The 55680-nt window shown below is 72.0% G+C and carries 55 protein-coding genes and 2 pseudogenes (2 of these 57 running past the window's edge); 23 read left to right on the forward strand and 34 right to left on the reverse strand.

The window, feature by feature from the left end; translation table 11 throughout:
- Positions 1-381, reverse strand: the start of a protein-coding gene (locus AC3EN4_RS20825; protein ID WP_435207416.1) for a low temperature requirement protein A. 789 nt of this gene lie to the left of the window's left edge; 381 of the gene's 1170 nt are visible here — the first part of the coding sequence; its start codon is at positions 379-381; the stop codon falls past the left edge of the window.
- A 192-nt stretch (positions 382-573) separates the two neighbouring features.
- Here AC3EN4_RS20825 and AC3EN4_RS20830 point away from each other — a divergent pair.
- A pseudogene (locus AC3EN4_RS20830) lies at positions 574-913 on the forward strand (FBP domain-containing protein).
- Here the strand turns inward: AC3EN4_RS20830 and AC3EN4_RS20835 are convergent.
- Positions 903-1418, reverse strand: a complete 516-nt coding sequence (locus tag AC3EN4_RS20835; protein ID WP_435207417.1) for a GNAT family N-acetyltransferase — start codon at positions 1416-1418, stop codon at positions 903-905. The pseudogene AC3EN4_RS20830 and the gene AC3EN4_RS20835 sit on opposite strands and share 11 nt — an antisense overlap.
- A gap of 253 nt (positions 1419-1671) precedes the next feature.
- Here AC3EN4_RS20835 and AC3EN4_RS20840 point away from each other — a divergent pair, with 253 nt between their 5' ends.
- Complete coding sequence (locus AC3EN4_RS20840; RefSeq protein ID WP_435207418.1) at positions 1672-2367, forward strand: VOC family protein; 696 nt, start codon at positions 1672-1674, stop codon at positions 2365-2367.
- A 20-nt stretch (positions 2368-2387) separates the two neighbouring features.
- Here AC3EN4_RS20840 and AC3EN4_RS20845 read toward each other — a convergent pair whose 3' ends face one another.
- A complete protein-coding gene (locus AC3EN4_RS20845) occupies positions 2388-2921 on the reverse strand; it encodes a GNAT family N-acetyltransferase (protein WP_435207419.1) in 534 nt (177 codons plus the stop codon).
- A 157-nt stretch (positions 2922-3078) separates the two neighbouring features.
- Between AC3EN4_RS20845 and AC3EN4_RS20850 the strand changes: the two genes are divergently transcribed.
- Both AC3EN4_RS20850 and AC3EN4_RS20855 read left to right on the forward strand, forming a co-directional pair.
- Complete coding sequence (locus tag AC3EN4_RS20850) at positions 3079-3561, forward strand: MarR family winged helix-turn-helix transcriptional regulator (RefSeq protein ID WP_435207420.1); 483 nt, start codon at positions 3079-3081, stop codon at positions 3559-3561.
- Positions 3562-3572: 11 nt separating this feature from the next.
- Positions 3573-4559: a pirin family protein gene (locus AC3EN4_RS20855; RefSeq protein ID WP_435207421.1), complete on the forward strand. Its 987-nt coding sequence runs from the start codon at positions 3573-3575 to the stop codon at positions 4557-4559.
- A gap of 56 nt (positions 4560-4615) precedes the next feature.
- Here the strand turns inward: AC3EN4_RS20855 and AC3EN4_RS20860 are convergent, their stop codons facing one another.
- From AC3EN4_RS20860 to AC3EN4_RS20870, 3 genes are all read right to left on the reverse strand, one after another.
- Positions 4616-4807 carry a DUF397 domain-containing protein gene (locus tag AC3EN4_RS20860; RefSeq protein WP_435207422.1) on the reverse strand — a complete coding sequence of 64 codons (192 nt, stop codon included), beginning with the start codon at positions 4805-4807 and terminating at the stop codon, positions 4616-4618.
- A gap of 62 nt (positions 4808-4869) precedes the next feature.
- Positions 4870-5067 (reverse strand): DUF397 domain-containing protein, encoded by a 198-nt coding sequence (locus AC3EN4_RS20865; protein ID WP_422739451.1) that lies wholly within the window; start codon positions 5065-5067, stop codon positions 4870-4872.
- The gene (locus tag AC3EN4_RS20870; protein ID WP_422739450.1) at positions 5058-5828 is read right to left on the reverse strand and encodes a DUF5753 domain-containing protein; all 771 of its coding nucleotides are present in this window, start codon (positions 5826-5828) and stop codon (positions 5058-5060) included. Before AC3EN4_RS20870 ends, AC3EN4_RS20865 begins: the two co-directional genes overlap by 10 nt.
- 284 nt (positions 5829-6112) lie before the next feature.
- Between AC3EN4_RS20870 and AC3EN4_RS20875 the strand changes: the two genes are divergently transcribed.
- On the forward strand, positions 6113-6463 hold the full coding sequence (locus AC3EN4_RS20875; RefSeq protein ID WP_435207423.1) for a hypothetical protein: 351 nt from the start codon (positions 6113-6115) through the stop codon (positions 6461-6463).
- A gap of 66 nt (positions 6464-6529) precedes the next feature.
- On the opposite strand, the gene AC3EN4_RS20880 is transcribed toward AC3EN4_RS20875, so the two are convergent.
- From AC3EN4_RS20880 to AC3EN4_RS20900, 5 genes are all read right to left on the reverse strand, one after another.
- The gene (locus AC3EN4_RS20880) at positions 6530-7039 is read right to left on the reverse strand and encodes a MarR family winged helix-turn-helix transcriptional regulator (RefSeq protein ID WP_435207485.1); all 510 of its coding nucleotides are present in this window, start codon (positions 7037-7039) and stop codon (positions 6530-6532) included.
- A 2-nt stretch (positions 7040-7041) separates the two neighbouring features.
- Entirely contained in the window at positions 7042-7968 is a 927-nt protein-coding gene (locus AC3EN4_RS20885; RefSeq protein ID WP_435207424.1) for an MBL fold metallo-hydrolase, read from the reverse strand.
- 122 nt (positions 7969-8090) lie between these two features.
- The gene (locus AC3EN4_RS20890; RefSeq protein ID WP_435207425.1) at positions 8091-8561 is read right to left on the reverse strand and encodes a hypothetical protein; all 471 of its coding nucleotides are present in this window, start codon (positions 8559-8561) and stop codon (positions 8091-8093) included.
- Between the two features lie 6 nt (positions 8562-8567).
- The gene (locus tag AC3EN4_RS20895; RefSeq protein WP_435207426.1) at positions 8568-8918 is read right to left on the reverse strand and encodes a hypothetical protein; all 351 of its coding nucleotides are present in this window, start codon (positions 8916-8918) and stop codon (positions 8568-8570) included.
- A 349-nt stretch (positions 8919-9267) separates the two neighbouring features.
- Positions 9268-9396, reverse strand: coding sequence for a hypothetical protein (locus AC3EN4_RS20900; protein WP_354973754.1), 129 nt, complete (start codon positions 9394-9396; stop codon positions 9268-9270).
- Positions 9397-9527: 131 nt separating this feature from the next.
- Between AC3EN4_RS20900 and AC3EN4_RS20905 the strand changes: the two genes are divergently transcribed.
- A complete protein-coding gene (locus AC3EN4_RS20905) occupies positions 9528-11117 on the forward strand; it encodes a phospholipase D family protein (RefSeq protein WP_435207427.1) in 1590 nt (529 codons plus the stop codon).
- Here AC3EN4_RS20905 and AC3EN4_RS20910 read toward each other — a convergent pair.
- A complete protein-coding gene (locus AC3EN4_RS20910) occupies positions 11066-11821 on the reverse strand; it encodes a hypothetical protein (protein WP_435207428.1) in 756 nt (251 codons plus the stop codon). The two genes, AC3EN4_RS20905 and AC3EN4_RS20910, sit on opposite strands and share 52 nt — an antisense overlap.
- Before the next feature lie 380 nt (positions 11822-12201).
- On the opposite strand from AC3EN4_RS20910, the gene AC3EN4_RS20915 reads away from it, so the two are divergent.
- On the forward strand, positions 12202-13035 hold the full coding sequence (locus AC3EN4_RS20915) for a SigB/SigF/SigG family RNA polymerase sigma factor (RefSeq protein ID WP_422739443.1): 834 nt from the start codon (positions 12202-12204) through the stop codon (positions 13033-13035).
- A gap of 149 nt (positions 13036-13184) precedes the next feature.
- On the forward strand, positions 13185-15788 hold the full coding sequence (gene hrpB, locus AC3EN4_RS20920) for an ATP-dependent helicase HrpB (RefSeq protein WP_435207486.1): 2604 nt from the start codon (positions 13185-13187) through the stop codon (positions 15786-15788).
- A gap of 7 nt (positions 15789-15795) precedes the next feature.
- Here the strand turns inward: hrpB and AC3EN4_RS20925 are convergent, their stop codons facing one another.
- The gene (locus AC3EN4_RS20925; RefSeq protein WP_422739442.1) at positions 15796-16521 is read right to left on the reverse strand and encodes a PP2C family protein-serine/threonine phosphatase; all 726 of its coding nucleotides are present in this window, start codon (positions 16519-16521) and stop codon (positions 15796-15798) included.
- A gap of 250 nt (positions 16522-16771) precedes the next feature.
- Between AC3EN4_RS20925 and AC3EN4_RS20930 the strand changes: the two genes are divergently transcribed.
- Complete coding sequence (locus tag AC3EN4_RS20930; RefSeq protein WP_435207429.1) at positions 16772-19381, forward strand: glycoside hydrolase family 9 protein; 2610 nt, start codon at positions 16772-16774, stop codon at positions 19379-19381.
- A gap of 53 nt (positions 19382-19434) precedes the next feature.
- On the opposite strand, the gene AC3EN4_RS20935 is transcribed toward AC3EN4_RS20930, so the two are convergent.
- On the reverse strand, positions 19435-20310 hold the full coding sequence (locus AC3EN4_RS20935; RefSeq protein WP_435207430.1) for an aminoglycoside phosphotransferase family protein: 876 nt from the start codon (positions 20308-20310) through the stop codon (positions 19435-19437).
- Positions 20311-20455: 145 nt separating this feature from the next.
- On the reverse strand, positions 20456-21112 hold the full coding sequence (locus AC3EN4_RS20940) for an HAD family hydrolase (RefSeq protein WP_435207431.1): 657 nt from the start codon (positions 21110-21112) through the stop codon (positions 20456-20458).
- 88 nt (positions 21113-21200) lie between these two features.
- Between AC3EN4_RS20940 and AC3EN4_RS20945 the strand changes: the two genes are divergently transcribed.
- The 3 genes from AC3EN4_RS20945 to AC3EN4_RS20955 all read left to right on the forward strand — a co-directional run bounded on the left by AC3EN4_RS20945 (position 21201) and on the right by AC3EN4_RS20955 (position 23152).
- Positions 21201-21962, forward strand: coding sequence for a DUF222 domain-containing protein (locus tag AC3EN4_RS20945; protein ID WP_435207432.1), 762 nt, complete (start codon positions 21201-21203; stop codon positions 21960-21962).
- The gene (locus AC3EN4_RS20950; protein ID WP_435207487.1) at positions 21934-22461 is read left to right on the forward strand and encodes an HNH endonuclease signature motif containing protein; all 528 of its coding nucleotides are present in this window, start codon (positions 21934-21936) and stop codon (positions 22459-22461) included. Before AC3EN4_RS20945 ends, AC3EN4_RS20950 begins: the two co-directional genes overlap by 29 nt.
- A gap of 157 nt (positions 22462-22618) precedes the next feature.
- A complete protein-coding gene (locus AC3EN4_RS20955; RefSeq protein WP_435207433.1) occupies positions 22619-23152 on the forward strand; it encodes a GNAT family N-acetyltransferase in 534 nt (177 codons plus the stop codon).
- Positions 23153-23155: 3 nt separating this feature from the next.
- Here AC3EN4_RS20955 and AC3EN4_RS20960 read toward each other — a convergent pair whose 3' ends face one another.
- From AC3EN4_RS20960 to AC3EN4_RS20980, 5 genes are read right to left on the reverse strand one after another with little or no spacing between them, the layout of a single operon-like run.
- Positions 23156-23413 carry a UBP-type zinc finger domain-containing protein gene (locus AC3EN4_RS20960; RefSeq protein WP_422739437.1) on the reverse strand — a complete coding sequence of 86 codons (258 nt, stop codon included), beginning with the start codon at positions 23411-23413 and terminating at the stop codon, positions 23156-23158.
- Complete coding sequence (locus AC3EN4_RS20965; RefSeq protein WP_435207434.1) at positions 23410-24984, reverse strand: Na+/H+ antiporter; 1575 nt, start codon at positions 24982-24984, stop codon at positions 23410-23412. Before AC3EN4_RS20965 ends, AC3EN4_RS20960 begins: the two co-directional genes overlap by 4 nt.
- 37 nt (positions 24985-25021) lie before the next feature.
- Entirely contained in the window at positions 25022-25987 is a 966-nt protein-coding gene (locus AC3EN4_RS20970) for a TIGR03885 family FMN-dependent LLM class oxidoreductase (protein WP_435207435.1), read from the reverse strand.
- Between the two features lie 40 nt (positions 25988-26027).
- Positions 26028-27443, reverse strand: coding sequence for an NADP-dependent succinic semialdehyde dehydrogenase (locus AC3EN4_RS20975; protein WP_435207436.1), 1416 nt, complete (start codon positions 27441-27443; stop codon positions 26028-26030).
- Positions 27444-27455: 12 nt separating this feature from the next.
- Positions 27456-27719: a DUF6343 family protein gene (locus AC3EN4_RS20980; RefSeq protein ID WP_203149328.1), complete on the reverse strand. Its 264-nt coding sequence runs from the start codon at positions 27717-27719 to the stop codon at positions 27456-27458.
- A 190-nt stretch (positions 27720-27909) separates the two neighbouring features.
- Here AC3EN4_RS20980 and AC3EN4_RS20985 point away from each other — a divergent pair, with 190 nt between their 5' ends.
- On the forward strand, positions 27910-28761 hold the full coding sequence (locus tag AC3EN4_RS20985; protein ID WP_435207437.1) for a GDSL-type esterase/lipase family protein: 852 nt from the start codon (positions 27910-27912) through the stop codon (positions 28759-28761).
- Positions 28762-28782: 21 nt separating this feature from the next.
- Here the strand turns inward: AC3EN4_RS20985 and AC3EN4_RS20990 are convergent, their stop codons facing one another.
- The 3 genes from AC3EN4_RS20990 to AC3EN4_RS21000 all read right to left on the reverse strand — a co-directional run bounded on the left by AC3EN4_RS20990 (position 28783) and on the right by AC3EN4_RS21000 (position 30686).
- The gene (locus AC3EN4_RS20990) at positions 28783-29538 is read right to left on the reverse strand and encodes an EcsC family protein (RefSeq protein WP_435207438.1); all 756 of its coding nucleotides are present in this window, start codon (positions 29536-29538) and stop codon (positions 28783-28785) included.
- 46 nt (positions 29539-29584) lie between these two features.
- On the reverse strand, positions 29585-29731 hold the full coding sequence (locus AC3EN4_RS20995) for a hypothetical protein (protein WP_355237852.1): 147 nt from the start codon (positions 29729-29731) through the stop codon (positions 29585-29587).
- Positions 29732-29837: 106 nt separating this feature from the next.
- Positions 29838-30686 carry a peptidase M23 gene (locus AC3EN4_RS21000; protein WP_435207439.1) on the reverse strand — a complete coding sequence of 283 codons (849 nt, stop codon included), beginning with the start codon at positions 30684-30686 and terminating at the stop codon, positions 29838-29840.
- Between the two features lie 401 nt (positions 30687-31087).
- On the opposite strand from AC3EN4_RS21000, the gene AC3EN4_RS21005 reads away from it, so the two are divergent.
- The 4 genes from AC3EN4_RS21005 (at position 31088) to AC3EN4_RS21020 (ending at position 34160) form a co-directional block, all read left to right on the forward strand.
- Positions 31088-32008, forward strand: a complete 921-nt coding sequence (locus tag AC3EN4_RS21005) for a proteasome assembly chaperone family protein (RefSeq protein WP_435207440.1) — start codon at positions 31088-31090, stop codon at positions 32006-32008.
- A gap of 61 nt (positions 32009-32069) precedes the next feature.
- Complete coding sequence (locus tag AC3EN4_RS21010) at positions 32070-32867, forward strand: exodeoxyribonuclease III (RefSeq protein ID WP_435207441.1); 798 nt, start codon at positions 32070-32072, stop codon at positions 32865-32867.
- Positions 32868-32915: 48 nt separating this feature from the next.
- Entirely contained in the window at positions 32916-33233 is a 318-nt protein-coding gene (locus tag AC3EN4_RS21015; protein WP_422739428.1) for an antibiotic biosynthesis monooxygenase family protein, read from the forward strand.
- A gap of 51 nt (positions 33234-33284) precedes the next feature.
- On the forward strand, positions 33285-34160 hold the full coding sequence (locus tag AC3EN4_RS21020; RefSeq protein WP_435207442.1) for an alpha/beta fold hydrolase: 876 nt from the start codon (positions 33285-33287) through the stop codon (positions 34158-34160).
- 96 nt (positions 34161-34256) lie between these two features.
- On the opposite strand, the gene AC3EN4_RS21025 is transcribed toward AC3EN4_RS21020, so the two are convergent.
- Both AC3EN4_RS21025 and AC3EN4_RS21030 read right to left on the reverse strand, forming a co-directional pair.
- Positions 34257-34853, reverse strand: coding sequence for a class F sortase (locus AC3EN4_RS21025; protein ID WP_435207443.1), 597 nt, complete (start codon positions 34851-34853; stop codon positions 34257-34259).
- A 328-nt stretch (positions 34854-35181) separates the two neighbouring features.
- Complete coding sequence (locus tag AC3EN4_RS21030; RefSeq protein ID WP_435207488.1) at positions 35182-35928, reverse strand: hypothetical protein; 747 nt, start codon at positions 35926-35928, stop codon at positions 35182-35184.
- Positions 35929-36058: 130 nt separating this feature from the next.
- Here AC3EN4_RS21030 and trmB point away from each other — a divergent pair, with 130 nt between their 5' ends.
- Positions 36059-36760 (forward strand): tRNA (guanosine(46)-N7)-methyltransferase TrmB, encoded by a 702-nt coding sequence (gene trmB / locus AC3EN4_RS21035; protein WP_435207444.1) that lies wholly within the window; start codon positions 36059-36061, stop codon positions 36758-36760.
- Between the two features lie 75 nt (positions 36761-36835).
- The gene (locus AC3EN4_RS21040) at positions 36836-39349 is read left to right on the forward strand and encodes a DEAD/DEAH box helicase (protein WP_435207445.1); all 2514 of its coding nucleotides are present in this window, start codon (positions 36836-36838) and stop codon (positions 39347-39349) included.
- Between the two features lie 125 nt (positions 39350-39474).
- On the opposite strand, the gene AC3EN4_RS21045 is transcribed toward AC3EN4_RS21040, so the two are convergent.
- Positions 39475-40122: a class I SAM-dependent methyltransferase gene (locus AC3EN4_RS21045; RefSeq protein WP_435207446.1), complete on the reverse strand. Its 648-nt coding sequence runs from the start codon at positions 40120-40122 to the stop codon at positions 39475-39477.
- A 211-nt stretch (positions 40123-40333) separates the two neighbouring features.
- Between AC3EN4_RS21045 and AC3EN4_RS21050 the strand changes: the two genes are divergently transcribed.
- The gene (locus AC3EN4_RS21050; RefSeq protein ID WP_433538107.1) at positions 40334-40978 is read left to right on the forward strand and encodes a hypothetical protein; all 645 of its coding nucleotides are present in this window, start codon (positions 40334-40336) and stop codon (positions 40976-40978) included.
- Positions 40979-41164: 186 nt separating this feature from the next.
- Positions 41165-42058 carry a type IV toxin-antitoxin system AbiEi family antitoxin gene (locus tag AC3EN4_RS21055; RefSeq protein ID WP_435207447.1) on the forward strand — a complete coding sequence of 298 codons (894 nt, stop codon included), beginning with the start codon at positions 41165-41167 and terminating at the stop codon, positions 42056-42058.
- Between the two features lie 130 nt (positions 42059-42188).
- Here AC3EN4_RS21055 and AC3EN4_RS21060 read toward each other — a convergent pair whose 3' ends face one another.
- The 5 genes and pseudogenes from AC3EN4_RS21060 to AC3EN4_RS21080 form a co-directional block, all read right to left on the reverse strand.
- Positions 42189-43136: an ABC transporter substrate-binding protein gene (locus AC3EN4_RS21060; RefSeq protein WP_435207448.1), complete on the reverse strand. Its 948-nt coding sequence runs from the start codon at positions 43134-43136 to the stop codon at positions 42189-42191.
- Between the two features lie 344 nt (positions 43137-43480).
- Positions 43481-44269 (reverse strand): annotated as a pseudogene (locus AC3EN4_RS21065) (ABC transporter ATP-binding protein); the annotation flags it as partial.
- 20 nt (positions 44270-44289) lie between these two features.
- Positions 44290-45378: a FecCD family ABC transporter permease gene (locus tag AC3EN4_RS21070; protein WP_435207449.1), complete on the reverse strand. Its 1089-nt coding sequence runs from the start codon at positions 45376-45378 to the stop codon at positions 44290-44292.
- Positions 45375-46421 (reverse strand): FecCD family ABC transporter permease, encoded by a 1047-nt coding sequence (locus AC3EN4_RS21075; protein ID WP_435207450.1) that lies wholly within the window; start codon positions 46419-46421, stop codon positions 45375-45377. Before AC3EN4_RS21075 ends, AC3EN4_RS21070 begins: the two co-directional genes overlap by 4 nt.
- Positions 46422-46481: 60 nt before the next feature.
- Positions 46482-48425, reverse strand: coding sequence for a multicopper oxidase family protein (locus AC3EN4_RS21080; RefSeq protein ID WP_435207451.1), 1944 nt, complete (start codon positions 48423-48425; stop codon positions 46482-46484).
- 119 nt (positions 48426-48544) lie between these two features.
- Between AC3EN4_RS21080 and AC3EN4_RS21085 the strand changes: the two genes are divergently transcribed.
- Positions 48545-48904, forward strand: coding sequence for a YciI family protein (locus AC3EN4_RS21085; RefSeq protein WP_422739414.1), 360 nt, complete (start codon positions 48545-48547; stop codon positions 48902-48904).
- Positions 48905-48909: 5 nt separating this feature from the next.
- On the opposite strand, the gene AC3EN4_RS21090 is transcribed toward AC3EN4_RS21085, so the two are convergent.
- A complete protein-coding gene (locus AC3EN4_RS21090) occupies positions 48910-49278 on the reverse strand; it encodes a cytidine/deoxycytidylate deaminase family protein (protein WP_435207452.1) in 369 nt (122 codons plus the stop codon).
- A gap of 121 nt (positions 49279-49399) precedes the next feature.
- Between AC3EN4_RS21090 and hrpA the strand changes: the two genes are divergently transcribed.
- On the forward strand, positions 49400-53452 hold the full coding sequence (gene hrpA, locus AC3EN4_RS21095; RefSeq protein ID WP_435207453.1) for an ATP-dependent RNA helicase HrpA: 4053 nt from the start codon (positions 49400-49402) through the stop codon (positions 53450-53452).
- A gap of 26 nt (positions 53453-53478) precedes the next feature.
- On the opposite strand, the gene rfbB is transcribed toward hrpA, so the two are convergent.
- Complete coding sequence (gene rfbB / locus AC3EN4_RS21100) at positions 53479-54519, reverse strand: dTDP-glucose 4,6-dehydratase (protein WP_435207454.1); 1041 nt, start codon at positions 54517-54519, stop codon at positions 53479-53481.
- 245 nt (positions 54520-54764) lie between these two features.
- Positions 54765-55680, reverse strand: partial view of a LysR family transcriptional regulator gene (locus tag AC3EN4_RS21105; RefSeq protein WP_435207455.1) — the 3' portion only. The gene runs 14 nt beyond the window's last position; the window shows 916 of its 930 coding nt (coding positions 15-930); its start codon lies off the right edge, out of view; its stop codon occupies positions 54765-54767.

The following is a 55680-nucleotide window of genomic DNA, read 5'->3' on the forward strand; positions in this document are numbered from 1 at the left end:
CCGCAGCAGATACAGGAGAACGCCGGCGGCACCGAGCTGGACGGCTACGTTCGCGACGGCGAAGTACAAGCCCCGCGCGCCGAACGCCTGCGGTACCGCGGCGGCCATCAGCAGGGTACCGAGCAGATTTCCGAGGACCAGCAACCGTATCTGCGGTAGTCGCGGGTCGAACTTGTTGCACTGCTCGGCCGTGACGGTCCAGACCTCCATCAGGGGAAACAGCAAGATCAACGCCCGGACGATGCCGCTCCAGCTCAGATCCGCCAACACGAACGCGAGTTGCATGAGCGCGAGAACGAACACGACGTCGAACAGCAGTTCCAGGTGCGTCGTCCTCGTGGCTTCGGGTCTTCGTCGCAGCCCGGTTGCGTTTCTCGCCACCGCCTCGCCTCTTTCGAGCATTCCGACCGGCTTTGTGGCGCATTATCCGGCAGGGGGCCACCTCCGCGCTGGGCGATGCGAATCAGCCCGGCAGATGGTCGGCAGTAGCGTGCGGCCTGTCGAATGCTAGCCATCACCGAACCCGCCATCCGCGCCTCCTTCGTCAACGTCACGCAGGGCGAGGCGGAGCGGATGGCTCTGCCGGGCGATCTCGACACGTACCCCTGGGAGGACCTCGACTTCCTCGGCTGGCGGGACCCCGCCGCGCCGCAGCGGGCGTACCTGGTCGCCGAGACCGACGACCACCCACACCGGCGACGGTGTGTCGCTGACGACCGCCCGCAAGGCCGGCCGCGAGGGCCGGCAGGGCAACTCCGTGGGGGCGTACGTCTGCTCCGACCTGTCCTGTTCGCTCTACCTGCGGGGCAAGAAGGACGCCGGACGGCGGATCGACGAGACCATCACCCTCACCGAGAAGATCGACCGCACCACCGGCCACCTGGCCGCGTTCCTGCGCCGGGTCACCGAGTAACCGTCGGCTGCGAAGCCACGCTCTTACCGAGGGAGAGACCGGCGTCGGTGTAGCCGTGCCGACTGTAGAAGCGGACCGCACCGACGTTGCGGTGGTGGATGCCGGCCGACAGATACGTGATCCCCCGGTCGCGTGCCCACCGTTCTGCCGCCGCCAGCAACGCTGATCCCACCCCGAGCCCTCGGACATGGGGCAGCACCACCGTGTGGACCTGGGCCGACGGCTCGGGACGCAGGATCTGATGGTCGGGCGGGTCGGGATGCCGCAGCACTTCGACCATCCCGACCACCTGACCGTCGTGCCCCTCAGCGACGAGGACAGCATGCCGCCCGGCCTCGTCGGCCACCGTTTCCGTGAAGTGGCGAACTACCGCGTCGCGCGGCGGGACGCGGTAGGTGGCAGCGTCGAGCGCGATGTGCGCCTCAGCGTTGGCCAGGCGCAACTCCACCAGTGACGCGAGATCCGCCAACCTCGCTGGCCGAACCGTTGACCGGGTCTCCTGCACCGTCGCGATCCTAGGGTCGAGTCAGCCACTCGGGCAGCCCGACCATGATTACCAGGACAGGGGCTCGGCCCCTGCCACGTGTGTGCTCGTCCTGTCGAGCTGCCCCAGGTCTGGGCCGACCGTCGATTCGCGTAGCGGTCGCTGCGGCCCGCCCCACATGCGGGGCAGCTCGACAGTGTCAGACCAGAGGTGTGGAGGTCCCGCGTCGGCCCGCACGCCGGGACTCGGCCCCGCCGCATGCAACGATGCCGATATGGAACAGGTGCTGAAACGGCGGGCGGCCTCGGACGCGATCAGCGACCAGGGATGGCGGTATCTGCTGGGCGCGCTGCGCACGTCGGTGCCCGTCGGTTCGTTGACCGAGGCAGCCGAGGTGGTGGCCCGCGTGGTGACGGCGTGCGGTGGCGACGCCGACGGGCACCTGCGCGCCGACCTCCGGGCGGACCGCGTCGTCCTGACCCTGCAAACGTTGGATCAGGCGGCGCTCACCGCCCGCGACATCGACCTTGCGCATCGGATCTCCGCCACCGTGCGCGACGGCGGGCGCCAGACCGCTCCCGAGATCGGACCGAGTGCGCCACGGTCGGTCCAGCTCGTGGAGATCGCTGTCGACGCGCTCGACATCGCTGCGGTCCGGCCGTTCTGGAAGGCCGTGCTGGGCTACGCGGACGAGGCGGGAGCCGACGGTCCTGAGGACCCGATCGTCGACCCGGTGGGGCAGGGTCCGGCGATGTGGTTCCAGCAGATGGACCGGCCACGCACGGACCGGAATCGCATCCACTTCGACATTTGCGTCCCACACGACGAGGCATCCCGGCGGATCGAGGCCGCGCTCACGGCCGGTGGCCGACTCGTGTCCGCGTCCCACGCTCCCGCCTTCTGGGTTCTCGCCGACACCGAGGGCAACGAGGCATGCGTGACGACCTGGCAGGGGCGCGACGGCTCGTAGACCGGGCTGACCGGCCAGTCTTAGCAGTCGGTGGCCAGGCGGGCGTGCAGGTGCTCGTCGTAGCGGCGGCCGTCGCCGTACCGGTACGACTCGCGCAGCGTGCCCTCGGCGGAGTAGCCGGCCCGGTCGGCGACCCGGCAGGACGCCGGGTTGGCGACGGCGTGGCACAGCTCGATCCGGTGCAGCCGCAGGTCGTCGAACGCCCACGCGGTGAGCCGGGCGACGGCCCGCGTGGCGACACCGCGCCCGCGCGCCGCCGGCACCGTCCAGTAACCGATCGAGGCGTCGCCGTGCCGGATGTGGTGCAGCGACGCTGAGCCGAGCACCTCCCCGTCACCGGCGGCGGTCACCGCGAACGAGGCGTGGTCGCCGGCTGACCAGTCGCCCCGACGACGCACCCAGAGCAGGGCGGCCTGGTCGTCGATCGGGCCGTCGCCCTGCGGGTTCCACTGGGCGATGGCACTGTCGCGCAGGGCGTCGCGCACCGCCGGCGCGTCCGCCTCCCGCCAGGGGCGTAGCAGCAGGTCGTCGGCGGTCAGCTCCACATGTTCCACGAGGCCGGAGTCTGGCACACATCACGCCGGTCCCGCCGCCGGTTTAGCCGCAGCCTTCTTCAAAGCTGTACGAAGGAGGCCGACAACCGGACAGACGTGACGCAGACAACCCGCATCACCACTAGTTAAATTTTTAACTAGTGCTATCGTCGTGGGCGTGACAGAGAGCCTGGACAGCACCCGAGCGGCCGCCTGGCGCGCCTACATCGAGGCCAGCCAGCGCCTGTTCACCCAGATGGAAGACGACCTGCGGGCCGACAGCGACCTCAGCTTCGCCGACTACCACGTGCTGGTCCTGCTCTCCGAAGCGCCGGGGCAACGGCTGCGGATGGGCGAGCTGGCCGGCCGCCTGGTCTTCTCCCCCAGCCGCCTCACGTACCAGATCTCCTCGATGCAACGGCGCGGCCTGGTCAGCAAGGAGCCCTGCCCGGACGATCGGCGCGGCAGCGAAGCCGTGCTCACCGCCGCCGGGCTGCTCACGCTGACGGAGGCCGCACCGCACCACCTGGCGTCGGTGCGTACCCATCTGATGGACGACCTCGACGACGCCGAGGTCGCCTGCCTCACCCGGATCTTCGACCGGCTCGGCCGCCGCTTGCGGGCGGCCGGGACCACGTCGAACACCCACGCCTCACGCTAAGGAGCCCCGCGATGCCCGCGATCACCGTTGACAACGTTCTCGTCCTGCCCCGCCTGCCCAAGCTCCACAAGGCCACCGCGATCCGCAAGGTCCGCAAGGTGACCACCGCGCCCAGCGGCTTCGAGGGCGAGGGCTTCCCGGTCCGCCGGGCCTTCGCCGGGGTGTCGACGACCGACCTGGACCCCTTCATCCACCTCGACCAGATGGGCGAGGTCGACTACGCGCCGGGTGAGCCGAAGGGCACCCCGTGGCACCCGCACCGCGGCTTCGAGACCGTCACGTACATCATCGACGGCGTCTTCGACCACCAGGACTCGCAGGGCGGCGGCGGCACCATCACCGACGGCGACACCCAGTGGATGACGGCCGGCAGTGGCCTGCTGCACATCGAGGCGCCGCCGGAGCACCTCGTGACGAGCGGCGGCCTCTTCCACGGCACGCAGCTCTGGGTCAACCTGCCCCGCAAGGCCAAGATGAACCCGCCCCAGTACCAGGACATCCGGGGCCGGGAGTCGGCTCTGCTCACCACCGAGGACGGCGGCGCGCTCATTCGCGTCATCGCCGGTGAGATCGCCGGGCACAAGGGCCCGGGCTCCACGTTCACGCCGATCACCATCAGCCACGTCACCGTCCAGCCCGGCGCGCAGGTCGACCTGCCCTGGAACCCCAACTTCAACGCCCTGGTGTACGTCCTCGGCGGGCGCGGCACCGTCGGCGCCGAGCGCCGGCCGGTGCACACCGGCCAGCTCGCGGTGCACGGTCCGGGTAGTGCGCTGCGCTTCAGCGCCAACGCCACGCAGGACAGCAACACCCCGGCGCTGGACCTCTACATCATGGGCGGGCAGCCCATCCGGGAGCCGGTGGCGCAGTACGGGCCGTTCGTGATGAACACCCGCGACGAGCTGCTCCAGGCGTTCGAGGACTTCAAGGCCGGCCGCCTCGGCGTCATCCCCACCGAGCGCATCCCGCACACCGACGGCAAGCGCCCGCGCCCCTGACCCCGATCATGCGAAACGCCCCCGGAGCGATCCGGGGGCGTTTCGCGTAGTACCGGTCAGGCCGCCGCGTGGGCCTTCGCCATGTCGACGAACGCCCGCCACTGCACCGGACCGAAGGCCAGCGTCCCACCGTCACGGTCCTTCGTGTCGCGGACAAGGACGACACCGGGGAGATTGTCGGCGACCTCGACGCACGCGCCGCCGTTGCTACCGCTCTTCGTGCTCTTGCGCCATCGCGCGCCGGTCATGTCCATGATGATGCCGCTTCCCTGATGAGATCGAGAGACTGCGTCCGGAACGCTAATAGCGGTCAGGCCGCCTTGTGAGCCTTCGCCATGTCTACGAACGCCCGCCAGGCCGCCGGGCTGAAAACCAGCGCAGGGCCGGTCTGGTCCTTCGAGTCCCGAACGCCAACGACGCCGGACAGGTTGTCGGCAACCTCGACACAGTCGCCACCATTGGCGCTGCTACGGGTGCTCTTGCGCCAGATGGCGCCGGTCAGCTCCATGTCCCCGCCACTTCCCTTATGAGTTGGATCGACTGCTCATGAGACAGTGCCATGCCGCGCACGTTCTCCCATGCTGCCATCAGAGCAACCAGTTCCGCAGGCTCGGACGCCACCTGACCGTGGAGCTGTGTGTCGAGATAGCCCGCGGTTCGATTGTCGGCGCTGCTCGCAATCACGAATGGGCCGGAAAGACCAGCGTATGCACCGGCAGACAGAGGCACCACATGGACGCGTACGTGCGGCAGGCGCTCCGTTCCCACCAGCGATTCGAGTTGCTCCCGCATCACCTCGGGGCTGCCCACGCAGCGTCGTAGGACCCCCTCGTCCACGACGGACGTCAACCACGGCGGGCCGTCCTTGGCGAGCACCGACTGACGAGACATCCGGGCTGCTACTCGCCGCTCGACTTCGTCGGAGGTGAGCTGCCCGGCCGAGGTGAACAGTGCGCGTGCGTACCGCTCGACCTGAAGCAGACCGGGCAGGACGAGCGGCTGGTAGGAGCGCAGGGAGTGCGCCTCGCGCTCGATCACCTCCCAGGGGCGGAACCAAGCGAGATCACGTGTCCGACGGTTTGTGTCCGGCCATATGTCGGACACAGCGCAACCGAGTGCCCCCGCCGCAGCAGTCCGGTGTGCCTGATGCGGGATTCGGCCCTCGCGCAACCATCGATCCGTTGTCTTGGGGTCAACACCGATGCGTCCGGCCAGGGATTCTGTTGTGTGGCCGGACCTTTGCAGCGCCACCCGCAGCGCGTCATTCACCACGACACCTCCGGGCACAGTGGATTTCTGGACACCATACCGACACGGGCTGTTTCTGTCCGACTACAGATGGCACGTTTGGCCCAGACGGCGCGGCCGGTAGGGACCCGAACCCGGCGGACGCGTTCGTACCGGGGTCGCCCCTGCCGGGCGAGCACGCACGGGGGCGGCCCCGTCCCACGACGACAACGCGAAGGAGGCACTGTGCGCTTCACGTTCTGCCGTAGCGAAGCCGTCCCGATGGTGGGCCGCCTGATCCGGGCACGAGCCAACGGGGGTTGGTCGTGATCTCCGCGCAGGTGTCCGGCCCTGACCGAGGGCCGGTCGCGGACCGTCCGCGCCGGCGCGGCCAAACCCCGCCGCACACGCCGTTACGGCCGCACTGGGCCTGCCGCGCCGACGGCCAGCCGTGGCCGTGCGCTACCGCGCGACTCATGCTGAAGGCAGAGTACGAGAGCAAGATGCCGAGCCTGTCGATCTACCTGGCCGGGCTGTTCTACGAGGCGATGCGGGACCTGTACCACCTCAACCCGCACGACGGGCCGAGCCCGCGAGCCCTGTACGACCGGTTCGTGGGATGGGGACCGTTCCGCAGGTCCATCGTCGAGCCGTCGACCTCGCACCGCGACACGTAGAACGGCAGCCCACGTTCGGGATCGCATGTGTTCCTGCCCCTCAGCCGGGTAGGCGGCGCGGCCCGTTCATATGCACGATCCCGGGTCGTCGGCCGAGCCGATGATGACGTAGAGGGCACGTCGCAACTGTGCGACCTCGGCCGCCGGGATGGCCCGGACCGCGTCGGCCTCCCGAGCTTCGGTGCCGGCTGCGACAGCCGCCCGCGTCGCATCGCCTTTCGGGGTGATGGCGACGATGCGGGCTCGCCGGTCTCGCGGGTTGACGCGCCGTGCGACGAGTTCCATGCGCTCCAGCCGGTCGATCTCCGCGGTGAGAGTCGTCTTGTCCATGCCGAGGGCTTGCCCGAGTTCGACCTGGGTGAGATCAGCGGTCTTGTGCAGAGCGCTGAGGACGATATGGTCGCGCAGCGACAGGCCGTGCCGTTCTGCTTCCGCGCCGACGAGTGCGTGCATCCGTTGGGCCGCCCTGTGCAGCAGCCACGTGAGCTCGGAGTCGGGCCCCGGTCCCAGTGTGGGGCGCTGCGGTGCCTCGTCGATCGTCGGATCGGGGCGGCTCGAAGCGGGTGAGGCAGGCATGGTCACGGTGTCACGCTCGGGAACCGGGACGGCAGGAGCGGGATGCTGTCGTAGGCGGCGACATCGTGGGCCGGAACGACCTGCAACACGCGGCTGAGGGCGATGCTGCGCTGCAGGCCGACCCGGACGGTCTTCGCGTCGACATCGGCGACGCGGCGCATCAACCACGGGCGTTTCGCACCACGGGAAATGCCGTCCATCTGCCAGGTGAGGTCGCCGATGAACGCATACCGCTGCCCGGAGGGCAGCGTGACGAACACGACGACAGAACCCGAGGTGTGCCCCGCAGCGAGGGCCACGATCACCGAGCCGTCTCCGTAGAAGTCGAAGCTCGCCGGAAAGCCGAGATACTCCGGGCCGTCGAAGGCGTACCTCCGGATCTCCAGGCCCTGCGACACCGCGCGGAACACCCTGCCGTGCGTGTCGTCGGCGCCGTACCGGATCTCGGCCTCGTTGATCCACACCGGCACCCGCAGCGAGTCCAGGCCGCTGACATGATCCCAGTGCACGTGCGTGACGAGCACGCCCAGTAGTCGGGACCGGTCATAGCCGGCCGCATCGAGTTGCTGCGCCGCGGTCCGGCTGAGCCGGTGGGGAGCACGCTCTATCCGCGCCAGCATTGTGATGTGCTCCGCCACGTGCTCACCGAACCCGGCGTCGATGAGCAGGTCGCCCTTTGGGTGGGAGATGAGCACGGCGGTGGCCGCGAAATCCCGCTTGTCCCGAATGGACCCTCCGGTCACGGCGAACACCGCTCGCGTCGTGTAGGTGCCGGTGGGCAGCCGGTACAGCGCCATGTCCGCCGGCGGGGTCGCCTCGGGCAGCGGGCCTGTCCAGTACGAGGAAGGTGAGATGACCACACCCAAAACCGTACGACCCAAGACCGTCCGAGTCAAGAACGTCTGATCCAGGAGGATCGGAGCTGTCATCCTGCGTACGGCCTGCCGCCGCGCCGCCCTGATCCACCCGAAAGCGTCAAGACCGTCAGGCCCTCGGTCAGCGCCCTGATGCGAGTGCTCCCACCGCCGAGCGCGTAGTGGCGCACGTCGAGTCAGACCAGCCGGAGGACCTCTACGAGCTGGGAGAAGACCGGGGCAACGATCCGCCATGAGCACTGCTCCGGATCGGTCCAGAAGTCACTGGCAACGACCTGAGGGTCGGCGGCGTCGGTGCGATAGTCGAGGGCCATGGCGACGTCGTCACCGTGGATGCGGCTGACCGCGATGAGAACCGCCTGCTCCGCATCGAGCCAGGGCAGTTCGACGCTGGCGTTGGCGGTGCTGCCAAGTGCCTGCCGGAACACGAGCGACGACGGAAGGTCATCGGCGAACATGGTGAGCGATTCACTCGCGCCCCGCATCCCCTCGACGCTGGCGAGGAAGTCCAGCGGAGATTCGAACCAGGGCATGAGATCGCGGAGAACCTCGTCACCTGGATGCCGCCAGTGGCCGGCGTTGAGCAGTTCGGTCATCAAGGCAGGCAGCACCAGACCGTTGACGTGTAAGGGGTTTTCGACGCGCACGTCTTGTCAGCCCTTCGCGAAGGTGCGGAGGCTGGCGTAGAACGTGGTCTTCGGCCACGGCGGGGTCTCCGGGGCGGCTTTCCAGGTGAGGTGGACGAGCGCCCAGCGTTCGGGAAGCTGGACGAGGATGTCGTCCGACGTCTGCGACCTGGCAACGATCCTGACGGGTTGGCCGTGCAGTGGATGGCCGGGCGCCACGTCGACGAGAAGTTCGGCATGCAGCGCCTGGCGTTGCCGGAGTTCGAGGGCTGTGTCCCCACGCAGGTCCCACCACGAATCGCCGAAGGTGGGTTGCGTATCCACGCCCCCATCCTCGCCCATCCCGACGGCCACGCCCCCGCCCGCCCGCTCCCCCACGCCGCCGATCTTGCACTTTCTGCTCGGTCATAAGGGACCAAATCAGCTCATCCCGGCAACCAAAAGTGCAAGATCGGCGCGGCCCGGCCCCGCACCGCACCCGCGCGGCGAGCAAGATCTGAGCAACTTCACTGATCCTGCTGTCTCACGCGTGCACGAAGCAGCAACATCAGTGAACTTGCTCAGATCTTGATACCCGGAGACGGGCGCGGGGCGGGTCGAGCGCCGGTCGCGCCGGTGATCCACTCCGGGTCGGCGATGTCGGGGCTTCCCGCGCGGCGGGATGCCCCGACATCGGCGATCTCGAGACGATCATGGCGCCAGAGCCAGCCGGCCCGCAGCGCCGCCGTCAGGAGACCGCGAAAATCCCCGCTACGCCCAGGATCACCATCAGCAACACCGCTACCAGCGCCCCCCGTTCGCTCTCCACCGCCGGCTCGCGGTACTCGTTCACGGGGTTCGTCGTCTCGCGGGGCATGGTGTGGCCTCCTCGGCTGTTGTCGCTGCTCGCGTGGCGTCGTCCAGGTCACCGGTCGGGCGGCCCGGCATGCGGACCCGCGTCGGGGGTCCTACCGTGAGGACGTTGTCGACCTCCGGGGGGATGGAACGGTGCCGTTGCAGGAGTGGTTCCTCACCGCGCAGGAGCGTGCCAACCCGGTCTCTGAATTACCCGTCTGGACCAGCGGAAACCTCGCCGAGCCATTGATTCACGGCGCGGCGTACTTCGACCGGCTGGTCGAGGAGGTCGAGGCGTTGACCGCCGGCGACCACCTCTTCTTCACCGACTGGCGGGGCGACCCGGACCAGCGGCTACGCCCGGACGGCCCGACCGTGGCGCAGCTTTTCGCCCAGGCCGCCCAGCGCGGGGTGGTGGTCAAGGGGCTGATCTGGCGCTCGCACCTGGACGTGCTGGCCTACAGCGAGGCGGAGAACCGCAACCTCAGCGAGACGATCTCGGCGGCCGGCGGTGAGGTGTTGCTCGACCAGCGGGTGCGCCGGGGCGGCTCACACCACCAGAAGCTGGTGGTGCTACGACACCCGAATACCCCGGAACGGGACATCGCCTTCGCGGGCGGGATCGACCTGTGCCACAGCCGCCGCGACGACGCGACGCACGGCGGCGACCCGCAGCCGGTGCAGATGTCCTCCCGGTACGGCCCGAATCCGCCCTGGCACGACGTGCAGCTCGCGGTGCGTGGGCCGGTGGTGGGCGCGCTGGACACCCTGTTCCGGGAGCGCTGGACCGACCCGATGCCGCTGGACTCGGAGAACCCGATGGCGTACGCGCGAGACCGGCTGCGCGGCGCGGACCTGCGGCCGGACCCGCTGCCCGAGCAGCCTCCCGCCCCGCCCGAGTGTGGGCCGCACCAGATCCAGGTGCTGCGCACCTACCCGGCCGTGCGGCCGCGCTACTCGTTCGCCCCGGACGGCGAGCGGACCGTGGCCCGGGGCTACACCAAGGCGGTACGCCGGGCCCGCCGCCTCATCTACCTGGAGGACCAGTACCTCTGGTCGACCGAGGTGGCGAACCTGTTCGCCCAGGCGCTGCGGGAGAACCCGGAGCTGCACCTGGTGGCCGTGGTGCCCCGGCACCCGGACGTGGACGGCAAGCTCGCCCTGCCACCCAACATGGTCGGCCGCGAGCAGGCGCTGTCGCTGTGCGAGCGCGCCGCCCCGGATCGGGTGCACGTCTTCGACGTGGAGAACCACACCGGCACCCCGGTCTACGTGCACGCGAAGGTATGCGTGGTCGACGACGTCTGGGCCAGCATCGGCAGCGACAACTTCAACCGCCGCTCCTGGACCCACGACAGCGAGCTGTCCTGCGCCGTACTCGACGACACCCGCGACGAGCGGACACCCACCGACCCGGCGGGCCTCGGCGACGGGGCTCGCGCCTTCGCCCGGGACCTGCGGCTACGGCTCTGGCGTGAGCACCTGGACCGCGATCCGGACGGCGCCGACGACGCCGACCTGCTCGACCCGGCCGACGCCGTCGCGGCCGTCACGGCCGCGGCCGACAAACTGCAACAGTGGTACGACGAAGGTCAGGTCGGCGAGCGTCCGCCCGGCCGGCTGCGCCCGCACCGCCCCGAGCGGCTGCCCTGGTTCACGCGTACCTGGGCGCTGCCGGTGTACCGGCTGGTCTACGACCCGGACGGCAGGCCGCTGCGCGCGAGGTTGGCCGGCACCTGGTGAGCCGGCCGGGTCGGCTCGGGCAGGCCGGCGCCGCCCGGGTGCACGCTCAGCCCTCCGGGGTAGGCGAACGACGAGCGCGGTGAGAAGTAGCCGAACCCGATGATCAGTGGGTTGGCGGGACGCAGCGCGTACATCGGGTGCCGGGGTTGCAGGAACTCCACCGACTCGATCTCGAACGGCGTGACCGGCTCCGCCACGTACGGGTAGACCGAGCTGAGTAGCTGGCCGTCGCGGCGGGTGAAGTAGCGGTGGTGCCCGCTGCTGATGACGTGCCCGGTCTGCCCCACCCGGCAGCGGGCGCGGATCAGCGGCACGCCCTCCGCCTCGGTCTCGGAGAGCAGCGCCTCGCCGTCCAGCTGGATCGTGGTCCGGCCGGCCAGCACCGGAGCGCCGCGCGCGGTGGCGTACTCGCGGACGATCCGGCTGGAGGCCACGTAGTGGGTCCACCAGCCACCCGGGCTCAGGCCGCCGGGCGCGTCCACACCGGCCAACGAGACGCCGAGGTACGTCAACGAGTACGCGCCGAAGCCGGAGGTCTGCGTCTCGTCCTCGACGACGTACTGGTTGAGGAACACCTGCCGGTCGGCACGGGGGCGCAATCCGGTGGGCACCAGAGCAGCGACCGCGTCGGGGTCCGCAGGCAACCAGCTGAAGTACAGGGTGTGGCTGTTCACGACGAGCTGGGGAGCGGCTGGATCGAGCATGGTGCCTCCGAACCGGGTGTCTACTCCGCGACGCTACGGCCGGTCCCGTGGGCGGGACAACGACGGATAGTCGACACAGCTGCCCGGTTGTCGGATTTCATGTTGACCGGTCGGTGGAGGGTCACCCTCCGACCGGCCGGGCGCGCCCGGATGACCGGGTGCCGCAGGATCGCCCCGGAAAAACGGGTAAGGGTCCTCACAACCCACGCGATCGTCGCCCCCTATGGGGGATTTGTGGCGTGACACACCTTAAGTACATCAACCTTTCGGCTAGATTTCCGGGAGCCGATCAGGTTAAGGTGACTCCCGAACGGCCCAACTGAAGCTAAACCGAAGCGCCACTTATTTTTGTCCGCGGACGAGGTGCAGGGAGGACCACCATGACCGCGTCAACGATCACCGAGCAGGCGAGCAGCACGACAGCCGAGCAGACCAGCACCACCAAGCTCGACCCGCGGGCGCTCACCGACAGCGCCGCCGATCTCCTCAACGCCATGGCCGCCCTGCCCGCCAACCACCCGTCGCGCGCCGCTCTCCGCGACCGCGCGATCGAGGCGTGGCTGCCGCTGGCCAACCACCTCGCCCACCGCTACAGCGGGCGGGGCGAGCCGACCGACGACCTGGCGCAGACCGCCGCCGTCGGCCTGATCAAGGCCATCGACAAGTTCGACCCCACGCGCGGCGTCGACTTCGCCGGTTACGCGATCCCCACCATCATCGGTGAGCTCAAGCGGCACTTCCGCGACCGCACCTGGGACATCCGCGTACCGCGTCGTCTCCAGGAGCTGCGCCTGGCCATCTCCGACGCCAACAGCTCGCTGCTGCAGACCCTCGGCCGCTCGCCGACGGTCGCCGACATCGCCGCCCACCTCAAGCTCACCGAGGAAGAGGTCCTGGAGGGCCTGGAAGGCGCCCGCGCGTACAACGCGGTGTCGCTGTCCACCCCGACCGGCGACGGTGACCGGGCCACCGAGCTGGGCGACATGCTCGGCGGCGAGGACAACGAGTTCGAGCTGGCCGAGCTGCGGGTCGCTCTCGGCCCCGCGCTCGCCACCCTCGACGAGCGGGAGCAGAAGATCCTGACCCTGCGGTTCTACGGCAACCTGACCCAGTCGCAGATCGCCGACCAGATCGGCGTCTCGCAGATGCACGTGTCCCGGCTGCTCGCCCGGGCGCTGACCAAGCTGCGGGGCCAGCTCGACGGCACCTACTAGGGGCTTCACGATCGGGGGCGGGTCAGCGTCGCCCCGGTCCTCGATCGTGTGAACACCGGCCGGGTCGCTTCCCTTCGGGGCGGCGGCCCGGCCGTTCGCGTTGGTAGCCGGCCCGCAGGGCGGTGCGCCGGGCGGTGCGAGACTGGGCCGTGCTCTCCGACGTGACCCTGGACCTGCCGGTCCGCCCGGCGTTGCCGGCGCTGCTCGGCGCGCTCGACGCGGCCGGTGCCGCCGTCCTGGTCGCGCCGCCGGGCACCGGCAAGACCACCCTCGCGCCGCTGGCGGTGGCCGACCGGGTCGACGGCCGGGTGGTGATCGCCCAGCCCCGCCGGGTGGCGGCGCGCGCCGCGGCCCGGCGGATGGCCGACCTGCTCGGCGAGCGCGTTGGCGACCGGGTCGGTTACGCGGTCCGTGGCGAGCGGCAGGTCTCCCCCGCCACCCGAATCGAGGTGGTGACCACCGGCCTGCTGGTTCGTCGGCTGCACCACGACCCCGAGCTGCCCGGCACCGGCGCGGTACTGCTCGACGAGTGCCACGAGCGACAGCTCGACGCCGACCTGGCGCTGGCCTTCTCGGTGGAGGCCCGGGCCACGCTCCGGCCCGACCTGTGGCTCCTCGCCATGTCCGCCACGCCGGACACCGACCGGTTCGCCGCGCTGCTCGGCGGGAGCGCCCCGGCCCCGGTGGTCCGGGCCGAGTCGGCGCTGCACCCGGTGCAGCGGATCTGGACGCCGCCGCCCCGGCCCGTCGCGCCGCCCGGGGCCGGCCCGGTGGACCGCGCCCTGCTCGACCACGTGGCCGCCACCGTCCGGCGGGCACTGCGCGAACAGGACGGCGACGTGCTGGTCTTCCTGCCCGGGGCCGGTGAGATCGCGGCGGTCGCCGGACGGCTCGCCGACCTGCGGGACACCGTCGCGCTACTACCCCTGCACGGCCGTCAGCGCGGGGCCGAGCAGGACGCGGCCCTGCGGCCCCGGACCGACGACCGGCGGCGCGTGGTGCTCTCCACCGCGCTGGCCGAGACCAGCCTCACCGTGCCGGGCGTACGGACGGTGGTGGACGCCGGGCTGTCCCGGGTGCCCCGCATCGACCTGGCCCGTGGCCTGGGCGCGCTGGTCACCGTGCCGGTCTCCCGGGCCGCCGCCACCCAGCGGGCCGGCCGGGCCGGCCGCGAGGCACCCGGGCACGTCTACCGCTGCTGGTCCGAAGCCAAACACGACCGGCTGCCCGCCCGGCCGGAGCCGGAGATCGCCACCGCCGACCTGACCGGGTTCGCGTTGGAGCTGGCCGCCTGGGGCAGCCCGGACGGCGTCGGGCTGGCGCTGCCCGACGCGCCGCCCACCGCGGCGATGACGGTCGCCCGGGACACCCTGGAAACGCTTGGCGCGATCGACGGGACGGGCCGGATCACCGGGCGGGGGCGGGCCATCGCCTCCGCCGGGGCGCACCCACGACTGGCCCGGGCGCTGCTCGACGCCGCCGACCGGGTCGGCGTCGACCGCGCGGCCGAGGTGGTCGCCCTGCTCGCCGAGGAGAGCGTCGCCGGGCCGGGCGACGACCTGGTGGCCGGCTGGCGTCGGTTGCGCGCCGGCGTCGACGCGGGAGCCACCGCCCGCTGGCGTGCCGAGGTACGCCGTCTGCGCGCTGCACTGCCGGAGGGGAGCCGTGCCGGTTCCGGACGTGCCCGGGCAGCCGCCGCGCCCGGCACCGCACCGTCGCCCGGCACCACCGCGACGTCTCCATCCGGCGCACCCGCTGACCGCGACCACCTCACCGACGATCTCGCCGCCGGCCTGGTCGTCGGTCTGGCGTACCCCGAGCGGTTGGCCCGGGTGCGGCGGCCGGGCGGAACGTCGTACCTCATGACGGGCGGGACCGCCGCGGAGCTGGCGGCCGGGTCTCAGCTGGCCGGTGCCGACTGGCTCGCGGTGGCGGTCGCGGACCGCCGCCCCGGCGCGCCCTCGGCGCGGATCCGCCGCGCCACGCCGCTGGACGAGGCGACCGCGCGAGAGGCGGCGGGCCCGCTGCTGTCGACGCTCCGGGAGGTGGGCTGGTCCGACGGGGACGTGGTGGCCCGGGAGGTGACCCGACTGGGCGCGATCGAGCTGGTGGCGCGGCGACTGGACCGCCCGGACCGGGCGGAGGTCGCGGCGGCGCTGCTCACCGGCCTGCGTCAGGAGGGGTTGGGACTGCTGCCGTGGACCCCGGCGGCGCGCGGGCTGCGCGAACGGATGGCGTTCTGCCGGCTGCACCTCGACGCCGAGTGGCCGGAGGTCGACGACGAGGCGCTGCTCGCCGCCCTGCCGACGTGGCTGGGGCCGGAGCTGGCCGCCGCCCGGCGGCGTGCCGACCTGAACCGGGTCGACGTGACCTCGGCGCTGCGCCGGCTGCTGCCCTGGGCGCAGGCCGCGCGCCTGGACGAGTTGGCGCCCGAGCGGATCGAGGTGCCCAGCGGCTCCCGCGTCCGGGTGGACTACGCCGACCCGGCCGCGCCGGTGCTCGCGGTCAAGCTCCAGGAGACGTTCGGCTGGGCGACGGCCCCGCGCATCGCCGGTGGTCGGGTGCCGGTGCTGCTGCACCTGCTCTCCCCCGCCGGCCGGCCGGTGGCGGTCACGGCGGACCTCGCGTCGTTCTGGCGGACCGGCTATCCCCAGGTCCGCGCCGAACTGCGGGGTCGCTATCCCCGCCATCCGTGGCCCGAGGACCCGGACACCGCCACGCCCACCCGGCGGGCCGCGCCGCGCCGACGCTGAGGAGGGCCTACTCCTCGACGACGTCGGCCACCACGACGGTGACGTTGTCCGGAGCGCCCGCGTGCAGCGCCAGGTCGATCAGCTTGCCGGCGCAGGCGGACCGGTCGGGGTAGGCGGCGAGCACCTCGGCCAGGGTGTCCGGGCGGACGACGTTGGAGAGGCCGTCGCTGCACAGCAGCCACCGGTCGCCGGCCCGGGGCACCATCGTCGCGTACGACGGGGAGACCTCGTCCCCCTGCAACGCCTGGGTGACGACGGCCCGGCGCGGGTGGCTGCTCGCCTGGTCCGGGGTGATCACGCCCTGGTCGACGAGCATCTGCACGAAGGTGTCGTCGCGGGTGATCTGCTTGAGCACGGCCTCGCGGAACAAATAGGCCCGCGAGTCACCGACGTGGGCGAGGGCCAGGCAGCTACCGGTACGGGCGAAGAGCAGCGCGGTCAACGTGGTGCCCATGCCCTGGCGCTCGGGATCGTCGACGACCGCCTGCCGGATGCGGGCTGTGGCCAGCGCGATGCCGTCCTGGAGGGCGGCCACCAGGGCGTCCTCGGGTGTCTCCACGTCCAGCGGCGCGACCGCGTCGATGGTGAGCGAGCTGGCGAGGTCACCGGCGGCCATTCCGCCCATGCCGTCGGCCACGGCGACGAGCCAGGTGCCGGCGTGCAGGGCGTCCTGGTTTCCGCTGCGGATCAGCCCACGGTCGCTCGTTCCCACGGAACGCAGCTTCAGGGTCATGGGAGGCAGCCTGCCAGGCGAAGGGCGCAGTTGTCTCTAGGAGATCAGGACGACGGCGCGTGGCGCGGCCAATCTCACGTCTCGCGTTCCGTGCCACGGCGGGCTCCATGCCCTCGTCGGACGGCAGATCCCATCCAGTCGGATCAATTGACAGGACGAACCACCACTGGAAACATCGAGCTTCGACCTGGGAGCGCTCCCAGGTCGACACCGCCACCTGCCTCACCTCCCGTCCCGGAAGGACTACCCCGTGACGCCATCCAAACGTCGCCTCCTCCTGGCTGCGGCGACCGCCCTGGCCCTCACCGGCGCGGGTGCCGGCGCGGCCTACGCCGACCCGCCCCCGGACGCCCCCGAGCAGATCGACAACGGCGACTTCAGCGCGGGCGTGAGCCCGTGGTTCTCCTACGGCACCGACTCCCTCGGGGTCACCGACGGCCGGCTCTGCGCCGCCGTCCCCGGTGGACTCGCCAACCCGTGGGACGCCGGCATCGGCCAGGACGGCGTGCCGCTGATCGCCGGGGCCGAGTACACGCTCGGCTTCGACATCACCGCCACTCCCGGCACCGCCGTGAAGGCCGTGCTCCAGCTCGGCAGCGCCCCGTACACCACGTACGCGGCCGTGGACGCCGCCGCCACCGGCACCGTCCAGCGCATCGAGTCGACCTTCACCGTCCCGGACGACAACCAGAACGCCCAGCTCATCTTCCAGGTCGGTGGCAGCGCACAGGCGCAGACCATCTGCCTCGACGACGTGTCGCTGCGCGGCGGCGAGCCCCCCGCGCCGTACGAGCCGGACACCGGGCCCCGGGTCCGCGTCAACCAGGTCGGCTACCTGCCGGGCGGGCCGAAGAACGCCACCGTGGTCACCGAGGCGACCACGCCGCTGCCCTGGCAGCTCCGCTCGGCCGCGGGCGCGGTCCTGGCCAGCGGCACCACCACGGCGCGTGGCGTGGACGCCGCCTCCGGGCAGAACGTGCAGACCGTCGACTTCTCCAGCTACCGCACCCCGGGCGCGGGGCTGACGCTCACCGTCGACGGCGAGACCAGCCACCCGTTCGACATCTCCGGCACCCTCTACAAGCAACTGCGCTCCGACTCGCTGCAGTTCTTCTACGCCCAGCGCAGCGGCATCGCCATCGACGGTGACCTGATCGGCGACGAGTACGCCCGCCCGGCCGGCCACCTCGGCGTCGCGCCCAACCAGGGCGACACCAGCGTGCCCTGCCAGCCGGGCGTCTGCGACTACTCGCTCGACGTGCGCGGCGGCTGGTACGACGCCGGCGACCACGGCAAGTACGTGGTCAACGGCGGCATCGCCACCTACCAGCTGCTGAACACCTTCGAGCGGACCAAGACGGCGGCCACCGCCAACGGCGGCGCCGGGCTGGCCGACAGCACCCTGCGGGTGCCCGAGCGCGGCAACGGCGTCCCGGACATCCTGGACGAGGCCCGCTGGGAGCTGGAGTTCCTGCTGCGCATGCAGGTGCCGGCCGGAAAGCCGCTCGCCGGCATGGTCCACCACAAGATCCACGACAAGAACTGGACCGGCCTGCCGCTCGCCCCGCAGGACGACCCGCAGCCGCGCGAGCTGCACGCGCCGTCGACCGCGGCCACCCTCAACATGGCCGCGACCGCCGCCCAGTGCGCGCGGCTCTTCGCCCCGTACGACGCGGCGTTCGCGGCCCGCTGCGGCACCGCCGCGAAGACGGCCTACGCCGCCGCCAAGGCACACCCCGCGGTGTACGCCAGCCCGACCGACGGCACCGGCGGCGGCGCGTACGACGACTCGAACGTCACCGACGAGTTCTACTGGGCGGCGGTCGAGCTGTACCTGACCACCGGGGCGCAGACCTACCTGACCGACCTGACCGCGTCGCCGCACCACACCGGCAACGTGTTCGAGCCGCGCGGCTTCGGCTGGCAGAGCGTCGCCGCGCTGGGCCGCCTCGACCTGGCCACCGTGCCGAACGGGCTGCCCGCCGCCGACCTGACCCGGGTCCGGGCCTCGGTCACCGCCGCCGCCGACGCGTACCTCGCCGAACTGAACCGCCAGGCGTACGGGCTGCCGATGCCCGGGGACGCGGACAGCTACTTCTGGGGCGCCAACAGCAGCATCATCAACAACGCGGTCGTCCTGGCCACCGCCTTCGACCTGACCCGCGACGCCCGTTACCGCGACGGCGCCGTGCAGGCGATGGACTACATCCTGGGCCGCAACGCCCTGAACATCTCCTACGTCACCGGCTGGGGCGAGCACGCCGCGCAGAACCAGCACAGCCGGATCTTCGGTCACCAGCTCGACGCCAACCTGCCCCGCCCGCCGGCCGGCTCCCTCGCCGGTGGCGCGAACGCGGCCCTTCAGGACCCGTTCGTGGCGCAGTTGCTCGCCGGCTGCAAGCCGATGTTCTGCTACGTCGACGACATCAACTCGTACTCCACGAACGAGGTGGCGATCAACTGGAACTCGGCGCTGGCCTGGATCTCCTCGTTCCTGGCCGACCAGGGTGACGCCGGTGCGGTACCGGCCATCACCTGCTCGGTGAACTACGCCAACTACGGCGCCTGGCAGGGCAACACCGGGTTCACCGCCCAGTTGACCATCCGCAACACCGGCTCGACCGCCGTCAACGGCTGGACCACCCGGTTCGCGTTCACCGGTGACCAGCGTGTCCGGGAGGCGTGGCTGGCGAAGGTCACCCAGTCCGGCGCGACGGTCACCGCGAAGAACGAGTCGTACAACGCCAAGATCGCCCCTGGCGGCACGGTGACGTTCGGCTTCAACGCGACGACAAACGGCGGCGCCAACCCCAACCCGGGGCTGGTCACCGTCAACGGGAACGCCTGCGCGCTGTCCTGACCGCGACCCCTGGTGGCCGCCCTTCCCCCGGGGGCGGCCACCAGGACCACCCGTCAGCAGTTCAACGAGTCCAGCACCCGGCGGAAGGCACGCTCGCCGATGCCGCGCATCAGCGGGTTGTCCGCCGAGTGCGTCAGGAACACCAGGGACAGGGCAAGCGCCCACCCGCGTGCCCGCTCCCAGGTCGCGTCGTCCGCGCGGCCGTACGCCTGCCGGAGGGCAGCACGCTGCTCGCTTGGGAACAGCAGCCAGGCCACGGACAGATCGGTCGCGGGATCACCCGAGGTGAGGTCGCCGAAGTCGATCACCGCGCTGATCCGGCCCCGGTCGACCAGGATGTTGGCGGGATGCAGGTCCCCGTGCAGCCACAGCGGCGGACCGTCCCATACGGGTGCGGCGACGGCCACCTTCCAGATCCGCAGCGCGGCGGCACGATCGGCCGGGTCGACGTGCGTGAGCCCGTCCAGGACCCCCGGCGCGCGCCCGAGCAGTGGAATCCCGCGTACCGGGTTGACCGGCGCCTCCGCCGGAGCCGGACTGTGCAGCGCGTCCAGGAAGGTGCCGAGCGTCGCCGCTGCCGACCAGGGGTCGTCGGGCGCGGATCGCGCCACGATGCGGCCCGGGAAGAACGGCACGACACTCCACGACCAGGGAAACTCGGTCGTCGGCTGCCCGACCCGTACCGGCGCCGGCACCGGCAACGGCAGGCGGCCGGCCAGTTCCGGCAGCCAACGCTGCTCGTGCGCGATGAGCTCGGCGGCGATGGCCCGCCTAGGCAACCGGACCAGCAACTCCGCACCGAGCCGACACACGAGGTTGTCCCAGCCGTTGGCCAGGATCTCGACCGGCAGGTCCGCCAGATCGGGGTGCTGCTGGTCGAGCAGACCGCGCACCAGTTCGACCGAGACCGGAACCTCCGCAGCTGGCATCCTCCGCACGGTCACAGCGAAACCCTACGACCGCGGCTCGGCTGTGGTGTGCGGCTGGTCGGCTCGGCTGTTGCGCGCGGCGCGGCTAGTCGGCTCGGCTGTTGCGCGGCGCGGCTAGTCGGCTCGGCTGTTGTGCGCGGCGCGGCTAGTCGGCTCGGTTGTTGTGTGCGGCGACCAGGTCCGGCAGTTCGTGCAGCGAGTCGACGCGGAACAGGCATCGGTCGGCCACGGCCGGCAGGTCGAGGATGTGCCCCCACGGTGAGCGCCGGATCAGGCACGTCTTCATCCCGGCCTCCTGGGCCGGACGGGCGTCGTTGTCGGGGCGGTCCCCGACGTACAGGATCGACGACGGGTCGCCGCCGCCCTCGGCCACGACCCGGTCAAAGAAGGCCGACGCGGGCTTCGCCACACCCCAGGAGTACGACGTGCCGATCACGTCCACGTCCAGGTCGAGAGAGCGGAGGGTCGCCTCGGCGTGGGCCGGCTGGTTACCGGCCAGGCCCACCAGCAGACCCTGATCGCGCAGGGCAGCGAGGCATCCACGCGCGTCCGGGTAGAGGTCCTCGGCGCCGAACGTCTCCGGCTGCCCGGCGGCGGCTCGGCGGTCGAGCTCGACCTCCAGGTCGAAGTCGGGCCGGAAGGTCCGGAACGTCTCCCGGTAGTCCAGTCCTCGGGCGATCACCGCGCCGAAGACCGCCGAGAAGGTGTGCCGTGGCACGCCGAGCCAGTCGGCCCAGGCCGCGAACTCGCGGGACTCGTCGAGAATCACCCCGCCGACATCGAAGAACACCGCATTGATCAACCCGTGCCCCCGTCCCGCTGCAACCAGCGACGATCATAGGCGGCCACGTCGATGCCCATGGGCCCGAATTTGTCGTACACCTGTTCTAATGTCGGTCCATGGTGGAGGCGTTGGCGCAGCGGAGGCGGCGGTCGCCGACTGCCGCGACGCGCCGGTGTGGGCTCTCCCCGAGCAGGACCTCGTCGCGGCCCTCGACGCCGCGCACCGGCTCGCGCAGCGCGTGGCGGCCGTGCAACTGTCGCTGGTGCGCGAGGTGGACGGGCGGGGTACGGCCCGGGCGCAGGGCGCGTCGTCGACGGCGGTCTGGTTGCGCGAGCGCCTGCGGCTCGACGGTTCCGCCGCGCGCCGGCTGGTCGAGCTCGCCAGCGCGCTCGATACCGGAGCACCCGGCGTACGCGCCGCGCTGGCCGACGGAGTCATCTCTGTCGAGCAGGCGCGGGTCATCGGCGAGACCGTCCAGACGGTGCACACGGCCGCTGGGGCCGAGGCGGCCGACAAGGCGGTCGGCGTCCTGGTCGGATGGGCCGGGCAGTTCGAGCCGAGGCTCCTGCGCAAGCTGGGCCGCCGGGTCCTCGACCACGTGGCTCCCGAGCTTGCCGAGGCCGCCGCCCGGGCGGCGCTGGAGGCCGAGGCGCGCCGTGCCGACCGCGACCGTCATGTCACGCTCTCCGAGCTCCGCGACGGCCGGCTGCGGCTCTCCGGTCACCTGGACGCCGAGGCCGCCGGTCTGCTGCGCGCCGCCCTCGACCCGCTGACCGCACCGTCCGGGTCCGGACGACCCGCGCTGCCCCGGCCAACGCCGGCACGACGCGCTCGCCGACCTGTGCCGGCTCGCCCTACGCACCGGTGAGCTGCCCGACCACGGCGGTGAGCCCGCCCAGATCGTCGTCACCACCAGCTTCGACGTGCTGGCCCGGCAACTCGATGCCGGCACCCTCGACACCGGGCCACGGCTCACCCCGGAGACGGTCCGTCGGCTGGCCTGCGACGCGGCGATCCTGCCCGCCGTGCTCGGCAGCAACGGTCAGATCCTCGACGTGGGCCGGCAACGCCGACTCGTCACCGGTCCCCTGCGCCGCGCCCTGGTCCTGCGCGACCGAGGCTGCGCCTTCCCCGGCTGCGACCGACCACCACGCTGGTGCGACGCCCACCACATCCGCCACTGGGCCGACGGCGGCGGCACCAGTCTGACCAACTCGGTGCTGCTCTGCGGCCACCACCACCGGCACGTGCACCAGGGCGAGTGGAGGGTCCGCCTCGGCGGCGACGGCCACCCCGAATTCGTCCCACCAGCCTGGCTCGACCCCGCACAGGTCCCCCGCCGCAACCACTACCACCGGCGGACGTGACGGGCTCCGAGCCCGCCGGCTGCGACCAGCCAGGGCCTTCAGTGCGGTGGTGTGACCGGCCTCGCGTCGTTCGGGACCGCCGAGGTTGCTCCAGCCTGCCTAACGTCGCCACCACGGCAGTCGCTGGGCACCCGTTAGGTGTAGCAGGATGCCGGGCATGACCGATGAGTCGACCATCAGCGTCCGTCCCGGCGGCCCGGACGACGCGCCGGCCGTGCTGCGGCTGCTCGACGTCGCCACCGCCTGGCTGGTCGCGCGCGGCCGGACCGGGCAGTGGGGCACCCGGGCGCCGTCCACCGATCCCGGCCAGATCGCCCGCGCGAAGGAGTGGGCCACGAGTGGCGACCTGCACCTGGCGATGGTGGACGACCGACCGGTCGGCGCGCTGGTAGTGGGTGCCGCCACCGAACACGTTCCCCCGGCCACCGAGCCGGAGCTGTACGTCCGGCTGCTGGTCACCGACCGGGCGTACGCCGGGCTGGGGATCGGGGCCCGCCTGTTGGAGCACGCGGCTGAACTGGCCCGGGCACGCGGGCTGGGGCTGTTGCGGGTGGACTGCTACGGGGGCGACGACCGGGCCCTGGTCCGGTTCTACGAGGGTTGCGGCTTCACCCCGACCGAACCGTTCACCGTGGTTCGGCCGGGGCGTGCGCCGTGGCCGGGGCAGTTGCTCGTGCGCCGGCTCGACTGAGCGTCAGCCGATCTCCTCGTCGACGTAGCACCAGCGCCACGCCTCGCCCGGCTGCGCCGAGCGGATCACCGGGTGACCCGTCGAGGCGAAATGCTTGCTCGCGTGCTGGTTCGGCGACGAGTCGCAGCAGCCGACCTGCCCACAGCTCAGGCAGGTACGCAGGTGCACCCAGTAGGTGTTGCCGATGGCGACGCAGTCGGCGCACTCGTCGGGGGTACGGGGCTCGGCGGTGCCGGCCTCGGTCAGGTGCTGACAGCTCACTGTTCCACCTCCTGCCGCAGCAGCGACTCTTCCAGGTCCAGGTCACGATAGGCCCGCACCAGTACCTCCTCAGGGATACGACCGGAGTCCCGGGCCGCCCGGAAGACGTCGCGCTCGGCGTCGATCATCTCTTGTCGCAGCCGACCGTACGCCTGCGAGGGGGTTTCCCGCTCGTCGCCGCCGAGCCGTTCCCAGGCCATGTTGGTGCGGTCCTCCTGCACCCGGCGCAGCCGGTCCACCACGGGCGCGGGCGCGCTGTCGGCCAGCTCCTCCAGGCGGTCCCGCGCTGCCCTGCTGGCCTGCTGCTGCACGCCCGCGGCGGACAACGCGTCCTGCACCGGGTCGTCCTGGGGCAGTTTCAGGCGGCGGGCGACCAGCGGGAGGGTGGCCCCCTGGCCGACCAGGGTGACCACGATCACCGCGAAGGCCAGCCAGATGAACAGGGCCCGCGGGTACGGCTCGTCCTCGGCCAGCGTCAACGGCAGGGCGAGGGCGGCGGCGAGCGTCACCACGCCGCGCATCCCCGCCCAGCCGATGATGATCGGGAACTTCGGGGACGGGGCGGCGTCCCGCCGGCGGATCCGGGGGACCAGCCGGGCCAGGTAGGTGGCCGGGAAGAGCCAGACGAAGCGGGTCAGGAAGACGGTGGCCAGCACCGCGAACGTGATCAGGACGAGGGAGCCGGCCGGCTCGTGCAGGTCCCCCAGCACCTCGCGCAGTTGCAGCCCGACCAGGAGGAAGACCAGCCCTTCGAGGAGGAACCGCACGAGCCGCCAGAACGCACCGACCTGCAACCGGGACGCCGCCGACAGCAGCAGCGGCAGCTTGTGCCCGAGGGCCAGTCCGGTGACGACCACGGCGACCACGCCGGAGGCGTGCAGGTGCTCGGCGGTGAACACCACCGCGAACGGGATGATCAACGACAGCGCGTTGTCCAGCAGCGGATCGCTGATCCGCCGGTGCAGGAAGCCGAAGACCACCGCGCCGAGGGCGCCGATCAGGATGCCGCCGCCGGTCGCGCGCAGCACCTCGACGGCCACGTCTGCCGTGCCGACCGTCGAGCCGACGGAGGCCATGGTCGCGACCCGCAGCAGCACCAACGCGGTGGCGTCGTTGACCAGGCTCTCCCCCTCCAGGATGGTCACCACCCGGCGGGGCAGCCCGACGCGGCGGGCGACGGCGGTGGCCGCCACCGCATCCGGCGGCGCGACCACCGCGCCGAGGGCCAGGCAGATCGCGAACGGGACCTGCGGCAGCAGCAGGTGCAGCACGACGCCCACCGCGAACGCGGTGAACAGCACCAGACCCACGGCGAGCAGCAGGATCGGCCGGATGTTGTTCTTGAACGCCGGTACCGACGTCTCCAGCGCCGCGACGTACAGCAACGGCGGCAGGATGCCGATCAGCACCAACTCCGGCTCGAGGTGGATCTGCGGGAAGCCCGGCACGAAGGACAACGCCAATCCGAGTACGACGAGCACGATCGGCGCGAGCAGGCCGAGGCGGCGGGCCAACGCCGCGCCCAGGGTGGCGATCGCCAGGAAGACGACGACCGGAAACAGGCTTTCCATGGGGTACGAGCCTAGGGGTCGCCCCGTCGCCGCCCGATCAGCCGCCCGGGCGTAGCTTTGGCAGCACCTCGGCGCCGAACGTGTCGATGAACCCGCGCTGCTCCTGCCCGACGTGGTGCAGGGCGATCTGGTCGAAGCCGAGCGCCAGGTACTCCTCCAACCAGCCGACGTGCCGGCCCAGGTCCGCCGAGACGTTCACCACCTGGGCGACCCGCTCGGCCGGCACGTCGGCCGAGACCACGTCGAAGTGCTCCACGGTCTCCAGGTCCCAGCAGACCGGCGGGGCGAAGACGTTGCTGCGCCACTGGTCGTACGCGATCGCCTCGGCCTGCGCCTGCTCGGGCGCCCAGGAGACGTGCACCTGAAGGTGCAGCGGCCCACGACCACCGGCGTCCCGGTACGCGTCGATCATCGCGCGCAGGTGCTCCACCGGCGCGTTCACGGTGATCAGGCCGTCGGCCCAGTCGGCGCACCAGCGGGCGGTGGCGACGCTGACGGCGGCCCCGACCAGCGCGGGCGGCTCCTCGGGGCGGGTCCAGAGCCGGGCCCGGTCCACCCGGACCAGACCGTCGTGGCTGACCTCCTCGCCGGCCAGCAGCGCCCGGATGATGTCGACGCACTCGCGCAGCCGGGCGGAGCGGACGTCCTTGCGCGGCCACGCGTCGCCGGTGATGTGCTCGTTGCTGGCCTCGCCGGTGCCCAGGGCGGCCCAGAACCGGCCCGGGTACATCGTGCCGAGGGTGCCGATCGCCTGCGCGATGATCGCCGGGTGGTACCGCTGGCCGGGTGCGTTGACGACGCCGAACGGCATGCCGGTGGCCTGGAGCGCGGCGCCCAGCCAGGACCAGGCGAAGCCGGATTCGCCCTGCCGGGCGCTCCACGGGGAGAAGTGGTCGGAGCACATGGCGGCGTCGAAGCCGGCCCGCTCGGCGTGCATGACCGCTTCCAGCAGGGCGCGGGGGTTGATCTGCTCGTGGGAGGCGTGGAACCCGAACGTCGTCATGGGCGCACCTCCTACCCACGACGACGTCCGGTGATGCGTGCTATTCGGCGTGCGCGCCGGCGCCGGCCGACGCCGCCCCCTCGCCCACCCACACCGTCTTGGTGTTGCAGAACTCCCGCATGCCCAGCTCGGACAGCTCCCGCCCGTAGCCGGAGTTCTTCACCCCGCCGAAGGGCAGCTCCGGGTACGAGGTGGTCATGCCGTTGACGAAGACGTTGCCGGCGTCCAGGTCGGTGGCGAAGCGCTCCTGCTCGGCCGCGTCCCGGGTCCAGGCGTTCGACCCGAGCCCGAAGCTGGTGCCGTTGGCCACCTCGATGGCCTCGTCGTAGGACGACACCCGGTACAGGCCGGCGACCGGCCCGAACACCTCCTCGGACCACATCCGCATCTGCGGGGTCAGGTCGGTGACGACGGTCGGCGGATAGAACCACCCCTCGCCGCTGGGCAGCTCACCGCCGCACAGCACCGTCGCGCCGTTGTCCACCGCGTCGCGGACCTGGGCGTGCACCTCGTCGCGGCCGTGCTCGCTGGCCAGCGGCCCCACGTCGGTGTCCGCGTCCATCGGGTCGCCGACCCGCAGCGCGGCCATGTTCGTGGCGAACTTCTCGGCGAACGCGTCGAAGACGTCCGTGTGCACGATGAACCGCTTGGCGGCGATGCAGGACTGGCCGTTGTTCTGGCAGCGGGCGGTGGTGGCGACCTCGGCGGCCCGGTCCAGGTCCGCCGAAGGCATCACCACGAACGGGTCGCTGCCGCCCAACTCCAGCACCGTCTTCTTCAGCTCCCGTCCGGCGATCTGCGCGATGGACCGCCCGGCCGCCTCGCTGCCGGTGAGGGTCGCGGCGCGTACCCGGGGGTCGGCGAGGATGCGCTCGACGGCGTCCGAGCCGACCAGCAGGGTCGTGAACGCGCCCTCCGGGAAGCCGGCGCGCCGGAACACGTCCTCCAGCAGCAGCGCGGTCTGCGGCACGTTCGAGGCGTGCTTGAGCAGGCCGGTGTTGCCGGCCATCAGCGCCGGGGCGGCGAAGCGCATCACCTGCCAGAGCGGGAAGTTCCACGGCATCACGGCGAGCACCACGCCGATCGGCTGGTACCGGATGAACGCCCTGGTCGCCTTCACGGCGGCGGAGTCGGCCGGCTCGTCGGCGAGGAACGCCGGGGCCTTGTCGGCGTAGAAGCGGGCGGCCGTGGCGCACTTGGTCACCTCGGCCTGGGCGGCGGCGTACGTCTTGCCCATCTCCGTGGTCATGATCCGGGCGATCTCGTCCCGCTCGGCGTCGAGCAGGTCGGCGGCGGCGTTCATCCACCGGGCACGCTCGTCGACGGTGGTGCCGCGCAGTTGCCGGTACGCGAGATCGGTGCGCTCGATGGCGGCGTCGATCTGTTCGGTGGACATCGCCTCGTAGGTCTTGAGCACCTGACCGGTGGCGGGGTTGGTGGTGGCGATGTGGGGCATCTCGGTCTCCTGTCACTCGAACAGCGAGTGTCGTACGCCCGGCTCCTCGCGGCGGCGGGCGGCGCGGCGGCGTTGGATCACGACCAGATCGACCACGGCGACCACCGCGAAGATCGCGCAGAGCACGCCGAGCCAGGCGATCCCGGCCCAGAACGCCAGCACCGCGAAGATCACCATGATCACCAGCCCGAAGCTGGCGAGGGTGAGCCGGAGGTTGAGGGCGCTGTACGCGTGGCCGACCGTGCCACGGGCGCGCCGGGGCTGCGACCTCGTCATAGCTCACGATCTACCCGCGATCGGCGGTGTTAACCGGTAGCCGGCGACTCCTCGCGCGCCGGCGCTTATAGCATCCCGACGGCAGGTCCGCGGCGTCTTCGCCGCATACCCGACAGCGACTTCCCGCCCAGCCCGGTCCAGCGCATAGAGTTACCGCGCTGTCGCTCTGCGCTGCGAGACAGGGGATGTCATGCCTCGACGCTGGATCGCCGCCCTGGCCTGCCTCGCCGCGCTGGTGGCGCTGGCTTGCGAGGGTGGCACGTCGGCGGCACCGCGCCCCACGAAGAGCACGCCGTCGTCCGGCGGCCCCGGCGGCATCGCCGCGCTCGGCGACTCGATCAGCACCGGCTTCGCCTCCTGCCTGGTCCTGACCTCCTGCGAGCGCAACTCCTGGTCCACCGGGGACGGCCTGCGGGTGGACAGCCACTACCGGCGGCTGCTCGACCAGGATTCCGCGATCCGCGGCCGGGCGTACAACCACGCGCGGCCCGGCGCCCGCGCCGACGCCCTCGAAGGCCAGGCCCACGCAGCCGTACGCGACCGCGCCGACTACGTCACCGTGCTGATCGGGGCGAACGACATCTGCCGGGGCGGAGTGGACGCGATGACCCCGGTGACCACGTTCCGCGCCGACGTCGACCGCGGGCTGCGGGCGCTACGCACCGGCCGACCGAAGGCCCGGGTGCTGGTGGTGAGCATCCCCGACCTGTACCGGCTCTGGGAGGTCGGGCACACCGACGGGCGGGCGACACGCGCGTGGAAGCGGGGCATCTGCCCGGCGCTGCTGGCCAACGCGACGTCGAACGCGCCCGCCGACAAGTCCCGCCGGGCCGCCGTCCGGGAGCGGATCGACGCGTACAACGTGCAGTTGGTGGCGGCCTGCCGGGCGTACGGCTCGCGTTGCCGGCACGACGGCGGCGCGGCGCACCGGGTCCGCTTCACCCTGGACCTGCTCAACCCGCTGGACTGGTTCCACCCCAACGCCAGCGGCCAGGACCGGCTGGCCGAGGTGACCTGGCGCGCGTCCGGGCTGGCCGACTGAGTCGACCCCACCGGGGGCGGATCAGGGGTTGCGGGGCTCCGGGACGGCGGTGCCCCGGCGACCGTAGAGCGCGCGGGAGCGCACGGCCAGGTCCTTGGTGGCGGACGAGTTGGCCCAGGTGCCGAGCACGATCGACGCCCCCGGGACGATCTTGGCGACGAGTCGTTTGGCCGCCCGTACGCCGGCCATCTGGGCGAGCCGGACGCCGAGCTGCACCATGACCCGGCCCAGCGGACGTTGACCGCCCAGGCCGAAGAGCGCGTCGGCGCGTTCCCGGCCGGCGGCCACCCCGAGCGCCAGGCGGGCGCTCTCGGCGACCTTGTGCACCCGCTGGAGGACGAGCAGGTCGGTGGCCCGGTCGCTGTGCAGCGGGTCGACGTCGTACGCGGCGGCGATGTGCAGGACCATCCGCGCCTGGGTCCAGGCCAGCACGCCGACGTCGAGGACCGCGCCGGGCAGCCCGGCCGCGCCGGAGACCGCCCCGGACAGCCGGGCCAGGTTGACGAACTTGCGGACCGCCTGGTCGGCCAGGACCTCGGAGGAGACGCCGGGGTGCTCGTTGCGGGCCCGGGCGGCCCACTGGGCGGCCTCCGGCCCGAGTCGACGTACCGCCTCCAGGGCGAGGTGCTCCGGGGCGTACTGCGGATCGTCACGCATCCGGTCCCACAGCCGGGCCGGCGGACCTTCGGGCGTGGCCGCCGGCGCGGCCGGCAGGCCGGCGGACGACTCGGGGGTGGGCGCGGCGGATTGACCGCCGGCGGGCGGGGTGTCGGTCACCGGGTCTCCCCAGGGGTGGGTACGGGCAGGACGGCCGGTGGGGCGGTCAGCGACGGCGGTTGGACAGGCGGGTGGCCAACCCCTTGAGCTTCTGCTGGTTCTCCGGCTTGGCCAGCTCGCGCCGGCCCCGGTCCACCAGTTGCTGACCCTTGGGCGATCTCAGGAAGGTGCTGATCCGCTGCATCAGAGACATAACGTCCTCCTGTCGGTGATCCCTCAGTCATGTGTACCCCGAACCCGCAACGGATGTACCCGGGACGCGACAGGCTCAACCCTCACCGTCCATAGTGGTCGGTAGGCTACCGCCCGGTCGGAAGGATGGCGTCGACGACCCGGGTGGCCCGCCATTCGTGCTGCTGGTAGTGCTCCGGGTACGCCGAGACCTGCACCGCCTGGGCGGCGTCGGTGAGCCGCATCTGCTGCCAGCCGGGCACCTGTTCGAGCGCCGTGAGGAACTGTCGGGTGGCGAACTCCGGGTCCATCAACCGGCCCACCGGACCCCAGCCGCTGCTGGACCGCTGCTGGAACAGCCCGACCGAGTCGTGGTCCCAGCCGACGCCCTGGTGCGGGTAGTCCTGCGACTCCGGCAGGACGCCGCTGGCCACGTTGTAGAGGTTGCTCTCCTGCATGGCGGTCGCCACCGCGATGACCAGGCCACGGCGCGGGATGCCCATGGCGCGGCCGGTGCGGACGATCGCCTCGGCGTTCTGCATCTGGGCCCGGTCCAGGCCGGCGACCGGCGCCGGGCGGGTCGGCTTGGCCGGGACGATCTTGCGCGCACGGGGGGTGGCGTCCGGGTCGGCGGGGGTGGTGGACGCAGACGGGGTGGCGGACGGGGCCGCCGTGCGGTCGAGCCCGCGGGACGCCGCCTGCTGCTCGGCGCGCTCCGCCAGTTCCACGCCGGCGGTCTTCTGCCGCGACTGCGCACCGGCGTCCTGGTCCCGGACCTGCGCGGCGGCGGCCAGTCCGAGGCAGCAGACCACGCCGGTGGCGAGCGCCACCTGGGCGCGGCGTCGACCGCTCAGGTCGCGGGTGTACGCGCGAAGCCGACTCGCGGCGGTTGTCCGTTCGGCTGAGGTGCCTTCCTCCGTTTCGGCAGTGGGGCTGCTCGGGGCGTACGGGTCGTCGAGGGTGCCGTCGTCACGCATCAGCCGAGGCTAGGCAGGTCGAAACGCCGATCACGCACGGTGATCACGTGGTCATCGCCACAGAATCAGGCCCCTGGGGTGGACGAGCGGGGGCGGTCGACCTGGACGGGGAACGAACCTCGCGTACCTCGGGAAAGCGGCCTGCCGCGCACGCCGCCACGGACGCGGACAGAGACGGACATCGGTCCGCGCGACCCGACATGATCGACAAACTCGGCCTTTGGGCCGAACCGCCCATCGGCCGATCGACGTAATCGGGTGGTTCGTCCGATCGTGCCCACCGGGCGGGCGACGGATCGCCCGACGCAGGAATGCACCAGGATGGCGGGTACGTTGCCCGAACCGGGTGCTGTCCGTCGCGACGGCGCCCGAACAGGCACATTCCAGGGAGGTCCGCACCGGTGCTCGACCCACACGAGCTCTACCAGCTCACCGACGATCTGCCCGACCTCGGGCAGCCGGTCCTGATTCAGGCCCTCACCGGGTTCGTGGACGCCGGCAACGCCAGCCGGCTGGCCCGCGAGCAACTGCTCACCTCGCTCGAGGGTCGGCCGATCGCCACCTTCGACGTGGACCAACTCTTCGACTACCGCTCCCGCCGACCGGTGATGACCTTCAACGAGGACCACTGGGAGAGCTTCGACGCGCCGAAGCTGGAGCTGCACCTGCTGCACGACGACGACGAGACGCCGTTCCTGCTGCTCACCGGCCCCGAACCGGACCTGCAGTGGGAGCGGTTCACCGCCGCCGTCGCGGGGCTCGCCGCCCGGCTGGACGTACGGCTCACCGTCGGGCTCAACTCGATCCCGATGGCGGTCCCGCACACCCGGCCGACCGGGGTGACCGCCCACGCCACCCGCCCCGAGCTGATCAGCGGGTACGAGCCGTGGCTGCAACGGGTCCAGGTGCCCGGCAGCGTCGGGCACCTGCTGGAGTTCCGCCTCGGGCAGCAGGGCCGCGACGCGCTCGGCTTCGCCGCCCACGTGCCGCACTACGTGGCGCAGACCGAATACCCGGCCGCCGCCGAGGTGCTGCTGAGCGCCGTGTCCCGCAGCACCGGGCTGCTGCTGCCCGGCGACGGTCTGCGCTCGGCCGCCGAGGTGGTCCGGGTGGAGATCGACCGGCAGGTCGCCCAGACCGAGGACGCCGCCGCCCTGGTCCAGGCCCTGGAGGAGCAGTACGACGCGTTCGCCCGGGGTCGCGGTGAGCGGAGCCTGCTCGCCCCGGACGCCGGTCCGCTGCCCACCGCCGACGAACTCGGCGCGGAGCTGGAACGGTTCCTGGCCGAGCAGACCCGCCCGGGCGACACTCCCGGGAGCTGACCCGGCGACACGGCACCTGGCTGAGGCGGCGTCGCGGCCTCGGATACGGCAGGGTGGACGTATGCGCCTGGCGACCTGGAACGTGAACTCGGTGAAGGCCCGGCTCCCCCGGCTGCTGGAATGGCTGGCCGGCACCGGGCCCGACGTCGTCTGCCTGCAGGAGACGAAGTGCCCGGACGGCGCGTTCCCGGTGGCCGAGGTGGGCGAGTTGGGCTACACGGTGGCCAGCCACAGCGACGGCCGCTGGAACGGGGTGGCGATCCTGTCCCGGGTCGGGCTCGACGACGTCCGCGTCGGCTTCGCGGGCGAGCCGGGCTTCCCGGAGCCGGAGGCCCGGGCCATCTCCGCCAGCTGCGACGGGGTGCGGGTCTGGTCGGTGTACGTCCCCAACGGGCGCACGCCCGACGACCCGCACTACGCGTACAAGCTGGCCTGGTTCGCGGCGCTGCGCGACGCGCTGGAGGCGGAGCTGGCCGGTGGCCTGCCGCTGGCGGTCTGCGGTGACTTCAACGTCGCGCCGACCGACGCCGACGTCTGGGACCCGGCGGTGTTCACCCACTCCACGCACGTCACCCCGGCCGAGCGGGCCGCCCTCGCCGCGCTGCGCGACCTCGGCCTCAACGACGTGGTGCCGACGCCCATGAAGGGGCCGCACCCGTTCACCTACTGGGACTACCGCGCCGGAATGTTCCACCAGAACAAGGGGATGCGGATCGACCTGGTGTACGCCTCCGCGCCGTTCAGCCGGGCGGTCCGCTCGGCGTACGTCGACCGGGAGGCCCGCAAGGGCAAGGGCCCCTCCGACCACGCGCCGATCGTCATCGACGCGGACCTGGTGCCCGCCGTCGAGGCGTTCTGACCTCCGGCGCTCGGGCCGCGGGGCGTCGGCGCTGGCTAGGGTGGACACATGGCAGTCGTGAAGATCAACGCTATCGAGGTTCCGCCGGGCGCCGGCCCCGAGTTGGAGAAGCGGTTCGCGGCGCGGGCCGGCGCGGTGGAGGGCTCCCCCGGCTTCCTCGGCTTCGAACTGCTCCGCCCGGTGGCCGGCGAGACCCGCTACTTCGTCTACACGAGGTGGGAGAGTGAGGAGGCGTACCAGGCGTGGGCTTCGGGCTCGGCCCGGGCCGCCCACGCCACCGCCCCCGGCGAGACGCCCCGCCCGCCGGTGTCCAGCGGCGCGACCCTGCTGGAGTTCGAGGTGGCCCTGCACGTCCCCCAGCCCTGACCGGCGCTACCCAGGTGGGGTAGCCAGCGAGAGGTCGCGGAGGTTCCGGCCATGTTCGACGGGTTCGAGGAGTTCGACGTCGTCACCACGGGCACGACGATCCACGGACGACGCGGCGGCGACGGACCTCCCGTCCTGCTGCTGCACGGCATACCCGAGACGCACCTCATGTGGCACAAGGTGGCGCCCCGGCTCGCCGAGCACTTCACCGTCGTCGCCACCGACCTGCGCGGCTGGGGAGACAGCGGCACTCCGCCGAGCAGCCCCGACCACGAGCCGTACAGCATGCGCGCCATCGCCCGCGACCAGGTCGAGGTGATGCGGAGCCTGGGGTACGACCGGTTCCACCTGGTCGGCCACGATCGGGGCGCCCGGTGCGCGTACCGCCTCGCGCTCGACGCGCCGGACGTCGTCACCCGGTTGGCCGTTCTGGACGTCGTACCCATCGGGGACGTGTACGACCGCGCCGACCGGGCGTTCAGTCTGTCCTACTGGGTCTGGTCCTTCCTGGCGGCGCCGGAGCCGGTGCCGGAGCGGTTCATCGCCGCGGCGCCCGAGGTGCTCGTGGACTACATGCTGGAGAACTGGCCGGAGGTGAAGGACTCCTTCCCGCCCGAGGTGCGGGCGGCCTACCTCGCGCAGTTCACCCGCCCCGACACCGTGCACGCGATCTGCGAGGAGTTCCGCGCGGCGGCGACGCTGGACTACGACCAGGACCAGGCGGACCGCGGGAGCCGCAAGATCACCTGCCCGCTGCTGTTTCTCTGGAGCCAGCACGGCCAGGTCGCCACCCTCTACGACGATCCCCTCGCCATCTGGCGGCAGTGGGCCGACGACGTACGCGGCGCTCCCGTGCCGGCCGGGCACTTCATCCCGGAGGAGACCCCCGACGAGACGGTGCGCCACCTGCTGGACTTCCTGCGCTGAGTCGGAGCGGTTGATCGACTCGGGTTCGGCGAAACGGGGGTGTCCGGGCCACCGGGACACCCCGATGTCGGCGACCTCGTGTTGATCAACCGCAGGTCAGGGCTTGCGGGACGACTCCAGGGTGGCGAACGCGATCACGTTGTCCTCGTAGCCGGTGCGACCGCCGATGAACTGGCCGCCACAGGTGATGAGCCGGAGCCCGGCCGGTCCGTCGTGCCCGTAGATGCGTTCGGCGGGTAGCTGGTCCTTCGGGAAGCGCTCGACGCTGTCGACCTTGAACACCACCGTCGAGCGGTCCGCCCGGGCCACCTCGATCAGGTCACCGGGCTTCAACTTGCCCAGGTCGTAGAAGACCGACGGCCCACTCTTGGTGTCCACGTGCCCGACGATGACCGCGGGACCGGGTTCGCCGGGCGTCGGTCCGCGGTCGTACCAGCCGGTCTCGTTCTGCTTCTCCAGCGGCGGTACGGCGATCGTCCCGTCCCGAGCCTGCCCGACCGGCGCCACCGGCGCGGAGACCTTGATCGCCGGGACGCTGACGCGCACCGGGCGGCTCGCCGACAACCCGACCGTCTCGCTGCGGGCCGGACGGTCGCCGCCGGTCGGGGCGAGGTCGAACGGGCCGACCGAGCGGCCCAGTCCCGCGCCGGTCGCGAAGACGCCCACCAGCACCAGCACCACGGCCAGCGGCACCGACCAGGGACTGCGGCCGGTCGGCCGGCTGCGCCGCGGAGCGACGGCGGTCGGCGGACGGCCAGCAACCGCCGGCCGCTCGGCCGGGACCCGCGACGGGCGGGACGGCGGCGGGGGCTTCGCGCCAACGGACGGGCGCGAATTGCCGGCTTGCCGGGTAGCAGCGGATTGCCGGGCATCGCCGGACGGGCGCGCGCCAGCGGGTGGGCGGGCGTCGCCGGGTGGGTGGGCATCGCCGGGCAGCCACGCGCCGGCGGGCGGGCGCGAACCGGTGGGCGGGCGGGAGCCGGCCGGCGGCGGTGTGGGGCGGAAGATCTCCATGGCGGGCTCAGCGGCTCGCGACGCGTCGGGGCCGGCGCAGCGCCACCACGGCGAGGACGAGCCCGGCGACCGTGAAGGCGGCACCGCCGGGCAGCAGCAGCTTGCCGGCCGTACCCCCGGCGGTGCCGCCGAAGCCGGTTGCCGGGCCTCGACTGGGGTGCGGGGAGGGCATCTTCTTGACCACCTGCAACATGGTCGACGCCGTCTCGCCGTCGGGGCACTCCAGCTTGACGCGGTAGTTGCCGGGACGGGTGCGCTCGCGCACCATCGGCGCGGCGGTGAGCACGCCACGCTGCGGCTGTACGCCGACCGCGCCGAACGCGTCCGAGACGACGGTGGCGCCGATCGAGTTGTCCCGGCAACTGGCCCGGATGCCGACCAGATAGCCGGGCTGCACCGTGCTGGGAGTCACCTCGACGAAGACGTCCACCACGGGGGTGGGCTGCGGCGCGCCACCCGGCACACCTCCGGGCTGCGGCGCGGGCGCGGCGACCGGCAGGGCGTCGAGCGGCGCGGACGCGGCAACCGCCCGGACGTCGAGAGGCCCGGCGGGTGCGGCGACGGCCGACAGCGGATCGAGCGGCCAGTCGGAAGCGGTCGACAGGGGGTCGGACGGCCCGCCGGGCACGGCAGCGGCAGCCGGCCGCGTGGCGAGCGTTGCCGGGGCGGCGAGCGCGGGAACGGCGGCCAGCAGGGGGAAGGCGAGCATGGTCGCCACCGACAGGAGCACACCGCCGCGGGTCACTCTCACGATGCCCCCTCTCGACGCCGTCGGACCGCGCCGGGCAGCGGACCGCCCGGCCTGCCGTACCAATCGGATCCTCTCATTCCCGGTCGCACATCACATCCGATCCGCCGACGATCTCGCGTACGCTCGGGTCGCTGTGACCATCACCGAGCCTGACCCCGCCACCGTCCCGCCCACCGGCCGGACGATCCGCACCTTCCACCCCCGTCGGGGGCGGATGACCAGCCGGCAGACCGACGCGTTGGACCGGCTCTGGTCCTCCTACGGCCTGGCCGTGTCGGGCGGGCCGGTGGACCTGGCCGCCCTCTTCGGCCGCCGGGCCCCGGTGGTGCTGGAGATCGGCTCGGGCATGGGCGACAGCACGGCCGCGATGGCCGCCGCCGACCCGGACCGAGATTATCTGGCGGTCGAGGTGCACACGCCGGGAATCGCGAACCTGCTCGACCTGGTGCACCGCGCTGACCTGCGCAATGTGCGGGTAGCCCGGGGAGACGCGTTGGAGCTGGTCAACGGCTTGCCGGAGGGCGCCCTGGCCGCCGTACACGTGTTCTTCCCCGACCCGTGGCCGAAGGCCCGGCACCACAAGCGGCGGATCATCCAGCCGGCGCACGTGGCGCTGCTGCGCTCCCGGTTGGCCCCCGGCGGGGTGCTGCACTGCGCGACGGACTGGGCCGAGTACGCCGAGGCGATGCGGGAGACCCTGGACGCGGACCCGGAGCTGGTCGACACGTACGGGGGCTTCGCGCCGCGTCCGGCGCACCGCCCGGTGACCAAGTTCGAGCGGCGAGCGATCACCGCGGGCCGTCCGGTCGCCGATCTGATCTTCCGGCGGCGCTGACTGATCTTCGGCGGCGGCGCCGAAATGCGAGCCGGTTGGCGCCGGAGGGCATGATCCAGGCACCATGGACACGCTATGACGCTCACCGCCGCGCTGCCGAGAAGCGCCGACCCCGACACCCTCTTCGACGCGTTCGCCGGCTGGGCGAAGGAGCGCGGCCTCGACCTCTACCCCCATCAGGAGGAGGCGGTCATCGAGATCGTCTCCGGCGCCAACCTGATCATGAACACGCCCACCGGCTCGGGTAAGAGCCTGGTGGCGATCGCCGCGCACTTCGCGGCCCTGGCCGACAACCGGACGACGTTCTACACCGCGCCCATCAAGGCACTGGTGTCGGAGAAGTTCTTCGCCCTCTGCGAGGTCTTCGGCGCCGAGAACGTCGGCATGCTCACCGGCGACGCCAGCGTCAACGCCGACGCCCCGATCATCTGCTGCACCGCGGAGATCCTGGCCAACCTGGCGCTGCGCGAGGGCGACCGGGCCGACGTCGGCCAGGTGATCATGGACGAGTTCCACTTCTACGCCGAACCCGACCGGGGCTGGGCCTGGCAGGTACCGATCATCGAGCTGCCGCAGGCGCAGTTCATCCTGATGTCCGCCACGCTGGGGGACACCACCCGCTTCGTCGACGACCTGACCCGGCGCACCGGCCGGCCCACCGCCGTCGTGCGCTCGGCCGAGCGGCCGGTCCCGCTCATCTTCTCGTACGCGATGACGCCGCTGCACGAGACGCTCGAGGAGCTGCTGGAGACCAAGCAGGCCCCGGTGTACGTCGTGCACTTCACCCAGGCCGCCGCGCTGGAACGCGCTCAGGCGCTGATGAGCGTCAACGTCTGCACCCGCGCCGAGAAGGACATGATCGCGCAGGCGATCGGCGGCTTCCGGTTCACCTCCGGCTTCGGCAAGACACTGTCCCGGCTGGTCCGGCACGGCATCGGCGTACACCACGCCGGCATGCTGCCCAAGTACCGCCGCCTGGTCGAGACCCTCGCCCAGGCCGGGCTACTCAAGGTCATCTGCGGCACCGACACGCTCGGCGTCGGCATCAACGTCCCGATCCGCACGGTGCTGTTCACCGGCCTCAGCAAGTACGACGGGGTCCGTACCCGCCTGCTCAAGGCCCGCGAGTTCCACCAGATCGCCGGACGGGCCGGCCGGGCCGGGTACGACACCATCGGCCGGGTCGTCGTGCAGGCCCCCGAACACGTCATCGACAACGAGAAGGCCCTGGCAAAGGCCGGCGACGACCCGAAGAAGCGCCGCAAGGTCGTCCGCAAGAAGCCGCCGGAGGGCTCGATCGGCTGGGGCCAACCCACCTTCGACCGCCTCGTGGAGGCCGAGCCGGAGCCGCTGACGTCCAGCTTCCAGGTCAGCCACTCGATGCTGCTCAACGTGATCGGCCGACCCGGTGACGCGTTCGCGGCGATGCGGCACCTGCTCACCGACAACCACGAGGAACCCGCCGCGCAGCGCCGGCACATCCGCCGGGCCATCGCCATCTACCGGGCACTCCGGGCCGGCGGGGTCGTGGAGGAGCTGCCCGAGCCGGACGAGACCGGCCGCCGGGTACGGCTCACCGTCGACCTCCAGCTCGACTTCGCGCTCAACCAGCCGCTCTCCCCCCTCGCCCTGGCCGCCATCGAGCTGCTCGACGCCGAATCCCCGTCATATGCCCTCGACGTGCTGAGCGTGATCGAGTCGATCCTCGACGACCCCCGCCAGATCCTGTCCGCGCAGCAGTTCAAGGCACGCGGCGAGGCGGTCGCCGCGATGAAGGCCGAGGGCATCGAGTACGAGGCCCGCCTCGAACTGCTCGACGAGGTGACCCACCCCAAGCCGCTCGCCGAGCTGCTGGAGGCCGCGTACGAGATGTACCGGCAGGGCCACCCCTGGGTCGCCGACCACCAGCTCTCCCCCAAGGCCGTCGTCCGCGACATGTACGAGCGGGCCATGACCTTCACCGAGTACGTGCAGTTCTACGGGCTGACCCGCTCGGAGGGCCTGGTCCTGCGCTACCTGGCCGACGCGTACAAGACGCTGCGCCAGACCGTGCCCGAGGACGCCAAGACCGAGGAGCTGATCGACCTCATCGAGTGGCTGGGCGAGCTGGTCCGCCAGGTCGACTCCAGCCTCATCGACGAGTGGGAGCGGCTGCGCAACCCGTCCGACGTGGCCGAGGTGGCCCAGGCGCACGCCTCCCTGAGCGACCGGCCGCCGGCCGTCACCCGCAACGCGCGGGCGTTCCGGGTGCTGGTACGCAACGCGCTGTTCCGCCGCGTGGAGCTGGCCGCGCTGCGCCGCTGGGACCTGCTCGCCGAGCTCGACGCCGCCGACGGCTGGGACTACGACGCGTGGGCCGACGCCCTGACGCCGTACTTCGAGGCGTACGACTCGATCGGGGTGGGTCCGGACGCCCGCGGCCCGGCGCTGCTCATGATCGAACAGGGCCGGGAGAAGTGGACCGTCCGGCAGATCTTCGACGACCCGGACGGCGACCACGACTGGGGCATCAGCGCGGAGATCGACCTCGTCGCCTCGGACGAGGTCGGCGCGGCGGTCGTCCGGATCACGGAGGTCGGCCAGCTCTAGCGGTCGCCGCAGAGGGGGTCGTCCGGAATACGGGCCCCCTCTGCCGCGTCGTCGGTGCCCCGTCCACGGGCGGCAGCCCTCGCCCGGGCCGTCGGCCAGGACTCAGACGATTCGGCTCGGACGGGTCACCGCTTCGCTGCCAGGATCTGCAGCGCAGCCGCCGAATTGGCGTTCATCGTCTCGACAGTGATCTGACGGGTGGTGTGGATGGTGAACCCGTCCAGCAGCAGGTTCCGCAGCCGATCGACACTGTGGTGCCGGCAGATCGCACCGTCGTCCGTCTCGAAGACGCCGTAGTTTCCGTAGGTTTCGGCGTGCTGTTGGTATCGAGCCTGGTTGCGCTGGTCGGTCTGCAGGAGCAGGTCGCTGACGTAGAGCAGTCCGCTCGGTCGCAGTACCCGGGTGAGCTCGGAGATGAGCTGCTGCTGCCCAACATCGGTCGGAACACACGTGAGGACGGCGAAGAGAAGCACCGCGTCGACGCTGGCATCCGGATAGGGCAGCGCGGGCGGGTCTGTCAGCACTCGGAAGCTGAGTGTGGGATGACGTTGGCGGGCTTTGTCGATGAGGCGGACGGATGTGTCGACGCCTTCGACATCGGCGAAGCCGTGTTGCTGCGCCAGCCCGGTGATCCGCCCGTAGCCGCAGCCGTAGTCGATGATCCGAGCCGTGGACGGCAGCCGCGAGAGCCATGCGAAGTCGATCGGGTGAGTGAAGGTCTTCGCCGCGCCGGCGGTCTCCCAGAAATGCCGCTGATTGTCCAGCTCCGACATAATTCTGATCATCTCACGCGTGCGGCTGTCATCGATGTCGGGTCTCGCGGCGGCGAGCCGGACGAGCAGGAGGTCAGTGTCGCGCGCCTGCGGCTGCAGCGCGACGGGCAGCGGCGGCTGCCGTTTTTACTGGGCAATGTCAGGGGTGTCGATTAGAATGTATGTACTAATAAAGATCCTGACCTGCAGGATTACGACTGGGAGGACGCCCGTGACCGCGCCCACCTCCACGCCCCTGACGCCCTACACCACCCTGCTCGGCTTCACCCGCTACGTCGACCGCACCGGCCCCACCAAGGCGACCTTCGTGGGCGGTCTGCGTAAGCAGCGCGCCAGCCGCTCCGGCTTCAACCCGCACGGCCAGTTCGTCAAGGCACTCAAGGCCGACATCGCCTTCCACACCGGTGGCACCCACCTGGCCGGGGTGGTCGACGTCGTCAAGCCGCGCTGGCGCCCGCTCTACCAGGCGCTGGTGCCCGGTGCCACGGCTTGGCTGCACTCCCTCGGCGACCCGGCAACCCTCGACCTGGCCCAGACCCGCGACGCCCTGGCCATGCTCGGCGACCTACCCGTGAAGATCAACCCCCACTTCGGGGTACGCCACGCCGACGGCCACGCCGACGCGGTCCGGCTGCACTTCGACGAGGCGCCGCCCAGCGAGGAATCGGTGCTCGCCACCCTGCACCTGATGGCCCGCCACATGGACGCGGTCCTTCCGCACGCCGAGCCCGTCCTGGTCGACGTCCGGCGCGGTCAGGCCCACCGCATGCCCACCGACGCCAAGCCCGAGCAGATCGAACGCTGGCTGGCCGGCGAAGCCGCCGCCTTCCGCGCCATCTGGTCCACCGCCGCCTGACCGAACCCACCCCCACCGCCGTCGCCGCCGTCGTCAAGATCCGCGCAGTTTCAGTGGTACTGCTGCCTCCCGCGATCGGGAAGCAGCAAGAACACTGAAGTTGCGCGGATCTTGGTGCGTCTGGTCCCGCGTGAGGGTTATCCACAGGGGCTGTCGGCGGGCGTGGCCGGCCGGCAGGGTGTCGACATGCCTGCTTCTCCACGGCGTCCCGCACGGTTGCAGGGGCGTGTCTTTCGCGGTTCCCGCGCCGTCGCGGACGGTTTGCTCACCCCTTCGGAACTGCGCAGCTCGGCGTGGCGGCCACTCTTTCGCGACGTCTACGCCGATGCCCGGCTGGAGGTCACCCACCGCGCTCGTTGCGTCGCCGCGGCCCAACTGGTGCTACCCCCGGGTGTGGTGATCGCCGGACGCAGCGCAGCAGCGCTCTACGGAGCAACGTCGGTCGCCGGCAACGAGCCAGTCGATGTCCTCGTGCCCAGCGGCCAGCGCTTCGGACCGGTGTCTGGATTCGTCGTCCATGCTGGCGCGATCGACGGGGCCGACGTCACGCTACGGCGGGGCATCCCGGTGACCACGCCGACGCGTACCTGTTGGGATCTGGCCCAGTGGCTGCCGACGGAGGAGGCCGTCGCGATCGTGGATCGGCTCGCCCACATGCATCTGGTGACGCTCGCACCGCTGCGGGCGGACGCCAGAGAGCGGGTCGGCGATCGAGGGTGGAAGCGCATGGTGCGGGTGGCCGACCTGGCAGACGCGGGGGCGGAGTCGGCACCGGAGTCCCGACTTCGCGTGCGGATCGTGCTCGCCGGGGTGCCGACGCCGGTCACCCAGTTCGTGGTCGAGCGGGACGGAAGGTTCGTGGCCCGTCTCGACCTGGCGTGGCCACACCTGAAGGTCGCTGTCGAGTACGACGGGCTGTGGCACGACGATCCGGAGCAGTTCCACCGCGACCGACGCCGCCTCAACCGCCTGATCGGGGAGGACTGGATCGTGCTGCACGTCACCGCGAAGCGGTTCCGCGAAGACTTCGACGGCTTCCTCGCCGAACTCCGTCGAGCCCTGCGCTCCCGCTCCCGCTGACGTCCAGCCCCACCGCCTCCGACGCCAAGATCCGCGCAAGTTCAGGGATCTTGCTGCTTCGTTGGCGTGTGAGGCAGCAGTTTCCCCGAACTTGCGCGGATCTTCAGGCACCCGAGGGCGGACGGTGGGGTCAGGTGGCGGGGATGTACTTGGCCAGGTCGTCGAGGATCTTGTTGGCGGCGCCGACGCCGATGCCGGTCATCCAGACCTCGTCGGAGACCGGGTACGCCTTGCCGGCCTTGACCGCGCCGAGGCCCTTCCAGAGGGTGCCACCGGCCACCTTGGCCTGCTCGGCGGCGGCCTTGTCGCCGTACGCGGTCACGAAGATGACGTCAGCGTCGACCTCGTTGATCCGCTCGGGGCTGACCAGGTCGAAGCGCTTGTCCTCCTTGTTGGCGAGCAACTGCCGCTCGGGGCGGCCCAGACCGGTGTCGCCGACGACGATGCCGGAGAAGGAGTCCGGGCCGTACACCCGGATGTTGCCCGGGATGAACCGGACGATGGACACCTTGCGGGCGGCGGGGTCGCCGAGGGTCGCGCCGAAGTCCTTGGCCCGCTTCTCGTACGCGCCGAGCAGGTCCTTGGCCTGCTGCTCGCGGCCGAGTGCCTTGCCGTCGAGGAGAAAGTTCTCCTTCCAGGTGATGCCCACCTTGTCGGTGAAAACGGTCGGCGCGATGGCGGCCAGTTCGTCGTAGAACTTCTCCTGGCGGAACTTGCTGCCGAGGATCAGGTCCGGCTTGAGCGCGTTGATCGCCTCCAGGTCGGGCTCGGTGAGCACCCCGACCTCCTTGATGCCGGCGAGCTTGTCCGCGCCGAAGTACGTGGGCCAACTCTTGGCCTCGCCTGCGGTGGCGGCGCCGACGGGCGTGATGCCCAGCGAGAGCGCGGTGTCGATCTTGTCGGTGTCGAGCACGACGACGCGCTTGGGTTCGGCCGGGACCTTGGTGGTGCCCATGGCGTGGGTGATCTCCCGGGTCTCCCCGGTGGCGGAGCCGGCGACCGGGTCGCTCTCACCGCAGGCGGTGAGGCCGGCCCCGAGGGCGACGGCCGCGGCGAGAGCGGCGACGAGACGACGCATCAGTGTCCTTTCGAGGGGTACGTGTCGGCGAGCGGGGTGGCCGCATCGCCGTCGGCGGATCGGGCGTCCGGTACGGACGCCGTCGAGGAATCGGGATCGCCAGGGCCAGCGGCGGGCGCAGCGGCCCCGGCAGCAGCGGCCGGCGCAGAGCCAGCAGCCGACGCAGAGCCAGCAGCCGACGCAGAGCCAGCGGCCGACGCAGCGGACCCGGCAGCGACAGGGGTCTCCAGGCCATCCACGCCAGCAAAGCCGGCGGCGGCCGCAGCGGCAGGGGCCTCCGGGCCGCCCACGCCAGCAGACCCGGCGGCCGCAGCAGAGCCGCCAGTACCAGCAGAGCCGGCGACGGGAAGCCCCGCACCGCCGGTGTGTGCGGGCACCACCAGGGGGGCGCCGGTCACCGGGCAGGGCACGACGACGCAGGCCAGCCCGAAGACGTCCCGGACCAGCTCGGCGGTGAGGATCTCCCGGGGTGGGCCGGCGGCGACCACCGCGCCGGCGCGCATGGCGACCAGGTGGTCGGCGTAGCGGGCGGCCTGGTTGAGGTCGTGCAGCACGGCGACCACGGTGCGGCCGCGCTCGACGCGGAGCCGGTGCAGCAGGTCCAGCACCTCCACCTGGTGGGCCAGGTCGAGGAAGGTGGTCGGCTCGTCCAGCAGCAGCGCCTCGGTGTCCTGGGCCAGGGTCATGGCGATCCACACCCGTTGCCGCTGGCCACCGGAGAGGCTGTCCACCGGCCGGTCGGCCAGGTCGGCGACGTCGGCCAGCCGCATCGCCTCGTCGACCGCCGCAGCGTCGGACGAGGACCACTGCCGCCACCACCGCTGGTACGGCTGTCGGCCGCGGCCGACCAGGTCGGCCACGGTGACGCCCTCGGGCACCAGCGGGCTCTGCGGCAGCACGCCGAGCCGGCGGGCCACGTCGCGGGTGGGCAGGTCACGGATGGCGGTGCCGTCCAGCAGGACGGTGCCGCGCCGCGGGGTGAGCAGCCGGGCCATCGTGCGCAGCAGGGTGGACTTGCCGCACGCGTTGGGGCCGACGATCACGGTGAACGCGTCGGTGGGCAGGTCCAGGGTGAGACCGTCGAGCACGGTCCGCTCGTCGTAGCCGACGACCAGGTCGCGGGTGGAGAGCATCACTCGACTCCTTGCAGGCGTCACGACGACCGCCGCCGTCCACGAAGCAACAGGAAGATCAGGTACGGGCCGCCGATCGCGGCGGTCAGCACGCCCGCCGGCAGTTGGGTGGGCGCGAACAGTCGGCGGCCGGCCAGGTCGGCGAGGACCAGCAGCAGCGCGCCGAGCAGTGCGGCGCAGACCAGCGGGGGACGTTCGGCGCGGACCAGCCGCCGGGCGAGCTGCGGTGCGACGAGCGCCACGAAGTCGACGGCCCCCACCTGCGCGGTGACCATCGCGGCGACGAGCACGCCGGTGCCGGCGAGCCCGATCCGGCGGGCCACCGGGCGCAGCCCGACACCACGGGCGGTGTCGTCGTCGAGGGCGGTGCTGTTCAGCGCCCAGCCGGCCCAGGCCAGCACGGGCAGCAGCACCGCGAGGGTGGCGGCGATCCAGGTGGCCTCGGTCCAGCCCTTGCCGGCGAGGGTACCGATCAGCCAGATCTGCGCCCGCAGGCCGTCGATCGGGTCGGCGGTGAGCATGACCACCTCGGTCAGCGCCCGGAAGGCGAACGCGACCGCCACCCCGGCGAGCACGAACCGTTGCGCGGCCAGCCCGTGCCGCGCGCCGAGGGCGAACAGCAGCAGCGCCGCCAGCAGGCCGCCGACCAGCGCGCTGGGTGCCACCAGCACCGCCGCCGCGCCGCTGGTCAACGCCACGGTCGCGGCGAGGCCGGCGCCCTGGGTGATGCCGATGACGTCCGGGCTGGCGAGCGGGTTACGGGCCACGCTCTGGATCAGCGTGCCGGCCACGCCGAAGGCCGCGCCGGCCACCGCCGCCAGCACGATCCGGGGCAAGCGAAGATCAAAGACCACGAGGTCGTACGGGGTGCCGGCGCCGGAGAGCGCGCGCAGCACGTCCGCCGGGGCGACGTACGGGGTGCCCAGCGACAGGCTGAGCACGACGGCCAGCAGGAGCAGCACGGTCAGTACGGCGGCCACCAGCGTCGCGCGGCGACGGATCAGCAGACTGACCGGACCGATCCGCAGCAGCGACCGCCCGGGCAGCCGCCTCGAACCGCCGCCGGCCGAGTCGGCGGGCACGGAGACCGACAGACCGGCGCGGGTCACGCGGTCACCACCCGGGCGCGGCGGACCAGGACGGCGAGCAGCGGCGCACCGATCAGGGCGGTGACGATGCCGGCCGGGATCTCGCCGGGCGGGGCGACGAGTCGGCCGACGACGTCGGCCCCGAGCAGCAGCGCGGGCCCGAGCAGGGCGGAGACGGCGAGGGTCCAGCGGTGGTCCGCGCCGACCAGGGCGCGGGCGAGGTGCGGCACGGCCAGCCCGACGAAGGCGACCGGGCCGGCGGCGGCCACCGCGGCGCCGGTGAGCAGTACGGCGGCGATTCCACCGCCGAGGCGGACCAGGCCGATGCGGTGGCCCAGGCCCCGGGCCACGTCGTCGCCGAGGGCGAGCGCGTCCAGGCCCCGGGCCACCAGGGCGGCGAGCAGCAGCCCGGCGAGGACGAACGGCACCACCTGGGCGGTGACGCCGAGATCCCGGCCGGCCAGTCCGCCCACCACCCAGAAGCGGTACTCCTCGAAGGTGCGGGCGTCGATGCTGAGCAGCGCGTACACCCCGGAGGCGAGGCTGGCGTCGAGCGCCGCGCCGACCAGCGCGAGGGTGACCGGGCTGGCGCCCTCGCGGGCCCGGCTGGCGATGGCGAAGACCAGCAGGCCGGCGGCGAGCGCGCCGGCGATGCCGAACCAGACGTACCCGGCGAGCGTGCCGATGCCGAAGACGGAGATGGCGAGCACCACGCCGAACGACGCGCCGGCGCTGATGCCGAGGATGCGCGGCTCGGCGAGCGGGTTGCGGGTGAGCGCCTGGAACAGCACGCCGGCCACGGCGAGCGCGAGCCCGACGGTGAGACCGAGCGCGGTACGGGGCATGCGCAGTTCCCGGACGATGGTGCTCGCGTCGCTGCCGTCCGGCGCGACGAGGGCGTGCCAGACCGCGCCGACGCCGAGTTGCCGGCTGCCCAGCGCGAAGCTGGCCAGGACGGCGAGCAGCAGCACCAGCGCGGCCCCGACGGTGACGGCGACCCGTCGGCCGGTACGGGCACCGGACCGGCTGCGGGCCGGTGTCGGCCGGGCGACGAGGGTGGTCACGAGACTCCTGCACGTTCGAGCTTAGGTTCGCCTAACCTTAGCCGACCTGCGGAAAGTGACCTAACTGGCGTCGGTCGATGCCGCCGCGGGGGCGTGCGGGACTCCCGCCGCGCTGCCGTCCCCGGCCGACGCGGCGCCGCGCGGTAGCACGTTCAGGGGCCGCATCATCTCGTTGTCCTCGTGCTCGAGGAGGTGGCAGTGCCAGGAGAAGCGGCCCGGCAGGTCGAAGCGGGCCTTGATCCGGGTCACCTCCCACGGGTACGCGAGGACGGTATCCATCCAGCCCCGCTCCCCCGGGCCCGGCTCCGACCGGCCCGACCGCCCACGGCCCAGCAGCTCGAACTGGGCCTGGTGCAGGTGGATGGGGTGCACGTTGCGGGTGAAGTTGCGCAGCTCCCACACCTCGGTCGCGCCGACGACGGGCTGTTCGGTCGCCGGGTCGCTCCAGCGCATCGGCAGACCCCGGCCGCGCTCGTCGAGGGTGCCGAGCAGCATCACCATCGACCCGCCGGACATCCGCTCGTTGAGCGACAGGTGCCGGACCCGCTCCGCGGTACCGAGCCGGGGGTGGGGCGGCAGTTGCAGGTGCTCCGGCGGCACGCTGGGGTCCGCGCCGACGGCCTCGTCGACCACGAACCGCAGCACCTGCCCGGTGGTCCGCGGGTCGGACGGCGGGAAGTCCACCCCGGGCCGGCCGCCCCGGTACGCCCACTCGGGCCCCTCGTTAACGAGGAACAACTCGGTGCCGGCGGGTACGCCGGTGAAGTCGACGATCACGTCGGCCCGCTGGGCGGGGCCGAGGGTGACGCGGTCGTGCGACACCGGCTCGGGCAGGAAACCGCTGTCGCTGCCGATCTGCCAGATCGGCAGCACCGGACGGGCCGGCCGCGCGGTGGCGTGGGCGGCGACGCTGAGCATCAGGAAGCGGCTGTTGCAGCCGTTGAGCAGGCGGAACCGGTAGCGCCGGCGCTGGACCGTCAGGCTGGGCCAGGTCCGGCCGTTGACGACGATGGTGGTGCCGGAGAACGCCGAGGTCCACGCCGCACCGTCGTGGTGCCCCCCGGGGTAGACCAGTTCGCCGTCGGCGCTGAAGCTGCGGTCCTGGATCAGCAGCGGGATGTCGTGGTAGTCGGTGTCCGGCGGGTCGTCGTGGCCGGGCGTCGGGCCGGGCAGCACCCCGTCGGGCAGGTCGTCGCCGCCCAGCAGGTAGAAGCCGGCCGGCCCGGCGTAGACGTTCTCCCGGGTCAGGCCCAGCGTGTGGTCGTGGTACCAGAGGGTGCAGGGCCGCTGGTCGTTGCCGTACTCGAAGGTGGCCGAACCCGCCGCCCAGCGCAGGCCGGAACCCTCGGCGAAGCGGGACCGGAACTCGCGGTACGCGCTGCCCGAAACGGCGTAGTCGGCCGGCAGGTCGCGGGCCACCGGCAGGTACCACGCCTCGGCGTGCCCGTCGCTCTCCTGCGTGCTGTGCCCGCCGTGCAGGTGGACCACCTGGGGCACCGGCCCCCGGTAGCCTCGGCGGCTGCCGTCCGAGCGGCCGTGCCGGTCCCGGTTCTCGCGGCCACCGGCCGGGTTGGCCCAGTGCAGGGTCGGATCGACGGGCAGCAGGTGCGGCAGGTAGTCGCCCCGGCTGTCGACGAGTTCGTTGACCCAGGTCACCCGTACCGGGCGGTTCACCCGGGCGACGATGCTGGGCGCCGGGTAGCCGAAGCTGTCGGGGTGGGCGGTCGAGCCGTAGCCCCACACCGTCGTACGCGGCCAGGACAGCGGCAGGATCTGCTGGCGGAACTGCCGCACCCCCACGACGTACGTGTCCCGCTCCGGATCGTTCGCCACCCGGGGCATGGCCGGGGGGATGCGCAGCGGCGCGACGTACTTCGGGATGTCGGCGGCGCGCAGCACCGTCGCGCCGGCGAGCGCGCGGCCCGCGGCCGTCGAACCCACCGGGACCAGGACCGCGGCGCCACCGGCGGCACCGGCGACGAGCACCTGTCGTCTGCTGACCATGCCGCACCTCCACTCGTATCCGACCTCGATAAGAGAATGAGTTTCGCGGACGGGGGCAAGTGGGGTGGAAGGCGGATAACACCCGTAAGAGGGACACCGAGCGCCATAGGGTGTGGGGCATGCGATTCGACCAGCACACGGTCGTCCTGCTGACCCGACCGTCGGATCCGCCGGACCTGCCGCCGGAGGCGGTGGACCGGCTGCACCACGGCCATCTGGCCCACCAGGCGGGCCTCGTGGAGCAGGGGCTGGTGCTCGCGGCCGGTCCGCTCCTGGACGCCGACGACCACGGGATGCGGGGCTTCGTCGTCTTCTCCATCGCCCCGGACGAGGTACGCGGGCTCTACGCCGACGACCCGGCCGTCCGGGCCGGCCTGCTGGCCGCGCGGGTGGCGAGTTGGCTGGTGCCCGAGGGCAACGTCCGGTACGAGAGTGTGCCGATCCCGGTCTCGATGCTGGAGGCGGCGGCCGGCGACTGACGGCGTCAGCCGGGCAGCTCCGCGAGCGGCAGCACCCGCAGGTCGTCCGGCTCACCGACGATGACCCGCAACGCCGGGAAGTAGCTCAGCAGCACCGGCCGGCACCTGTCGCACGGTCCGACGACCGTACGGCCCCGGTCGGCGACCGAGACGATGGTCTCCAGCTCGGTCACGCCCTGGGTGGCGGCCGTGCCGATCACGACCAGTTCCGCGCAGGTGTCCCCGCCGTCGTGCCGGACGTCGACGCCGGAGAACACCCGGCCGTCGGCGGTACGGGCGGCAGACGCGCCGGTGTGCCGTTGGCTGCGGCACCGCAGTTTGGCGACCGCCGTGGCGGCCTGCACCAGCGCCCGATCGGTGTCCCGCAGCTCCATCCCGGCCCCCCAGCGGCTCGACGTCGGCCGCAACTGTAGACCGCCGTCCGCGCGGCGAAGGACCCCGCGCGCGGTAACCCAGGGGCGGCCCGCCGCCGGGCTGCCTATCCTTGGGCACGACATGCAGAATCGAGCCTCCTCCGCCGCGACCGATCCCGTCCGCGACCTGCACCGCCGCCTCAGTCCCCTGATGTTCCGTGACCAGCGCCGGCTCCAGCGGCGCCTCGACGGTGCCCGCAAGCTGCGCGACCCGCAGCGCCGGGAGGCGGCGCTGACCGAGATCGCCGCCGAGCTGGACCGCGCCGAGCAGCGGCTGGCCGCCCGACAGGCGGCGGTGCCGGCGATCACGTACCCGGTGGGGTTGCCGGTCAGCGAGCGCAAGGACGACATCGCCGCCGCCATCCGCGACCACCAGGTGGTGATCGTGGCCGGCGAGACCGGTTCCGGCAAGACCACCCAGCTCCCCAAGATCTGTCTGGAGCTGGGGCGTGGCATCAACGGCCTGATCGGGCACACCCAGCCCCGCCGGCTGGCCGCGCGGACGGTGGCCGACCGGATCGCCGACGAGCTGGGCACCGAGCTGGGTGACGTGGTCGGCTACAAGGTGCGCTTCACCGACCAGGTGAGCGAGCGCAGCCTGGTGAAGCTGATGACCGACGGCATCCTGCTGGCCGAGTTGCAGACCGACCGGATGCTGCGCCAGTACGACACGCTGATCATCGACGAGGCGCACGAGCGCAGCCTCAACATCGACTTCATCCTCGGCTACCTGCGGGATCTCCTCCCCCGGCGACCAGACCTCAAGGTGATCATCACCTCGGCGACCATCGAGACCGACCGCTTCGCCAAGCACTTCGCCGACGCCGAGGGCGAACCGGCGCCGATCGTGGAGGTCTCCGGCCGCACCTACCCGGTCGAGGTCCGCTACCGGCCGCTGGTCGAGGTCGCCGAGAGCGAGGAGGACGGCGACGCCGACGAGGAGAACGTCCGCGACCAGATCCAGGCGATCGGCGACGCCGTCGAGGAGTTGGCCGCCGAGGGCCCGGGCGACATCCTGGTCTTCCTCAGCGGCGAACGGGAGATCCGCGACACCGCCGACGCGCTGGGCAAGCTGGTGCAGAAGAAGCGGTCGCTGCTGGGCACGGAGATCCTGCCGCTGTACGCGCGGCTCTCCGCCGCCGAGCAGCACCGGGTCTTCGCGGCGCACAGCGGACGGCGGGTGGTGCTCGCCACCAACGTCGCGGAGACCTCGCTGACCGTGCCCGGAGTCAAGTACGTGGTGGACCCGGGCACCGCCCGGATCTCCCGCTACTCCAACCGGCTCAAGGTGCAGCGGCTGCCCATCGAACCGGTCTCGCAGGCGTCGGCGAACCAGCGCAAGGGCCGCTGCGGTCGTACGTCGGACGGCATCTGCATCCGCCTCTACGACGAGCAGGACTTCCTGTCCCGCCCCGAGTTCACCGACCCGGAGATCCTGCGGACCAACCTGGCGTCGGTCATCCTCCAGATGACCGCGATCGGGCTGGGCGACCTGGCCGCGTTCCCGTTCATCGACCCACCGGACAAGCGCAACATCGCCGACGGCGTCAACCTGCTGCACGAGCTGGGCGCGCTGGACCCGACCGAGACCGATCCGGCGAAGCGGCTCACCGCGCTGGGCCGCCGACTGGCCCAGCTACCGGTCGACCCGCGGCTGGCCCGGATGGTGGTCGAGGGCGAGCGCAACGGGTGCGCCACCGAGATCCTGGTGATCGCCGCCGCGCTCTCCATCCAGGACCCGCGCGAGCGCCCGGCGGAAAAGCAGGCCCAGGCCGACCAGGCGCACGCCCGGTTCGCCGACAAGGAGTCGGACTTCGTCGCGTACCTGAACCTGTGGCGGTACCTGCGGGAGCAGCAGCGTGAGTTGTCGTCCAGCGCGTTCCGCCGGATGTGCAGGGCGGAGTACCTGAACTACCTGCGGATCCGCGAGTGGCAGGACATCGTCAGTCAGTTGCGCCAGGTGCTGCGTACCCCGGCCGAGGGCGACCGGCGCGGCGGGCGGCCGGCGCGGGACACCCCGGCCGACGCGGACGCCGGCCGGGGCGCGGGCCGGCGGGGCGGCGCGGACCTGCCGGAGGAGATCGACACCCCGAAGGTGCACCAGTCGCTGCTGCCCGGCCTGCTGTCGCACATCGGCCTCAAGGACGCCCAGAAACACGAGTACCTGGGGGCGCGGGGCGCCAAGTTCGCGTTGTTCCCCGGCTCGGCGCTGTTCAAGAAGCCGCCGCGCTGGGTGATGGCCGCCGAGTTGGTGGAGACCTCCCGGCTGTGGGGGCGGATCGCCGGGCGGGTCGAGCCGGAGTGGGTCGAACCTCTGGCGCAGCACCTGGTCAAGCGCAGCTACAGCGAGCCGCACTGGGAGAAGAAGCAGGCCGCGGTGATGGCCTACGAGAAGGTCACCCTGTACGGCATCCCGCTGGTCGCCTCCCGCAAGGTCAACTTCGGACGGATCGACCCGACGTTGAGCCGGGAGCTGTTCATCAGGCACGCCCTCGTCGAGGGCGACTGGCAGACCCACCACCGGTTCTGGGCCGACAACAAGCGGCTGCTGGGCGAGATCGAGGAGTTGGAGAGCCGGGCCCGCCGCCGGGACATCCTGGTCGACGACGAGACCATCTTCGGCTTCTACGACCAGCGGATCCCCGCCGACGTGGTCTCCGGCCGGCACTTCGACACCTGGTGGAAGAAGACCCGCCACGAGCGGCCCGACCTGCTGACCTTCACCCGTGATCTGCTGGTCAACGACGGCCGGGGCGGTGTCGACGAGAGCGACTACCCGGACGAGTGGCAGACCCAGGGAGTGAGCCTGCCGCTGACCTACCGGTTCGAGCCGGGCACGGCGACCGACGGCGTCACCGTGGACATCCCGCTGCCGCTGCTCAACCAGGTGCCGGCGGAGAGCTTCGACTGGCAGGTGCCGGGGCTGCGCGAGGAGTTGGTGATCGCGCTGATCCGCTCGCTGCCCAAGGCGATCCGGCGCAACTTCGTGCCGGTGCCGGACTACGCCCGGGCCGCCCTCGCCGCGATCACGCCCGGCGCGGAGCCGCTGCTGGACGCGTTGACCCGGGAACTGCGCCGGATGACCGGGGTGACCGTGCCCCGCGACGCGTGGGAGCCGGGCAAGCTGCCCGCGCACCTGCGGGTGACGTTCCGGGTGCTCGGCGACGACGACAAACCGGTCGCCGAGGGCAAGGACCTGCCGGCCCTGCAACGTCAACTGCGTCAGGAGGTACGCCAGGTCGTGGCGGCCGCCGCGCCGGAGGTCGCCCGTACCGGCCAGCGGGAGTGGAACTTCGGCACCCTGCCGCGGACCATCGAGCAGGTACGCGCCGGCTACGCGGTGACCGCGTACCCGGCCCTGGTCGACGAGGGCGCGACGGTGGGGGTGAAGGTGTTCGACTCGCCCGCCGAGGCGGAGGCCGCGCACTGGGCGGGCACCCGCCGGCTGCTGCGGCTCACCGTGCCGTCCCCGGCGCGCTTCCTGCAGGGACGGCTGAGCAACGAGGCGAAGCTGGCGTTGAGCCGCAACCCGCACGGCGGCGTGCAGGAGCTGATCGAGGACGCCGCCGGGGCGGCCATCGACCGGCTGATCGACGCCGCCGGTGGGCCGGCCTGGGACGCCGACGGCTTCGCCGCGCTGCGCGAGAAGGTCCGCGCCGACCTGGTCGACACCGTCGTCGAGGTCATGGACCGGGCCCGCAAGGTTCTCGCCGCCGCGTACGCGGTCGAGCAGCGGCTCGGCGCGACCCGCAACCTGGCCGTGGTGGCGGCGCTGGCCGACATCCGCAAACAGCTCGCCGGGCTGGTGCACGCCGGTTTCATCACCGAGACCGGGTACGCCCGCCTGCCCGACCTGCTGCGCTACCTCACCGCCATCGAACGCCGGCTGGACCGGCTCGGCGGCAACCCGCAGCGCGACCGCCAGCAGCAGGACCGGATCGCCGTGGTGCAGAAGGAGTACGACGACCTGCTCGCCGCCCTGCCTCCCGCACGCCGGCAGGAGGCGGCCGTCCGGGGCATCCGCTGGATGATCGAGGAGTTGCGGGTGAACGTCTTCGCGCAGGCGCTGGGCACCCCGTACCCGGTCTCCGAGCAGCGGATCTACCGCGCGATGGACGACGCCGAAGGCCGCTGACCCGACCGGTCGGGTCAGCGGCCCGCTCAGTGGGCCTGGACGGAGAGCGCCCGGCCGGCCGGCACGCCGCGCACCGCGCTGGTCAACGCCGAGCCGCGGGCCTCCGTGCCGGTCGGCGCCCACCAGGTCCGGTTCTCCCGGTACCAGCGGAAGACCTCGGTGAGCCCATCGGCGAACCGGATCTGCGGCTCGAAGCCGAGTTCCTCGGAGATCTTGCGGTAGTCCAGCGAGTAGCGCTGGTCCTGCACCTTGCGGTCCGGTACGTGCCGGACGCGCTCCCAGCCGACGCCGGCCAACCGCAGGATCCGTTCGGTGAGCGCCCGGTTGGTCAGCTCGATGTCGCCGCCGATGTTGTAGACCTCGCCGGCACGGCCCTTCGCCAGCACCAGCGCGATGGCCCGGCAGTGGTCGTCCACGTGGAGCCACTCGCGTACCGCGCTGCCGTCGCCGTGCAGCGTGATGTCCTGACCGGTGAGCAGGCTCGTGACGAAACGAGGAATGACCTTCTCGATGTGCTGGTACGGCCCGTAGTTGTTGGCGCAGCGGGTGATCGACACGTCCACGTCGTAGGTGCGCCAGTACGAGCGGACGACGTGGTCGCTGGCCGCCTTCGACGCCGCGTACGGCGAGTTCGGCTCCAGGACGCAGGTCTCGTTCCACGAGCCCTGGTTGATCGACCCGTACACCTCGTCGGTGGAGACGTGCACGACCCGGCCCACGCGGGCCCGCGCGCAGGCGGCCAGCAGGTGGTGCGAGCCCATCACGTTGGTCTCGAAGAACGGGGCCGGATCGTCGATCGAGCGGTCCACGTGCGACTCGGCGGCGAAGTGCACCACCGCGTCGTGTCCCGGGACCACCTCGGCGAGCAACTGTCGATCGCAGATGTCTCCCCGCAGGAACGTCAGACGGGGGTGCGCGGCCGGCAGGTTGGACCGATCACTGGCGTACGTCAGCTTGTCGATCACCGTCACGTCGCAGTGCTCGAACCCGACGTAGCGCCCGCCGAGCAGACTGCGCGCGAAGTGCGACCCGATGAAGCCGGCGCCGCCGGTAACCAGAATCCTCATGTCGAGCCTCCTGCCGGCGAAATAGCCACCGGTGAGCCGTTAAGAAATGAATGGGTGTTTTGACCCGTGCAGGATTCCACCTTAGAAGACCTGATCGGACATCGAGTCGGATATTGCGAGGTTAAGGTCGATTTAACCAAGCCCCCACGAACAGGATGATCTACGCGGACGGCTCGGTCGCCGATACGGACCGCTCGGCCGACGTCCACCGGCGATCGGGTGGACGAGGTCGTCCCGACATCCGCTCAACGAGGCTCGACACCAGGCGGTAGCTCTCCCTGGTCGATCGCCGTCTGGACGTAGTCGAGCAGGATCCGGCGCAGCTCACGCCCGGCGTGCGTCGGCACCACGTCGCGGCGGCGGGCGACCGCGATCGTCCGCGTCACGCCGGGAGCGGCCAGCGGGGTGATGCGCACCCCGGGGCGCCGGGCCAGCACGATCCCGGGTACCAGCGCGACACCGAGCCCCGCCTCGACGAAGCTGAGGACCGCGTCCATCTCGCCGCCGTCCACCGCGAAGGTGGGCTCGAAGCCCGCCTGGCGACATGCCGCGATGGTGGCGTCGCGCAGGTCGTAGCCCTCCCGGAACATCACCATCGGCAGGTCGCGCAGGTCGGTGATGTGCAGCTCACCCGTCGCCGAGGCGGTCGGCACCTCGTCCACCGAGGCCACCACCAGGCTCTCGCGCAGGATCGGGTCGACCCGCAGGCCCGGGTCGGCGCCCTGCGACGGCATGATGATCAGCGCCAGGTCGAGGTCCCCGCGCAGCAGGTCCCGGACGAGATCCTGCGAGCCACCCTCCTCGACGCGCAGGTCGACAGTGGGGTGCGCGTCGCGGAAGCGCCGCAGCACCGGCGGGGCGAGCGAGGTGGCCAGGCTCGGGGTCGCGCCGAGTCGTACCCGCCCGCGCCGCAGGCCGACCAACTCCTGCACCTCCCGGGTCGCGGTCTCGACGTCGGCGAGGATCCGGGTCGCCAACGGCAGCAGCACCTCCCCGGCCGCGGTGAGGGCGATGTTGCCCCTTACCCGCTCGAACAGCGGGGCTCCGAGGTCGGTCTCCAAGGCGTGAATTTGCTTACTCAACGAGGGCTGGGTTATGCCGACGATGTCGGCGGCTTGGGTGAAATGTCGTACTTCGGCCACCGCAACGAAGTACCGGAGC

Source organism: Micromonospora sp. bgisy143 (assembly GCF_057708145.1).

Bases quoted from the DNA above. Each gene is read 5' to 3' on its own strand.
- AC3EN4_RS21060 (WP_435207448.1), bottom strand. From the start codon at position 43,136: ATGCGTCGTCTCGTCGCCGCTCTCGCCGCGGCCGTCGCCCTCGGGGCC.
- AC3EN4_RS21090 (WP_435207452.1), bottom strand. From the start codon at position 49,278: ATGGAGCTGCGGGACACCGATCGGGCGCTGGTGCAGGCCGCCACGGCG.
- AC3EN4_RS21000 (WP_435207439.1), bottom strand. From the start codon at position 30,686: ATGCGTGACGACGGCACCCTCGACGACCCGTACGCCCCGAGCAGCCCC.
- AC3EN4_RS20995 (WP_355237852.1), bottom strand. From the start codon at position 29,731: ATGTCTCTGATGCAGCGGATCAGCACCTTCCTGAGATCGCCCAAGGGT.
- AC3EN4_RS20935 (WP_435207430.1), bottom strand. From the start codon at position 20,310: ATGCCAGCTGCGGAGGTTCCGGTCTCGGTCGAACTGGTGCGCGGTCTG.
- AC3EN4_RS20885 (WP_435207424.1), bottom strand. From the start codon at position 7,968: ATGACAGCTCCGATCCTCCTGGATCAGACGTTCTTGACTCGGACGGTC.
- AC3EN4_RS20985 (WP_435207437.1), top strand. From the start codon at position 27,910: ATGCCTCGACGCTGGATCGCCGCCCTGGCCTGCCTCGCCGCGCTGGTG.
- AC3EN4_RS21055 (WP_435207447.1), top strand. From the start codon at position 41,165: ATGCCTGCTTCTCCACGGCGTCCCGCACGGTTGCAGGGGCGTGTCTTT.
- AC3EN4_RS21085 (WP_422739414.1), top strand. From the start codon at position 48,545: ATGCGATTCGACCAGCACACGGTCGTCCTGCTGACCCGACCGTCGGAT.
- AC3EN4_RS20840 (WP_435207418.1), top strand. From the start codon at position 1,672: ATGGAACAGGTGCTGAAACGGCGGGCGGCCTCGGACGCGATCAGCGAC.
- AC3EN4_RS20980 (WP_203149328.1), bottom strand. From the start codon at position 27,719: ATGACGAGGTCGCAGCCCCGGCGCGCCCGTGGCACGGTCGGCCACGCG.
- AC3EN4_RS20880 (WP_435207485.1), bottom strand. From the start codon at position 7,039: ATGCCTGCCTCACCCGCTTCGAGCCGCCCCGATCCGACGATCGACGAG.
- AC3EN4_RS20900 (WP_354973754.1), bottom strand. From the start codon at position 9,396: ATGCCCCGCGAGACGACGAACCCCGTGAACGAGTACCGCGAGCCGGCG.
- AC3EN4_RS21015 (WP_422739428.1), top strand. From the start codon at position 32,916: ATGGCAGTCGTGAAGATCAACGCTATCGAGGTTCCGCCGGGCGCCGGC.
- AC3EN4_RS21080 (WP_435207451.1), bottom strand. From the start codon at position 48,425: ATGGTCAGCAGACGACAGGTGCTCGTCGCCGGTGCCGCCGGTGGCGCC.
- AC3EN4_RS20975 (WP_435207436.1), bottom strand. From the start codon at position 27,443: ATGCCCCACATCGCCACCACCAACCCCGCCACCGGTCAGGTGCTCAAG.
- AC3EN4_RS20865 (WP_422739451.1), bottom strand. From the start codon at position 5,067: ATGGAGCTGACCGGCGCCATCTGGCGCAAGAGCACCCGTAGCAGCGCC.
- AC3EN4_RS20860 (WP_435207422.1), bottom strand. From the start codon at position 4,807: ATGACCGGCGCGCGATGGCGCAAGAGCACGAAGAGCGGTAGCAACGGC.
- AC3EN4_RS21040 (WP_435207445.1), top strand. From the start codon at position 36,836: ATGACGCTCACCGCCGCGCTGCCGAGAAGCGCCGACCCCGACACCCTC.
- hrpA (WP_435207453.1), top strand. From the start codon at position 49,400: ATGCAGAATCGAGCCTCCTCCGCCGCGACCGATCCCGTCCGCGACCTG.
- AC3EN4_RS20855 (WP_435207421.1), top strand. From the start codon at position 3,573: ATGCCCGCGATCACCGTTGACAACGTTCTCGTCCTGCCCCGCCTGCCC.
- AC3EN4_RS20915 (WP_422739443.1), top strand. From the start codon at position 12,202: ATGACCGCGTCAACGATCACCGAGCAGGCGAGCAGCACGACAGCCGAG.
- AC3EN4_RS20965 (WP_435207434.1), bottom strand. From the start codon at position 24,984: ATGGAAAGCCTGTTTCCGGTCGTCGTCTTCCTGGCGATCGCCACCCTG.
- AC3EN4_RS20910 (WP_435207428.1), bottom strand. From the start codon at position 11,821: ATGCTCGATCCAGCCGCTCCCCAGCTCGTCGTGAACAGCCACACCCTG.
- AC3EN4_RS21020 (WP_435207442.1), top strand. From the start codon at position 33,285: ATGTTCGACGGGTTCGAGGAGTTCGACGTCGTCACCACGGGCACGACG.
- AC3EN4_RS20945 (WP_435207432.1), top strand. From the start codon at position 21,201: ATGTCGGTCCATGGTGGAGGCGTTGGCGCAGCGGAGGCGGCGGTCGCC.
- AC3EN4_RS20970 (WP_435207435.1), bottom strand. From the start codon at position 25,987: ATGACGACGTTCGGGTTCCACGCCTCCCACGAGCAGATCAACCCCCGC.
- AC3EN4_RS21045 (WP_435207446.1), bottom strand. From the start codon at position 40,122: ATGTCGGAGCTGGACAATCAGCGGCATTTCTGGGAGACCGCCGGCGCG.
- AC3EN4_RS21010 (WP_435207441.1), top strand. From the start codon at position 32,070: ATGCGCCTGGCGACCTGGAACGTGAACTCGGTGAAGGCCCGGCTCCCC.
- AC3EN4_RS20955 (WP_435207433.1), top strand. From the start codon at position 22,619: ATGACCGATGAGTCGACCATCAGCGTCCGTCCCGGCGGCCCGGACGAC.
- rfbB (WP_435207454.1), bottom strand. From the start codon at position 54,519: ATGAGGATTCTGGTTACCGGCGGCGCCGGCTTCATCGGGTCGCACTTC.
- AC3EN4_RS20925 (WP_422739442.1), bottom strand. From the start codon at position 16,521: ATGACCCTGAAGCTGCGTTCCGTGGGAACGAGCGACCGTGGGCTGATC.